The sequence below is a fragment of the Natrinema sp. 1APR25-10V2 genome (assembly GCF_031626495.1).
GTDB lineage: Archaea > Halobacteriota > Halobacteria > Halobacteriales > Natrialbaceae > Natrinema.
Genome location: NZ_JAMQOJ010000006.1, coordinates 1 through 57,671 on the forward strand (window position 1 = coordinate 1; position 57,671 = coordinate 57,671).

Sequence of the window (57,671 nt, forward strand, 5' to 3'; positions counted from 1 at the left end):
ATCACCTCGAGGCGGCAGTCGAGTCGGTCGACTCGAGTGCGGCCGCTGTCTCGGGCGCGGACGTCGTAATCACGGCGACGACGGCCGCCGATCCGGTGTTCGATGGCGACGACCTCCAGCCCGGGACCCATGTGACGGCGATGGGCCAGCACACGCCCGATCGGCGTGAACTGGACACGACCACTATCGAGCGATCGACGTACGTCCCCGACCTCCGTACCCGTGCAGCGCAGGACGCGGGGTCGTACCTCGCAGCGCTCGAGGCGGGCGTCGTCGACGAGGATCACGTCCACGCCGAACTCGGCGAGGTGGTCGCGGGGGTCACCCCCAGACGGACGAGCGATGACGAGATCACGGTCTTCGACAGCGGCGGAACAGGGATCGAAACGGTCGCAGCCGCCCACATGCTCTACGAACAGGCCCAGGCGGAGGGACTCGGAACCAAGATTCAGATCGCCCCAGCCAGCGAGGCCCTTACCGGCCGCCTCCCCTGATTCGACCGCGACTCGCGATTCCGTCGAGCGGATGTCAGCCAGTACTCGTACGGAGACGATGACGAGAAATCGAGCACAATCTCATCGTAAAGTAGTAGTTTCCTAGCGAGAGCTCTCGAGTCGTACGTGTTCAGACATCCCTCCATCGATGTGTACCGTGAGAGGACTGGGCTCGTCCAGATACGTAGACCGACGGGTGAATTAGTGATCGACGGAATCCGTCCGAGCGAGACGGGTAGTTACGTTCATCGGCACTGATAGCGAGTGAAGGCTCGTGCAGGATGTTCTTAAATCGGAAAGCCACTCGACATGCGCTCATCACTTCCATTCTCGTACCTAATGTCGGGGTTGCGCCGTAACACTCAGCCCTGTCGAGCGGTTCCCCAAGGGTTAGACTTTTCGCCCGGTCCGTTGATGCCAAATTATGAGACTTTCAGAGACGATCATCGAACAGGAGCCAGCGGTCGGTAGTTGGATTACCCTCCGCGACCCCTCTGTTGCGGAGCTCACCGCCGAAATCGGGTTCGATTTCGTCGTCCTCGATATCGAACACACGCCGAACACGATGGAAACGGTGATCGAACTGGTCCGGGCCGTCGACGCCGCCGACAGCCACACGGAAGCGATCGTCCGCCTCCCCTGGAACGATCCCGTCGTCGTCAAACGCGTGCTCGATACCGGTGCGAGCGGGGTCATGGCCCCGATGATCGAGAGTGAAGCGGAGGCGGAGACGCTCGTCGAGGCGACGCGCTATCCGCCCGAGGGCGTCCGCGGCGTCGCCGGCAGTCGCGCCTCTCGGTACGGACTCGAGATGGAAGAATACTACTGGACCGCGTCCGACGACATCGTCACCATCGCGCAGATCGAGACGGATCGGGGGCTCGAGAACGTCGCGGAGATCGCCGCGGTCGACGGGCTCGACGCGTTGTTCGTCGGCCCCGCGGATCTGTCCGCGAACCTCGGCTGTTACGGCGAGTGGGACAGCGAAGAGTTCCTCGCTGCCGTCGACGAGATCGTCGAAACGGCACACGACGCCGAGACGGCCGTCTCGACGCTCGCGGTTCAGAACGCAGACATCAAGCGCTGGGTGCACCGTGGGTTCGATTTCGTCATGGCCGGGATCGATACGACTCACGTTCTGGCCGGCAGCCAGCGGGCGAAATCGACGTTCGAGGAGGCGATCGAAGAGCGAGAGTCGTAATCGATTACCAGAGCTGGCGACTGGCGCCCGCGGTCTTCACTCGAGGAGTCCGTAGCGAAAGCGACCGAGGTGAGCAGTTGGCCCGCGGTGAACCGCCTCGGGGTCAAGTGGTTCGAGACACGAAGCGTCTCGTCATCGAGCGAATCCGAAGGTTTCGCGGACATCGCGAAGCTCCGCTCAGTCACGGAAATCTCTAGTTTCCGAACGACCCCGAGTCACTCGGGCTGCCCCGCCCGTAGATTTCGGCTAAAAACAGGCGTAGCGGTGCTGTTACGGGGTGCGCTACACGAAGCTTTATTAGTTCGAGCATCAATGCGTTATGCGTATGCATGCCAAGAAGAGTGAGTAATCACCTCTATTGGGTACAGGAAATCGGACGGGATCGTAGCGACATGATTGAAGCAGGCGCGAACGATCAGGACTGGTATTCCGAAACCGACTCCGTGCACATTCCACAGAACGTCTTCATTTTCGACGATGAGGAGACCCTGGTTCTCGATACGTTTTCGCCTGCATCGACAGAGAAAGTCCTCCGGGATATCGAAACCGTGCTCGACGGGAGGTCGCTCGATTACCTGGTGGTTTCCCATCCGGACGTCCCGCACGCCGGAAATACGATGGCGATACTCGAAAAGTATCCCGAGGCCGAACTCGTCGCTCCCGCGTACGGGAAAGGCCACGAACTCTACCATCTTGAGGACGCGCGACGCGTCGCAGAAGGGGATACGATCGATCTCGGTGAGCATACCGTCGAGTTTCACGAAGCGACGTTCCTCGATGCGGCAGTCTCCTTGTGGATGTCCGACCAGTTGACGGACACGCTGTTTCCCATCGACTGGCTCGGATTCCCTCATCTCGGAAGTGAGGAGTTGGCCTTCGTCGACGAGTTGGAGACCGAAATCACACCCGACCGCCTCGAAGAGTTTCATGGCCGCGTGTTCTTCTGGTTCCAGTACGTCGATGTCGAGAAGATCAACCGCGAGATCGAGCATCTAATTCAGAAGTTCCAACCGGAAATACTCGCCCCGGCACACGGACTGGTGATACGGGAGGAACCCGAACGGTATATGAAAATGGTTCAGCCAGTTATCGAGTCGATAAACGCCGACGGACGAGTGGGGACCCTCGGGTAACTATGTCACGCGAACTCACCTCCGATATTACGTGGATCCACGAATGTTACGATCACGGTGACGCTCACGAGCACGTATCGGTGTATCTCATCGAAGAATCCGAGGGGTACATCATCGTCGACACCGGCTCGTTCTATCACCGCGAACGTATAACACGGGAAATCAAGTCCGAAATAGGCGACAAAGAGCTTCGGGCGATAATTCTCTCGCACTCGGACTACCCTCACTCGGCCAACGTCGGTGCATTTCGTGACGAGTGGGACGACATAGAGGTGTTTGCTTCGTGTGGATCGCCCGCTGCACAGGGACTGGGAACGGCCACGAAATGTAATATCGGGAGCAGCATGGATATCATCGGCCGGTCGTTCAGTTTCATCGATCCACCGTTAGCCGATCGCTCTCACACGGCTTGGATCTTCGACCACGAGACGAACGCGCTCTTCGCTGCGGACGGATTCGGAACGGAACACCGAGAGGGACAGTGTTCGTTCACCTCGAGGGAGTTCGAGGAGGGTATTCCGGAGGAGCAGATTTATCGATTCCATCGCGACACCCTCGTCTGGCTCCGGTACGTAGATCCGATCCAGTTGCGGTCAGCGCTCGAATCGATTCTCGACGAATTCGGTGTCGAGATGATTTGTCCGGTGCACGGGAATCCGATCATCGGTACGGACATCGATAGGTATCTCGATCGGCTGACGAGTGCTGCCGATCGTATCAGCGACGAATACGACGTCGAACGACCGAAAACGGCCGACGACTAATTCACATTTTCCTCCCTCACGACGGTGTTCTAGGCCGTAGCTGTCACACCCCCTTCGTGAGGAAAAATAAGAAGAGTGGTCACGTCCGTTCTGAGTAACCGGACATATCCTCGTGCATTTACAAGTGGTCTTCTATGGGAGGCGGTATGAAGTTTCAGGGCTCCCTCAGACGATATCCACTGACAGTAAATAATATGAGCTACGCTATCACACATTGTCATATGGGTACGACGAACACGGATGGCCTGGTCAACTCGGACAGACGGCTATTGGAGATCATCGCCGCGCTTCAGGAACTCGACGGCGCGGGTGTAACAGAGATCTCGGAATACACCGGTATGAACACCAGCACCGTCCACAAACATCTGAAGACGCTCCACCACGAGCAGTTCGTCCAGAAGCACGAAACCGAGTACCACCTCGGGCTCAAATTCCTGGACCTCGGAAGATACCTGCAGGACAAAACCGAACTCATAGCCGTCGCCGAAGATCACCTCCGCGACCTAGCGGACAGAGTCGACGAACTAGTCTCGCTCTCCGTGAAGGAGTACGACTACGGAGTTTATCTCCGCTCGTGTAACGATAAATACGACATACAAGCCGCGACGGATCGAAAAATCGGCCAGTCACGGTTCGATCTCCACACCAGCTCTGCCGGCAAAAGCATCCTCGCGGAACTCGATGACGAACAGGTCGAATCGATAGTCGCAGAACACGGACTCGAAGCCCAAACGGAGACGACGATTACCGATCCCGAGACGTTGTTCGCTGAACTCGAAACGATCCGAAACAAGGGGTTCGCACTGAACCGAGGGGAGCGTATCGAGGGTGTTTGGGCTATCGGCTCCGGGTTCTACTCACCTCTCGGTGACCGTTACGCAGCGATCAGTATCACCTGCCCCAAACACCGTCTGACTACCGATGAAATTCGGGAGGAATACGCCGAGGAACTCCTCAGTACGATAAACGAGATCGAGCTCAAACTGCAGTTCCACGATCGAAACTAGGGTGGTCTTCGCCGACTCTCACGATACGTTTCTACTCACAGTGAAATGGTACTCGTGAGAGAAGCACCTTTTTCTCCGCTAGACTGTTCACGAGCGTCGGTAGCATCGGAGATGATCACTACACGGCGAGGCACCACAATCGTTTACAGACATATGGTTGTAAATCTCCTGATTACGGTATCCGCTCCATAATGAACGGTTGAGAGTACTTTCCACTGTCAGTGGATACGGGACTCTCCTCTCTCGGGGGCAAGTATCCGCTTTCATCTCTCACAGCGATAGGTGTACGGAGTACCGAGAAAGGCGCCGGATCCTCCGAATGGTGTGGCGTAACGCGCTGACGGCTATTCGGCGAAAAGTGCTACCGGAAACGGAGCGTGTCGCTGGTTCGGACCGCTACGAAGGAACGTGGACTAGTTGACGTTCAGCCTACGAAACGAGCGGAGCGTGAGTGCGTTCCCCGGCGACAGCGAAGCATGACGAAACGGTGAACGTGACCAATGGAGGCCGCTGTAAGGCGCCGCCACGGCAGTCGTTGGAAACGGAGCCGAAAACGGTTAGATGGAAAGGAAGTTTTCGACGAAGATGGAGAACTGCTGGAACGGACCAGTTCCCCTCGGGAGCGCGATGTTGAGGTTGGTGAACACCGCGAAAAACACAACCGTCGTCAGGATGCCGAACGCCACGATCCTGACGGGCCGTCCGCGGTACCCAAGCATCCACGCGACGACGACGAGGAAGAACGGCGTGGAGACCAGGAACCCCAGCGGTTCGATTATCCACAGATAGGTTCCGAAGGTGATGATCGTCGCGACGAACCGCTTGTCGCCTTCCTTCACGTCGACCTCGCCGCTGAAGGAGGGTACTGCAATCAGTTCCGAAATCTGGCCCTCAACTTTGGCCTCCTTGTAGATTTTCCAGAGGTTGACGACGCTCGCGAGGATGACGACCGAGAGAGCGGCACGCGGCCAGAAGGCGGCACCGGGATCGTACTCCGAAATTCTGATGCCAGCGAAATCTCGGGAGAGTACGATGAAGACCAGCGAGAACAGGATCGTAAAGACGGTAATTAACGCATCGTACCCGATATCCGGGACGGTATTGTCGGTCGGGTCCGTCGGGAGATCTCTCGTCTCGCTTTCGGTTTGACCCGGTCCCTCGCTCATGGTTCCACCTCCGTTTCGGCCAGTCCGAGCGCCGCGCGGACGCGATAGCCGACGGCCGTCTCCTCGAGCAACGGCAGCAGGAATACGAGCACCGAGGCGACGATGAGAACCAGCGAAACCGGCCGTTCGAGGAACACGGTGTACTCTCCTTGTGCCTTGATGATCGAGCGCCGGAACGACGGTTCGGCGATGGGACCGAGGACGAGACCGATCGCGAACGCCGCCAGTGAGTAGTTGTACATGGTCATGTAGTAGCCGACGATTCCGGCAGCGAACATTATCCAGAGATCGAACGTGATGTTCCGGGCCGCGAACGCCCCCATGACTATGAACATCAAGATCAGGGAGAGCAAGAGTTCGCGCGGAATCCGCCTGACCTGCGTGAAGACCTTGACGATGGGCCGATTAGCCAGCAAGACGCCGACGTTGACGAGCAGTAACCCGGCAAACATGGTATAGACGATGTTCCCCTGCGCCTGAAGCATCGAGGGGCCCGGCTGGATGCCGTGCAGGATGAACGCAGCGAGGAGGACTGCCGTGGTCCCGCTGCCCGGAATACCGAGCGTCAACAGCGGGATGAACGCACCGCTACAAGCGGCGTTGTTCGCGACCTCGGGCGATGCGATTCCTTCCGGAATACCCGTTCCGAACTTCTCGCGGATGTGTTTGGGAGAAACCCGTTTCCCGAACGTGTAGCCGAACAGCGCACCAGCGGTCGCACCCGCCCCCGGGAGGATGCCGATGAGCGTCCCGATGATCGAATTGACGGCGTAAATCCGCTTGAATCGCTTGAAGTAGCTCAACGGAGGGACGATCCCGCTCAGCAACGAGCCGCCACTGTCGGGACCAGTGTCTTGCTCGCTGCTGACCATTTCGCCGCCGGTTCTGACCTGTTTCAACACCTCGGCAACGGCGAATACGCCGAGGAGAACTGGGATGAAATTAATCCCGCTCAGTAACATTCGGTTTCCGAACGTGAACCGGGGCTCTGAGGCGAGCGGATCGAACCCGATGACACCGAGGAAGATACCGACACCGAGGGCCATCACCGCCTTGGAAACGTCACCGCGACCGACGGTGGAAACGAGCGCCAGTCCGAAGAAGATGACGGCGAAGAACTCGGGAGAGGAAAGACCCAGAGCCCACGACGCCAGTACTGGTGAGAAGAAGATCAGGATGAGCGCTCCGACGATGCCACCGAACGCCGAAGAGAACACTGCAGTACTGATAGCTTGGTTCAGTTTCCCTTGCTGGTTCATCGGATAGCCGTCGAGCAGCGTCATGACCGCTGGCGAGGCACCGGGAACCCTGAACAGGATGGCGCTAATCGAGCCTCCGTACACGGATGCCGCGTAGATGACCGACAGCATCATGAACGCGATGGTCTTCTCCATGACGAACGTCACCGGGATGAGTATCACGACCGTCATGAGCCCGCTCATCCCGGGGATAGCACCGGCGAGCATCCCGAGCAGGAGTGCGAAGACGAACACACCCATCGCCCAAGGCGTGAAGATGTTTCCGAACCCGGTCAGCAGTTGTTCGAGAGTCATGGCTCGAATTCACGCTCAATCGATGGTTCGCCCACAGTGTCACTGAATACGCCCGCTCTCGGAAGGTTTGTGGGTGCCCCGATCGCGTCGTTCCCGTTATCTGAGTACTGTCTGTGTGGATTCTGAGTACTTGGATTCATGGTATAAGTTGAATGTCGGTCAAGCGGCTACGCCGCTTGGCCCTCCGTACGTCTATGCACTCGTTTGCGTGACCTCCTCATAGAGATCCTTCGCCTCTCTCAGATCCTCGATACTCTGTTGCAGGAAGTCCATGTACTCCTGCTGCGGCATGAAGCCGTCACGCAGATATAACAGCGAATCCTCTTCGTAGCTCTGGTAGGAGTCGGTCTGCATGGCGTTCTTGATGAGTTTGGTCCAGAAGTCGAGCGACTCCTGCGGCGTCCCGTCGTACGCAACGAAGCCCCGTGTGACGGCATAGAGGGCCTCCCACCCTTTCTCACCGGAAGCGGTCACTTCGGAGAACTCGTCGACGGGCTCTTCGGTGCCGACGAAAAGGAGTTCGAGTTCCCCTTCCTCGACCTGTGGTCGAATCTCCTGGATTTCGCCCTGTGCGGCGTCGATTTCGCCGGAAATGACGTCACTTTGCATCCGTCCGGCGTCGCTGTACGTGACGATCTGGATGTTATCTAGAATACCCGCTCCTTCGGCGAACTGAAGGAGGAACACTGCACTGAGTGCGCCTCCGACGAGGCCGAACTGAACGCCCTCGTTATTCGCTTTCTCGACTAGCGAATCGATGCTGTCGTGACCGACTCCGTCCCTACCGCTGGAGTACAGCCAACTCGTGTCGTACTGCGTGCGGGCAATCCCGGCCCAGTCGTCGAGCGAGATGTTGCCCTGGTCCTGAACGATGTTCCGTTCAAGGACGACCGTATTCGCAAAGAGGGTGTGACCGTCTGCAGGCTGCGATTGGACGTACGATGTGGCGTTTAACCCGTTGGCACCCGTGATGTTCTGCACGTTAATGCTTACGCCGATGTCGTTCTGTCGGAGGATGTCTTCTGCGGGGTTCATCACGGACCGAACCATCGTGTCGGTACCACCACCGGCACCCCACGGAACGACGACGCTGACGTTCCGGCGAGGCGTCCAGCCGAAGTCGAGGTCGAATTCCTGTGTCAGTTCCGTCTCGTTACCGCCGTTTCCACCACCGGCGCAACCGGCGAGCCCAAGCGCAGTCGCAGATCCGACTGCCTGGAGCACCTTTCGACGATCGCTATCGATTGGCATGGTATGACCCACCAAAACCAGATCACAGTCTGATATAAAGACTTTTCCCTCATATAGGGGATTATACCGTCATTTAGGGGTTATATCGTAAAGATGTACTCGAGGTGTTATAGAATTGAATAGGCTCCGCTCCCAATATGATCGGTTGTCAACCGCCTCGGGGTCAAGCCCCGTCGCGTCCGCCTCGTACCGCCTGTGAAACTCGATCGTCCCGGGAAACGCGTCGAGTCGGCTAGAACCCCCTACTCGGCCACGACGGTATTCATCAACGTACCGACTCCTTCTACCTCGATCTCGACGGTATCCCCCTCGGAGAGTGGACCGACACCCGCTGGCGTTCCCGTGGCGATAACGTCGCCGGGCTCGAGCGTCAGATACGTCGTGATCTCCTCGATGAGCTCTGGAACCGAGAAAATGAGATCGTCACGCGTTCCCTCTTGGCGGAGTTCGCCGTTGACTCGCGCCCGGACGGAGGCGTCTGCTGGTACTTCTTCTGGTCCCGCAACTACCGGACCTATCGGTGCTGCACCGTCGAACGCTTTGCCACGGATCCAGTTTCGTTCGTCGAACTGATCGTCTCGGTTCGAGACGTCGTTGACGCAGGTGAACCCCTCGACCACGTCCATCGCTCGTTCGCGGCTGACGTTGCGGCACTGTTCGCCGATGACGACGCCGAGTTCGGCCTCGTAGTCGATGCGGTCCTTGCCGGCCAAGAGCGGGATCGTATCGCCGTGACCGGCTACCGCGTTCGGCCCTTTGAGAAACAGGGGCGGACGATCCGGTATCTCCTCTCCGGACTCTTCGGCATGAGCCGTGTAATTGAGGCCGATACACACGATTTTGGTCGGTGCTGACGGTGGCAAAATATCGACCTCGTCGAGGGCGTACGATCTCCTCCCGAAGTGGACGCTCTCGTCGTTCCATTTGCCAATTCGAACGGCTCCTGCCGGGTCTCGAAATCGAACGCGATGCATGATCCTCATTACGACAAATAGTTATAAATACATTCTGTCACACGTGTCACGTATAATCGGCCCCGTCGCATGGAGAGCACTTCGCCTTGGACGAGATGCCTTAGAAGTTCGCCGTTCGCCTTCGGGATCGGACCACGGACGGCAGCGCGTTACAAGCGAGTATCCGTCTGACCGAAGTCGATCTACGGTTGCAAGACGAGGTTTTGCAAGTCCGAATCCGAGTCGAGCCGATCGGCGTTGTGGGCGACGATGTCGGCGAGACGTGACCAGTGCTTGGGCGTGTATCCCCCAATATGGGGAGTTATGAGGCAGTTCTCGAGGGACCAGAGTGGATGATCCTGCGGAAGCGGTTCTGGATCCGTGACATCGAGGGCTGCGCCACGTATGGAACCGTTACGGAGGGCCGCCGTGAGGTCCTCAGTATCGACGATCTCACCTCTGGCCACGTTCACGAGGACGACGTGGGGCGGCAACGTCGCGAATGCTTCCGCGTCGATGAGTCCGCTCGTTGTCTCCGTCAACGGACACGAAACGACGAGGTAGTCCGTCCGGGCGAGTGCGTCGTGAAACTCCCTCTCGTCAAACCCGATAACTTCGTCAGTCGGCCCGCCCTTTGCTGGTGTATATCGGACGCCGATCGTCTCGACTTCCATTCCATCCAGCCGCTGGACGAAGGCTTTCCCGATGGAGCCCAGTCCGATGATCGTGACCGTCGAATCGGTCAGTTCGTGGCCCTGAAAGTGACGCCACTCGCGGTTCTGTTTCCGGCGCCATCCCTCGTGAAGGCGCCGCGTGAACACGAGGATATTGCCGAGGATTTGTTCGGCGATCCCGGGTGCGTGGACACCGCTGGCATTCGTGACCCTCACTCCCCGTTCTGCGAGTCGATCCATCGGTAGGTGATCCGTCCCCGCATAGACGGTGGCGAACAACTCGAGGTTCGTTGCGCGGTCGAGGAGAGCCTCGTCGATACCGATACCTGTAGCGATCTGCGCGTCCGTAACCAGTCGACGTTCCTCGCTCGGTGTCCGAGCGTAGCGGACCTCCCACTCTGAAAGACGGGTGCGAAGCTCTGCCGCATAGGACTCCATCGAAAGTCCTTCCGTTATTTCACGGAAGACGACTAGCGTGTCTTTTCTGCTCACACGCCATCCGCTATCGTCGATTTCCCACTTATATTTTTGCGTACAGGATGAATGGTAGGCATTAACAAGCATTTCTTCGATCAGGGTGATTCGAGAAGTATGGTCGACCGTAACGGTTCCCGTCCCGACGAAACGTCGGAAGAGTTGGCCGAACTCTCGTATGCGGGCATTCAGACATTCCTGAAATCAGAAACGTGCGCGGTAGATGAGTTACACGACGGCATCGACATCGCCGTCCTCGGCGTTCCGTTCGATGGTGCGGTAACGAGACGGCCTGGCGCTCGGTTCGGCCCAGCCGCAGTACGTGCCGCGAGCGGGTGGTACGCCTACCTCGGAAACTACAAAGGCGGAGTACTCAACGTCGAAACCGATCGCGTAGTCTCCTACGACGGCCTAACCGTTCGTGACTGTGGCGACGTGGATACCGTTCCGACGAGTATCGGGCGGACTCGTCCCAGAATCGAAGCGGCAGTAGAGGTCGCGGCTTCGAGCTCGTTTCCCGTCCTTTTGGGCGGAGACCACTACGTCACGTACCCGTCCTATCTCGGCTTTGCCAGAGCCATGGCCGAACCTGTGGGCGTCATTCAGATTGACGCCCATACTGATACCGTCGATTCGAGTCCGCTCCACGGCGAGCACTTCCATGGATCTCCGATGGCACGAATCGACGAGTCTGAATACGGCAGCTACGAGAATCATGCAATGATCGGGATTCGCGCGTACGAAGGACCGGAATTCGCTACGATCGAAGAGGAACGCGATCTCCACGTCAGTTACGCATCAGACGTGGACGAACGCGGTATTGAATCCTGCGTTCGAGATGCTATCGATCACGTGACGGACGGCGTTGACCACGTGTACCTCACTGTCGACATTGACGGCGTTGATCCCTCGTTCGCACCCGGGACTGGTACTCCGGAACCGGGTGGGCTGACGAGCGGGGACTTACTACAGGCGATGGATCTGCTCGGGCAGTGCGACGAGATAGGGATGGTGGATATGATGGAAGTTGCGCCGAAGTTAGATCCGACTGAATCCACCCAGCGACTGGCAGCGAACGCTCTCGTTCGTTTCATAGAGTCGAAGTTCCTCAAAGATATGGCGTGAGCACATCGGCGGATACAAACACTGAAATCTCGGTAAATCCTTAAATACTTCTCATTTGAGTAACCTTACGAAGTATATGATCGACGGAGATATCTCAGCGAAGACGGACGTGGTAGTAATCGGCGGGGGTCCGGGCGGGTACGCCGCGGCGATCCGCGCATCCCAACTCGGCCTGGACACGACGCTCGTCGAGAAAGACGCATACGGGGGCACCTGCCTCAATCGCGGGTGTATTCCGTCGAAGGCTCTCATCACCGCGACGGACGTCGCCTGCGAAGCCGGACAGGCTGAAGAGATGGGCGTCTACGCCGACCCTAGCATCGATATGACGGAAATGCAGTCGTGGAAGGACGACGTCGTTTATCAACTCACTAGCGGTGTCGAGAAGCTTTGCAAGGGCAACGATGTCACACTTGTCGAGGGTCGTGCGGAGTTCACCAGTTCAGACGAAGTTCGGGTCGTCAGCAGCGACGAAGGCCAGGGTTCGAGGTCTATCGGGTTCGAACATGCTATCATCGCCACTGGGTCACGACCGATACAGATCCCCCGCTTCGAGTTCGACGGTGAGAATATTATCTCTTCGAGGCACGCGCTCGAACTTCGATCGCTCCCCGATGAGCTCGTCGTCGTCGGTGCCGGCTACATCGGAATGGAGCTGTCGACCGTGTTCGCCAAGCTCGGCACGGACGTGACCGTCGTCGAGATGCTCGAGCATGCTCTCCCGGCCTACGAAGAAGACATCGCTCGCGTCGTTCGCAGCCGTGCCGAAGACTTGGGCGTCGAATTCCGCTTCGGCGAGAGTGCCAGCCATTGGGACGAGGTGTCAGGGAGAGTCCGCGTCACCACCGAGACCGATGCTGGCGCAACGGCCGAGTACGAGGCCGACAAGGTACTGGTCGCCGTCGGTCGTCGCCCCGTCACGAGCACGCTCAATCTGGAGGCGATCGACTTGGAACCCGATGAGAACGGCTACCTTCCGACGGACGACCAGACACGCACCGGAATCGAGAACGTGTTCGCCGTCGGTGATGTGGCCGGGAACCCGATGCTTGCACACGAGGGAATGTACGAGGGCAAGGTTGCCGCGGAGGTGATAGCCGGCGAGCCCAGTGCGCTCGACTATCAGGCGGTCCCCACCGTCGTCTTCACCGATCCCGAGATAGCCACGGTCGGGCTGACCGAGACCGGGGCCAAGGAGGCGGGCTTCGAGCCGCTTGTCGGCCAGATGCCGATGCACGCATCCGGCCGCGCACTGACCATGGACGAGCGCGCGGGTTTCGTCCGCGTCGTTGCTGACGAGGAGACAGGCTTCGTCCTTGGCGCACAGATCGTTGCGCCCGAGGCCTCCGAGATGATCGCAGAACTCGGACTCGCCATCGAGATGGGCGCGAATCTAGCGGACATCGCCAGCACCGTCCACACGCATCCGACGCTCACTGAGGCGACGATGGAAGCGGCCGAGAACGCCATGGATAACGCGATCCATACACGGTAGTTCTCCAGCCCGCACGTCTCGTCGTCTTCGATACGAATTGCCGAGCGGAACCGGGACAGAATCTCGCGAGTACTATCGTCGATCCTCGCCCCTTCGGTGGGGAGATGCTCACGTCGCCTTCCGTTCCGTCCCCGACCGCACCCTCGAGCCGTATCTCTAACCTCGGGAACTCGAGATACGGCCACTGGTGAGTGAACGAGTCATCGACATCATCCCCCTACCGAGAGTACGCCCTCCCACGGTGAGCCAGTTGCCGACGACTTCAGCCGCGGACCTCAGACTGTCCCGTTCGACGCGTTCCCAGAGAAGAGATCCTTTCCACTCCCAAAAGATGGGTGTCGGGCGACTGTGGCGTTCTCCGGTTTCCGACGGTTCCTCAGAGGCGCGAGAGCAGCATGTCCGGGTCCTCGATCCCTTCGATAAGCCGCTCCATGAACTGCCCAGCAGTGACGCCGTCTATAAGCCGGTGGTCGTAGGAAAAGGAGAAGCCGATCCGTTCTTTCACCTCGACTTCTCCGTCAACGGCGACCGGCTTCTCCTCGATAGCGCCGACGCCCAGGATACCCGATTCGGGATGACGGATGATTGGTGTCCCGAACGTACCGTGGCCCCCATGGCTTCCTGTATTCGTGATAGTGAACGTTCCCCCGCGAAGTTCATCCGGCGCTATATCGCGGTTACGAGCCCTCTCAATCTTCTCCTGCAGGTCCTCTGCCACCTCGACGAGTGATTTCTGGTCGACGTTCTCCACGACTGGCACGACGAGACCGTCTTCGGTATGCGTCGCGACACCGATGTTGTAGTACTGGTACTTGGTGATCTCCTCCGCATTCATATCCACGGAGGCGTTCACTAGCGGGTATTCCTTCAGCGCGGGCACGACAGCCTTCACGAGAAGAGCCGTGTACGTGATTCGGACGCTCTCGTGTTTCTCGTCGAGTCGCTCTTTGAGGTTCACCAGTTCGGTCGCATCGGCCTCGAAGCCGGAGGTTACGTGCGGAATTTCCCGCTTCGACTGCTGCATGTTCTCCGCGATGGTGCGACGGAGTCCCCGCAGGGGTTCGACCACTTCGTGATCATCTGCACGTTCGGTCTCGCCGGCGGCGTCCGTTTCCTGCGCTGTCGGGGACGGTGGCGCGTCGGCGTCATCACTGACGGTCGTTCCATCCTCGAGGTACCGGTCGACGTCCTCGCGTAGGACACGACCGCCGGGACCGGTCCCGGTGATCGTCTGAATGTCGACTTCGTTCTCGCGTGCATACCGTCTGGTCGACGGGGCGGCGAAAACACGCTCTTCGTTGCTGGTAGCGCTCGCTGTCTCAGTCGAGTCGACGGATCCCTCTGCCGCTTGTTCGCTTTCAGTCTGACTCTCGACGGTCGTTTCTTCTGCCGCTTCCGCCTCATCGGAGACCTGCTGACGCGGTGGATTCTCGGTACGGAACACCGCGATGACCTCTCCTACCTGTACGACCTCTCCCGCCGAGGGGACTATCTCCTCGACGATTCCCGTACATGGGGCGGGAATTTCGACAACAGCTTTGTCGGTTTCCACGTCGACGAGCGGATCGTCTTCTTGGACCTCTTCGCCCTCGTCGACGTACCATTCCGTAATCTCTGCCTCCGTTATCCCCTCGCCCGGGTCGGGAAAGTGGAATTTGAACTGCTGTTTCGATTCAGAACTCATAACTCATCACTGCCTCGATAGCTTTTTCGGCTCGGTCGGCATCTGGTAGGTACGCTTCTTCCGTTTGGTGGCCCGGGAAGTGAACGTCGAACCCGGTCGCACGCTTGATAGGCGCGTGGAGGTGATCCAGCGCGTACTCGTTGATAAGTGCGGAGATCTCTGCACCGAGTCCGAGCGTCCGTCGAGCCTCGTGAAGGATAACCGCTCGTCCGGTCTTCTTCACCGATTCCAGGATAGTTTCGACATCCAGCGGCGATAGTGTCCGCAGATCCACGATTTCGACGTCTGCATCGACGTTGTCGGCGGCGCTCTTTGCGTGCCGGGTCATCGACCCCCACGTGTATACCGTGATATCCTCGCCGCGACGGACGTATCTCGCCTCGTCCAAGGGGAGTGTGTACTCCGCTTCAGGGACGGGTTCTTTGCCCATTCGGTAGATTTTCTTCGGCTCCAGAAAGACGACCGGATCATCGTTCCGGATCGAAGCGGCGAGGAGGCCCTTTGTCTCGTACGGTGTACTGGGGACGACGACGCGGACGCCTGGGGTATGGACGAGGAACGTTTCCGTCGACTCGGAGTGGTACTCGCTGGACTTGATCCCCCCCGAATACGGCATTCTGACGGTGAGCGGGACATCGAGCTGGCCGCCCGAGCGCTCGTGCATCTTCACGAGCGTATACATGAACTGCCCAAACGCCGGGTAGAAGAAGCCCATGAACTGGATCTCTGGAACGACTCTGTCCCCGCGCATCGCCATCCCGACCGCGGAACCGATAATACCGTTCTCCGAGAGTGGTGTATCGATGACGCGCTCCTCGCCAAACTCCTCGAGTAGTCCCTCGGTGGCGCGGTACACACCGCCGATAGGGCCGATGTCGTACCCGAGCAGTCGGACCGTTTCGTCACGGTTCATCTCTTGGCGGAGTGTGGTGTTGATTGCCGTGACGAGATTCATCTCTCGTCCCTCTTCCTCCGCCCGGGATTCCGTCGTGAGGCTCATTCGAGACCCTCTCCGGTGAAGTCGGTAAACGGATTCCGCCCATCGAGTTCGGCGCGGAGTTCCGCACGCTGATGCTCTCGTTTCCACGTGTCGTCCTTGAGGTGGTTATCAAACATTGTTTCTGGTTCGGAAACTGGCACCTCTCGGGCACGGTTGACCGCTTCTTGAATGTCCTCTCGCACAGTCTCTCGAATATCCTCGGGGTCGCGCTCGTCGAGGAGACCCTCTCGGAGCAGATATGTTTCGAAGCGATCGATAGGGTCTTTATCCTCCCAGTACACCCTCTCGTCCTCGTCCCGATACACCGACTCTTCGTCGGCAGTATTGTGTTCAACCATTCGGTAGGTGACTGCTTCGATGAAAGTCGGACCGTCGCCTTGGCGAGCCCGTCGAACCGCTTCGCGGGATTTCTCAAACACTGCGAGAATGTCGTTTCCGTCTACCCGTTCGTGGGGAATCCCGTGCGCGACCGCTTTTTGCGCGAACGTCTCCGCTGCCGTCTGCCGGTGAGCCGGGACAGATATCGCCCATTGGTTGTTCTGACACACTGTCACAGACGGGGCATCGAACACTCCCGCGAAGTTGAGCGCTTCGTGGAAATCACCCTGGCTAGTTGACCCATCACCGATGTACGACATCGTGACGTTATTATCCCCACGGAAGCGATCGGTCATCGCGGAACCGACCGCGTTGGTAACGTTTACTGCCAGCGGGACGTAGATCGGTGTGAACGTCACTGGCGGTTCTTCATCAACGGGAAGGTGCTCGTCGATGGTCTCCGGTTCAGCGCCCATCAAGGCAGCTACTGCTCGATCCATCCGGACGCCCCAGTAGAGGCCAGCCGGAGTCTGCCGGTAGGACGGGAAACACCAGTCTCCTTCCTTCAATGCGGCGGCCGACCCACAAGAGACAGCCTCCTCGCCGGTCGCTCGTGCGATTATCGAAACTTCGCCCCGTCGCTGCATATGTAGCGTTTTCTCGTCGAATTCCCTGGACAGGACCATCGTACGATACATTCCCAACAGCGTATCGTCGGATATCTCTGGGGGGTCCTTAACGACTTCACCGTCTGGGTCAAGGATTCTGAAGAAATCCTCGTCCGGTCGCTCCTCTTGCCACTGTGGCATGAGAATGCAAAACATGCTAAGAGAAGTAATAAGTTAGGGTAGGGACAGAACATTGTCTATATCAGCTAGTCTCGGCAGTATACAGGACTTTCCGACCATGTTTCGGCAGTTGCGGGATTAGCGTTTTTAGCCTTCAGCAGCCGCTCTGGTCACGCCGTCAGATGAACCGTTGACGCCTGTGCCGTTAGTCACTCTCTGCTTTCCTGAAACCGATAGGCGGGGTTAGACTGACACGGATGCAGGCATCAGGGCTGGTTGGTAATCTTCCCCGCCAGGAAGCGGTATGTCATTCCATATCATAAAGATTCTGCTGTCGATCACTCCCGTTTCTGTTTGGACTCCGTGCTCAGAAGAGTGGCCGCCCTCGGAGAGTAACGCCCGGTGGATCGAATAGTCGTCCCAGTCGCCGGGTCGCGTCGCATTGGGCCGATCGGGACTCAAAACATCCTGAATCGCCATACACAGCTTATGTAAGTAATTTTACTTGGTAGTGTAGGTTCACGTTGAATATCCCGCTTGTCATCAACGTGGATTGTGTAGTCGAGTGACGCGATTCACACCTAACCTTCAACCTCGAGATGCCGGTTTCAGGACGGGATTCTCTCGCTGAGCAGATTGCTTTGCGTTCTGAGGACGACATAGTCGTCTCGAGCCACTACCAATAAAATTCTGACAAGATAAATGGCAGTTGGTCTTGAATATAGAGTACAAGATAACTTGACTCGAAGCCGGCTCTTCGGGTCTTGATCCTTGGCCGACGAAGCACCGAATAAACCGCCATATTCGCGCAGCTATTGGCCGAGAAGCACAGTTTCGAAAGCACTGGTTTCTCGTCGATGGTCGTCTATCTAATCACTCTCCTATTATTATATCTAAGCGACTATCTCGACTATATTGGTGGAAGATTAAGGAAAAGCACTTTTTACTATGATGAGTGAATTTAATAAACTCCAAACACTAGATCAGCAGTCGCTAGAGCGTAAGGGTCAAAATTGGGAAAACCCACACTATTATATCACGAATCGGCTGAAAAAGTAACTGAACATACAGAAGATAGCGGAGGTGCTACTAAAATAATAATGAGGAGACAGGAGCGTTCTCTTGAATTACCGAAGCGTCAATCCGACTGGGGCGCTCAGATACGACTCTTAATTCGTCCATGTGGCAAGCGTACCGTCTCCGTTTCTATAGATCGAGTTCCGTTACGTCGCTGACCTCGAACTGAAGGATTTCCGGATCTCCGGCGAGCAAATCCGGCCGTGCTTCCAAGAACTCCTGGGCGTGATCCGATTCCGAATGCGCCGTCATCGCCGCTTGGTCTTCGTACGAACATCTTCTGCTCATTGTTGCAAACGGTTAGCAGCGTGCCCGGAGACAAGTCTGAGAAACATTCATTGTGAAAATAGGCGGATTGACTACGTCTGATCTAAACGTATCGATTGATTTCGAATCTCTACCGTGACATTTTGTCACACAATCGAAACCCTCCTTAATAACACCCTAAGTGTGTTACTGTATCGCTGCTCGAAGAGAGGACTGACGCTCTATCGGCATCGCGAACATTTCTAACACAATCTCAGTTGAAATGCCGTCAATACGTTTCGAAAAGAGTCTACTCAAATTCCTGTATACGTTAACTCCTCTTTCGGTGTCTTCTCTAATGATAGGCCGCTACATTGGGAGAGACGGTCAAACCATTCTGGGATAACAGTTAGAGCACCAATATATTTGGTCGTGCAAGTAGACGAGTACACTATGAATCTCTGTGAATACCTCATAAACCAGATCAAACGTCGACCAGATGCTGAGGCGATCCTTCGGATCCAGAACGGTGACGCCACAATCACCTATAGCGACCTCGAGAAACGGATCAAACGCGTGGCTGCGTGGCTCGATGAACGCGGGATCGGGGAGGACGATCGTGTGGCCATCTACATGCCGAACTGTCCTGCCTACGTGCCACTAGTTTTCGGTATCTGGCACGTCGGCGCAGTCGTGTCGCCGTTGAATACACGCTTTGGTGTCGATGACCTTGCGTTCGTCCTCGAGGATATCCGACCGACTGTACTGTTCACGTCCGAGACCTTGGCCGATGAAACGGACGACCTAGAGCCCCGGATCGAGAGTCTAGAATACACAACCGAAATCGAGCATACCGGAGAGTTTGCCGAGTTCCCGGCTGCGGCCGAAGCCCCTCCGCGTACCAAGCGCTTGGACGGGGACACCGCGATCATTATGCACACTTCAGGGACGACAGGAGATCCAAAAGGTGTCGTCCAAACTCACCGCAACATCGGTGCGCAGGTCGACTCAGGAATCTCCGTCTTCGGACTGCGTCCGGACGACACGGCATTGGTGGCGATGCCGCTGTTTCATGTCGGTGGTCTCCATGGTCCTGTGTTGATGTCTCTGTTCTCCGGCGGTTCAGTCGCGGTCATGCCCGGGTGGGATGCCGAGGAGTGGCTCCACGCTATCGAGAATACCGGTGCGACCTACACCGGGTTAGTGCCAACGATGATGGTGGATGCGCTTGACACGATCGTACCGGAGAAGCACGATACCTCGTCGCTAAGATTCTGTTTCTTCGGGGGTGCACCCGCACCGGAACCGCTCTTAGAGGAGTTCGAAGACACGTTCGAGGTCGATCTGAGCAACTACTACGGACAAACCGAAAACGCAGGCGTCAGCATCACGCTCGACCCCGGTGAAAAACTCCCTATCGGATCACTGGGAAGGCTCACACCTGCTGTCCGCGGAAAAGTCATTGATATCGACACCGGGGAAGAAGTCCCGTCCGGCGATCGTGGCGAACTCCTCCTGCGTGGAGACATCATCACGCCCGGCTACTGGGAACGTCCTGAACGGAACGAGGCGTTGTTCACCGACGGGTGGCTGCACACGGAAGATATCGTTCGCCAAGACAAGGACGGATATCTTTACTACGTCGACCGGAAAGATGATATTATTCACTCGGGCGGTGAGAAGGTTCCGCCGAGCCGGGTTGAGAACGTCCTTCAGGATATGACGGGCGTCGAGTCAGTGGCGGTCTTCGGGACCGATCACAAGCGATGGGGGGAGGCCGTCACCGCGACTGTCATCGGCGACGATCTGACCGAGGAAGCGGTGAAGACGTTCTGCGAGTCTCGAGACGATCTGCCAGAATACATGAAACCCCGGCGAGTCGTATTCGTCGAGGAGTTCCCGCGGACGGGATCCCAGAAGATCGACAAGGTGGCGCTCGCAAAACAAGTCGATTTCTGAAGAGCGCATGTCGTAACCGTTTGGACGATAGCAACACGATTCGATCGGCCGGCGGGTAGGCGGTATTCCTCAGGTGGGTGATCGAAAGGTTCCGTATTGGTACTCGCAGATAGACGGTTACAAATCTGTTTACTCAAAGTCCTCGGATACGGCTGGTGCTCCCTCGACTACGATCGTTTCGCCGGTAAGATAGCTTGATGCTCGCGTCGCGAGAAACACCACTGCATCGGCAATCTCGTCGGCACCGCCGACTACGCGATCAACCGTCGAACGATCGTGTGCGGTTTCCGAACCGACACCCATGACACCAGCCGATCCGGGAGTGAGAACGAGACCGGGCGCGATGCAGTTTACTCGAACGCCTCGTCCCGCCCATTCGTTCGCCAGTGATCGCGTTAGATTTTCCACACCTGCCTTGGCTGCCCCGTAGTGGCTCATCGTATTCGAACCGTACTGCCCGGCGATCGACGAGAAGTTCACGATACGACCACCGTCTTCGAGATACGGCAATGCCGCTGTCGAACAGAGATGTGTCCCTTTCAGGTTGATCTCGACGACGGTATCCCAGCCGTTCGGAGAAATATCTTCGGTGTCACTGACAAACGAAGCACCAGCGTTATTCACGAGGATATCGAGATCGCCGAGCTCACTTATCGTCGTCTCGATCATCCGTTCCACGGCGTCGGGATCGGCGATATCGGTCTCGATCGGGACTGCTCGCGCATCGAAAGTCTCTTCGAGTTCATCCGCGACTGCTTCGAGATCCTCCAATGATCTACTTGCAATCGCTACATCGGCCCCGACCGCGGCGAGTTGAAACGCGGTAACCCGACCAATACCACGACTCGCACCAGTTACAAGCGCTACATCGCCGTCCGCGCGGAACCGTTCAGTCACGTTCGCAACATCGTCTGCCGAAAGCCATTCATATGCGTTATCTGCTGCCATACCGGGAAGTGTAGAGCCAAGAGAATATAAGTGTCGGAGGGATTAACCACAATCCAATCAGCTGTGGACGACCACTTCGAGAGTAGAAACGAAACTGGAAGAGTTCAGCTTCAGGCCCGACGCCTAATACGAGCGGGGGAGACCGAGCACACGCTCAGCGACGTAGTTTCGCATCATCTCGCTGGATCCAGGTGCAATGCGGGATAGTCGAGCTTGCTTCCAGAGGTCAACAACAAAGTAGTCTTCACTGAGACCGTTTCCGCCGTGTACTTGGACTGCGAAGTCACACGCGTCGTAGCCAGCTATGGACGCGCGCAGTTTTGCCATGTTGGCCGCGGAACCGGCGTCTCTGCCGTCAGAATCGACCTGCCAGGCAGCCTTCTTCTGGAGGAGTTCAGCAGCCTCCAATCGCGACCACTTATCGGCGAGCGGGTGCTGAATCGCCTGGTGCGTGCCGATCGGCGCATTGAACACTTCTCGCTCCGTCGCGTAGTCTACTGCCCGCCTCAGCGCACACTTCCCAGCGCCGATCACACCGGCGGCACCGACCAGCCGCTCTGGGTTAACCGTATCGAACAATTGATAGAGTCCGTTCCCCTGATCCCCGATGATCGCGTCGGCGCTGATCCGGTAGTCGTCAAAGTTGATCTCGTACTGTTTCTCCGGTGACGGAATTCCAGTGTTTAGCTCACGGTACTCGATCCCGGGCGCGTCCGGGTCCGCTAAGAACAGCGTGATGCCCTCGGTCCGGTTTTCGACTTGATCTTTCGGCGTCGTGCGTGCGACCAAGAGCATCTTATCGGCACGGCCAACACCGCTGATCCACTGTTTCGCTCCGTTGATTACGAACTCATCGCCGTCCTGCTCTGCAGTCGTATCGAGTTCGGGGGTGTTGTGACCTGCATTCGGCTCCGTTAATGCCATACAGAACTTCATATCCCCATTCGCGAGCTTCGGGAGGAACTCTTCTTTCTGACTCTCAGTGCCATTCTTCGAGAGTGTAATCGCACCGAACACCGGCGTTACGACGAACAGCATCCCGACACCCATACAGCCGTGTTCTTCGAGCGTACGGACGATCGTCGTTAGTTCTTGAACGCCCATCCCCTCTCCGCCGTATTCTTCGGGGATTGTCGCGCCGAGAAACCCGGCATCGGCACAGTCCTGCCAGAACTCCACCGGGTCTTTCTGTTCGTGATTGACGGTATGCCAGTAGTCGTCGTCGTAATCAGAAGCTATCTTTACGGCGATCTCTTCAATTAGTTCCAACTCATCACCTTCGCCAAAGGCTGCGCTATCCTGGGCCATATGCTACCAACTGTCTCCATCTTACTAATTGTTATTCATTCTGGGTTACAGGAACTCCCTGACTTGATTACGGTGGAATTCTCGAAACGTACAATATGGAAGTCAAAGAGTTGGAAAGCAGAGCAGTAGTACCGCTGTCGGAAGATTGGCTATCACCGCGTCGGTCATCACTTCATAGTTCTCGCTTCGGTGTTTAGCTCAGTCATGATCCGACCGCTCTCGTAGCTCCGACCGACGAATCTTTCCGGTGACCGTCTTCGGGAGGGTGTCGGTAAACTCCACGTCACGCGGGTACTCATGTGCGGCGAGTCGATCGCGGACGAATTGTTTGATTTCGGCACGAGTTTTGTCGGTAGCGTCTACATCCGTAGCAGGGACGACGAACGCCTTCACACGCTCCCCCCGCTGTTCGTCTGGGACTCCGATTACGGCCGCCTCGGTAACAGCGTCGTGTTCAACCAGTTGCGATTCGATTTCGAAGGGACCGATTCGGTAACCCGACGAAAGAATGACGTCGTCGGCCCGGCCTTCGAACCAGTAGTACCCACCGTCGTCCTCTCTGGCCAAGTCGTCTGTCAAGACCCACTCGCCGATCCGAGCGTCGGCCGTCTTCTCGGGGCGGTTCCAGTACTCGAGGAATGTGCTCGGGAATTCCTTGATCGCGATCTCACCGGTTTTGCCTTGATCCACTTCCTCGAGGGTTCCGGGTTCGACGATCTTCGTATCGATTCCCGGGTACGGCTTTCCCATACTTCCCGGCTTAACCTCCCAAGAGTCAAACGGATAGTTTGCCACCACAGTACCGTACATTTCAGAACATCCGTACGTGTCAAGGATCGGTACCCCGAACTGTTCTTTCGCCCACTCGACGACTGGCGCGTTGAGCGGTTCGCCGACTGAGAGAAGTGTCCGCAATTCCAAGTCTCGGTCGGAGAGGAGTTCCTCTTGTTTCCAGAGCATCCGGTAGGCAGTCGGAACGCTGAACAGGACGGTGATCGGATGCTCATCAAGGATGGTCACCCACGCTTCCGGGTCAAATTCGCCTTCGTAGACGATGATGGGAACTTTCCAAAACAGCGCACCGAAAGGATTGAGCCCGGTCAACCAGCCGAGATCTGCTGTACACCAGTAGAGGTCACCGTCTTGCAAGCCTGCCGGGAGCTTCGCGAAGCTCGCGTTTCCGATCGTGAAGTCGTGACCGTGAACGACGCCCTTCGCTGGTCCAGTCGTCCCGGACGTGTAGTAGAGAAATGCAGGTGTTTCGGGGCCTGTTCGAACGGTCTTGAACTCAGGGGAAGCGTCTTCGATTCGGTCGTAGTAGTCGATATCACCGTCGACAGTGGTGCCATCGTCTCGGTCGAGGACAATAACATTCTCGACGGAATCGATCCCTTCGATAGCGGCAGCGATCGTCTCGCGATTTGCTGCGGTCGTCACAATGGTCTCGGCCTCGCTGTCCGCGAGACGGTGGGCGATACCGTCTGGGCCGTACCGCTCGTTAATCGCCCCGAATACGGCACCGGTTTTCACGGTCCCCAGAACTGTGATATAGTGCTCAGGAATCCGTGGTAAATACGTGATGACGCGATCCCCCGCCTCGATGCCGAGGTCAGTCAGTAGGTTCGCTACCTTATTCGACCGTCGTGTGAGATCCCGGAACGTGTACCGCTTCTCCTCCCCGCCCTCCCCGAGCCATAGAATCGCCAGCGTATCACCGTCGGTTGCATGCCTATCGACCGACTCGTGTGCGAAGTTGAGCGCCTCTTGTCCTCCCCAGTCGCATTCGTCACGTATCTCTTCCCAGGAAAACGACTCGACAGCCGATTCGTAGTCGGTAACTTGGTTCAGGAACATCGACTGTCCTGTTGAACGTAAAATAAGTTATATCTACTGCCGGTGCCTTCGCGTATCATCCAAAGTCAGAGCAGGCGTAGCTGGCTAAGTAGACGAAAGAATATATGCGAGGATGTACAATCAGATGAAATATGAGTGATGTAAACGACCATCTCGATAGTTTGGTCGATACGGACGCGCTCTCGGAGTATCTAGCGACCGAACTAGGTGACACTGAGAGCTTCGACGTTTCCTACCATGATGAGGGCCACTCTAACGAGATTATCTTCTTCAACTGGGGAGATGGCGAGTACGCTCTGCGTCGCCCGCCGTCTGGGAAAACACCGGAGTCAGCACACGATGTCCTTCGAGAATACGAGGTTCTGTCTGCGCTCTCGGAGACGGCAGTCCCAGTTCCAGAGACGGTATTCGCATGTAACGACCATTCCGTGATTGGCAGCGACTTCTTCGTGATGCAGCGACTCGACGGCACTGTTATTCATAACGATACGGGCGAGCCAAGCCGATTTGCGGAACCAGAGTATCGCGAACAGATTAGCTCGGAATTAGTCGAAACGCTAGCGAAGATCCATGACGTCGACTACGAGCGTATCGGGCTGGGCAACTTCGGAAGCCCCGAGAAGTACCTCTCGAAGCAGATAGCCCTATGGACGAATCAGATGGAGCAGTGTTTCAAGCGGTCCGGTCGAGAGATCGACGCGCTTCGCGATACCGCCGAGTGGCTCGCCGATTCGATCCCCGAACCGATAGAGCCAACGCTCGTTCACGGCGACTATAAACTTGACAACGTCATCTTCTCTTCGGGGACACCTCCCGAGATCATCGGCGTGTTTGACTGGGAGATGAGCACGCTCGGTGATCCCCTTGCTGATGTCGGTTACATGCTGTTCAACTGGGAGCACGGGACCGACAACCCTGCTGTCCCGGAGTTATTCCCGCAATTCACGGAGTATGAGGGATACCCCTCTCAGCGCGAACTCGTGGAGATGTACGAAGACGCAAGCGGTCGTACGTACCGACACGATCGGTTCTATCGAGCGCTAGCTGGGTTCAAGCTCGGGACGGCACTAGAGGCGTTCTACGCACGATACCTCGAAGGAACGACAACCGATTCGATGTATCCGTCCCTGGAAGCCGGGATCCCCGAACTCGCCAACCGTATCCAGCGAATTATCGACGGAAAGGAACCGCTCAGCTGACCAATCGGGTCTCCAAAGCTACCAAGCTATTATTATGTAGTGGGATGACATCCCAATATGGAGATCTACAGTGTCGATCGAGTAATTATCGCAACTCCGAATATCGATGATACGATGGATCAGTTCACGGAATTGCTGGGTCTCTCGTTCGGGGATCTCATGGAACCGACAACCCAAACGGCCACCGGCGAGCAACCTGTTGCAAACCGGCTCAGTCCGAGCGGTATCGAGCTAGTGACTCCGAAATCGGACGACGGTCAGGTCGCACAGTTCATCGAACGGAACGGGGCGGGTCTGTATGCCGTGTCACTTCGCGTTGCAGACTTAGACGCGGCAGTGAAAGAACTCGAGCAGAAAGACGTCGAACCCGTTGGTCGGTACGAGTCGGCCGACTTCGACGAGGTGTTCTATCATCCGAAGCACTTCGGCGGTGCGTTCGTCATTCTCGCGGAGTACGACGCGCCCCATCCCGCGGAGACGGCCGCGGAGTAGTCGTCACTCGATCCGCTGGTCGATATTCTCCCCGACGGTATCGGCGAACCGCTCACTGATCTCCTCTGGCGACCATTCGTTGTCGGCGACCACCGTGTACTCGTACTTCGGTGCCGGAGTCACCAGGTCGATCCGATCGCCGCCGATTCGGATCGTCTGACCAGTCACCTCACAGTCGGGGCTCGCTAGAAAGACAACCATCGAGGCGCTGGCCTCCGGTCCGGGGAGGTTTTCCGGCCATTCTTCAGTGAGTCGTGTATCCGCGACCGGCCAGATCGCGTTGACACGCACGCCGTACTGTGCCAGTTCCTCGGCAGCGGTCCTGGTGAGCCCCAGTATCCCAGCCTTGGCCGCGGCATAGTTACCGAGTCCGAAACCTCCTGTCGCGATATCTGAGGAAGCATTCACAACAGTCCGTTCACGATCGATTCCGTCTTTCGACTGCTCACGCCAGTACGCGGCTGCGTGATGCAGGACCGAGAACGTTCCCTTCAAATGGACCCGAATTACCTCGTCGAATTCTGTCTCCGTCATGTTCACTAGGGAGTTCTCCCGAAGAATTCCGGCATTGTTATAGATAACATCGAGATCACCGAACGCGTCGAGTGCCGTCTCAACAGCCTGCTGTGCGCCGTTCCACGTACCGACGTCGCTGTAGTCGGCAACGGCAGTTCCGCCCGCAGATTCGATCATCTCAACTACCGTGTCTGCGGGCCGCTGATCGTGGCCTTCCCCTGACGGATCACCACCGACATCGTTCACCACCACGTTCGCACCCCTCTCTGCGAATTGGAGACAGGCTTCGCGTCCGATGCCACGGCCGCCGCCTGTGATCAAGACAGTCCGATTGTCGAGCGAGATCATCGCTATTTCCCCATGTAGGCCTTCATAATCTCGTCGCTGTTCAGGATCGTGTCAGCGTCTCCCTCGCTGGTTATTCGACCGTTCTCGATAATATACGCCCGATCTGCGATCTCAAGAGCCTTGTTGACGTTCTGTTCAACCAGCATGATCGTCGTTCCCTGATCGTTGATCGACTCGATCTCTTCGAGGAGTTCTGTCGCCAACATCGGAGCTAGTCCGATCGAAGGCTCATCGATGAGGAGGAGGTCAGGGTCCTGCATCAGAGCAATGGAAATGTTGAGCATCTGCCGCTCGCCCCCGCTCAGAGTGCTCGCATATTGGCCCTGTCGTTCCTCTAACCGTGGGAACAGGTCGAATACCCGGCTGAGACGGTCCTCTTTCGTATCCTTGCTAGCACCGTAGGCGCCCAGCTTGAGGTTGTCAATGACCGACATATCGGGGAAGACGCCTTCGTCCTCAGGCGCAATTTTCAGTCCTAACTCTGCACGCTTGTCGACCGGCGTGCCAATTATCGACCGGCCCTTGAACTGAATGTCGCCTTCTGTCGGCGTCAGCCAGCCCATGATGTTCCGCAACGTCGTCGTCTTGCCCGCTCCATTATTCCCGATGAGTGTTACTAGTTCTCCCTCCTCAACGTCCAGCGAAACGTCCCAGAGCACCTGTACGTCATCGTAACTCGACGAAATTAAGTCAACCTTGAGCATGTTCTACGAACTCCTCTCCGAGATATGCTTTAATGACATTGTCATTCGAGGATACTTCCTCGGGTGTTCCTTCGGCGATCCGCTGTCCGTTCTGAAGTACGATAATCCGATCCGATATGTCCATTATTGCATCCATTATGTGCTCTATTACGAATACACTTCTTTCCTTGTTGATCTCTCGTATCAGAGCAAGGAAGTCATCCATTTCCGAGGGGTTCAGTCCCGCCATGATCTCATCGAGCAGGAGCAGTTCCGGATCGGTCGCTAGTGCACGTGCAAGATCGAGTCGCTTTTGCTGGACTACGGTCAGCTCACCTGCACTCAGTTCGGCCTTGTCGCCCAATCCAACGAAATCGAGCACCTCAAGCGCTTTCGCTCGGTCGTAGGTACCGCTTCCGGCCTGTTGCGCGAATGTGACGTTCTCGAGGACTGTTTGGCTCGTAAAGGGCCGGGGTGTCTGGAACGTACGTGCGATCCCTAGTTGGCAGACGTCGTGTTGGGACTTGCTCGTAATATCTCGGCCGTTGAACGCGATCGTCCCCGCGGTCGGCTGTAACAGGCCGGCGATCATGTTGAATGTTGTCGTCTTTCCGGCCCCGTTCGGACCAATGAGGCTGTATATCAGCCCCGATTCGAGCGAGATGTCGACATCGTCAACCGCCGTTAGTCCGCCGAATTCCTTCGTCAGCCCTTCACACTGTAACAACGGCGTATCAGTCATCGGTTTCCTCCATATTAGCTAGTTCAGTTTGATTGAATCGCCGAGTGATCCGCTTGAGTCGCTTCGACCGCTGGACCAGCGATACGAGACCGTTCGGGAACGTGAGCACGAGAACCATAAAGAAGAGCCCGAATACAATGCCGTGGAAGAAGGGGTATGCGGCTTGGGTTTCAGCGCGGATCGGCGTCAACAGCAGGGCACCAAGAATGGGGCCGATCACGGTCCCCATGCCACCGATAACGCTCATGATCATCATATCGCCCGAGGTGGTGACTGCGAACATGGTCGACGGGTTGATGTACAGCCAGTAGAGCGCGGCGATCCCACCGGCGATGGCTGGGAAAAACGCGCTCAGCGCGAACGCTCCGACTTTGTATCGGGTGGTATCGAGACCTAACGAGCTAGCTGCTCCCTCGTCATCGTGGATGGCCGTGAGGGTAAGGCCGAAGTACGACCGCACGACGAGGTAGCTGGTCAGGATAGTCACAACGGTCACGGCAAGCATGAGCTCGTACGTGACTAGGGTGTAGTCTCCGACCGGGAGGACCTTTCCCTTCGTTCCGCCGGTTATACCCAGATTCACTGCGATCTCGAGCATCAACTCGGCGAATGCGAGCATGACGATTGAGAAATAGACGTCGCTCAATCTAATCGTCGCGACAGCCACCGGAAGGGAGATGAGCATAGTAAACACGCCGCCAGCGAGTATTGCGAGGTAAATGCTGATGCCGAAGTCAGTAAAGAGGATGGCACACGTGTAGCCGCCGATACCGAAGAACGCGACATGACCGAACGAGATGTACCCCGTATACCCGCTGAGGAGGTTCCAGCTACTGGCCAACGTTACGAACATGAGTGTCGTAAACGCGATCCCGATAAGATACGAGTTGTCGGTGAGGAAGGGCATCGCAGCTAATGCGATCACGAGGACTGCGCCAATCACGAACCCATATCGGTCCCACCTGTGGGGACGTAACGACGAGAGGATGTTCATACTCGAGCACCTCCGAACAGTCCAGTTGGCTTGACGAACAAGGTGATGACGAGGATCGAGAGGAGTACCAGGTTCCGGACGCCAGGGTCAAACAGGTAGCCGCTGATTGACCCGACCATACCGAGGATGAGTGCGCCGGCCAGTGCTCCAGTAAAGCTCCCCATTCCACCGAAGACGATGACGAGGAAACCAAAGATGAGGTAACTGAAACCTGTATCCACCGAGACGGTATACACCATTCCGATCATCGCACCAGCGATGGACGCTAGTATTGCCGAGAGACCGAATGCAGCATAGTAGACGCGATCTCTGTTGATCCCGGCAGCCTGTGCCAGTCGTGGGTTTTGGACGGTGCCCCTCATCGCGCGCCCGAACTCGGTTCGAGTCATCAGATAGTAGAGACTAATCATCGCTACGGTGGCGACCATGAGCGCGTAGATCCTCGCAAAGGTGATGTTGACGCCAAGGATCGTTACGGTCTGGTCGAGCGGGGCCGCTTGAAGGCTTCGCGGATCGACACCGAACACGGCCCGAGCGACATTATTGAGGAAAAGAAATAACCCGAAAGTAGCCAACAGTGAGATGAGTTCCGGGTTATCTGACTCCAGAATCCGGTTGATCACTAGATACTGGATCAACACGCCGGCCAAGAAGAAAACTGGAAGCAAGAGGAAGATCCCGATCGCCGGATGAATCCCCAGTGCCTCATTGAGGTACAACGTCCCAAAGGCGCCGAACACGATGAACTCCCCGTGGGCTAGGTTGATCACTTTCATTACTCCGAAGATGAGGTTCAGGCCTAGTGCAACTAGTGCCCAGAGTGCACCGATGACGAGGCCTCCGGTGAGGACCTGCACTATGCTACTGACGTCAAGCGCTAACAACGTTGGCGGTAGTGTCGCTGGACCCATTTTCTCTTTATTCCGGTGAACTGTCACGGTTGCCCCAGTTGGGCGTCGGAAGCCACACATCGCCCGTCGCGAATTTTTCGGGGTAGAGCAACGTCATCTCTTGGTTCTGCCATTGACGAACTGCCTCGTTCTTGTACTGATGACGATTCCAGCCTGTTTCGTGGAACTGGGTACGGCCTAGAGGTGTTTCGATATCCAGACTTTTCAGCGCTTGATTAACATCGTCTGCGTTCGTGGAACTGGCCTCCTCGATCGCTTTCTCGAACACCATCCCCGCCGCTGTCGCGTACGAGAGAGGCATCTCTGCAACCGAGTCCTTTCGTTGATTCCACATCTCGACGTAGGTATCGACGCGGTTGTAGTCGTATCGTCGATCCCACCACGCCCCGTTCATCATGTAATTGACCTGGTCGCCAAGGGTGTCGACAATGACGGTCTGAGAACTGTAGTTCTGATAGTGGATGTCGACGTTTAGGCCCGCCTGCTGAGCCTGCTCGGCAAACCGCGCCTCGTCGGCCGGGAACCCGCACACACAGAGAACGTCTGGGTCGGCATTACTGAGTTCACTGAGGATGCTCGAGAAGTCATTCTGGTCCGTGGGGTACTCCTGTTCGTAAGCTACCTCGAACCCTTGGTCCTCTAGGTTTTGTGTCAACGCCTTCCCGAGGGTGCTCGTGTACGCGGCGTCGGCTCTAAGCGTAGCCGCGGTCGACGGTTCGTCCATGTCGAACGATCCCCAGTCAAGCGACGCAAGGAACTCTGGGAACGACTTTCCGTATTTAGTCGTCTTGCTAAGCGTCGAGTAGTAATACTCCAGCCCCCGACTGAAGATCTCGGGGTCCGACGACGCTCCCGAGACCATGGGGATCTGATTTTGCTGAGAGACGAGCGACGCCGAATAGTTGTTTGGGCTCCCGTATGGGCCGAATAGAAAGTCGACGTTATCCTGCGAAGCAAGACGGTTCGCCAACTCTCGTGCTCTCTCGGGATTGCTCTCGTCATCGTAGTGGACTAGTTCAACCTCTTTGTTGAGAATACCACCGTTTTCGTTGACGTGGTCACGCCAAATTTGGAAGCCCGTGTGATATTGCTTTCCCAGCACAGCAGTCGGTCCCGAGAGCGAGGACGTATATCCAAACTTGAGTGTGTCGCCACCACCACCGCTACCACCAAGGCAGCCGGCGGCCGATGCAAGCGCTACTGCGCTAAGTGAGCTTTTTAAGTACGTTCGGCGATTCGTGCGACTATGCTTGTCAGGCTCTACCATATCACTACTTTCAAGACATAGTCACTTATAGCCTTTGGGATATATTAGAAAATCCACATTATTTGCCGTAATTAGGTGTCGGGGTAATTTCACTTTTGCCCCAGATGGAGATAGAAGGAACTGGCCGAGTTACTGATAATAATCGTCCCAATCCGCCGCCAACTCGAACTTTCTGATTTTCCCTGTCGTGGTTTTCGGAAGCTCATCAACAATCTCGATCGACTTGGGGGTTTCAAACCCAGCCAAGTGTTCGCGACTGTACTCGAGAAGACTCTCTTCGTTCACTTCAGAATCCGCGGTCGGCACAACGACCGCCGTCACGGCTTCACCCCAGCGATCGTGGGGAAGTCCAACGACTGCTACTTCGGCGATATGGGGGTTATCTAGGAGTATGGATTCGATTTTCTGGGTCGAGACGTTCTCCCCGCCGGTTTTGATCATATCTTTCTTCCGGTCTACGAACTTCAGCAGATGATCCTCGTCGAAAAACCCCATATCGCCAGAGTGGAACCATCCATGTTCGAACGCTTGTTTGGTCTCCTCTGGGTTCTTGAGGTAGCCTTCCATCACGTTCGGGCCGCGATAGACGATCTCGCCCACCTCGCCTTGCGGAAGGAGTTCCCCCTCGTCGTTCATAATAGCGACATCCGTGTTAGCATTCCCAGTCCCCCAGTAGTTGCCTTCCTTCTCGAGTTGCCATTCGGGCTGGTAGATTACCGTCGGCGGATACGCCTCCGTCTGCCCGCTTCCGAGTGCAAAGTCGGCGTCGAACGTCTCGATACACTGTTTCAGAACTTCATTACCCATGGGCGTCATCGCGTAAAGACAGAATCTGAGCGAAGAGAGATCACGCTCGTCGATGTCGTCGCGGTTGAGTAGTCCCTCGTACATGACGGGGAGTAGGAATGACCATGAGAGATCACGCTCTTCGACGTCAGCCAGGAATGCCTCCTGTCCGAAGTCACGTCGAATGACCGTCGTCGCGGAGACATGCATTGCTCCTTTGATCATCGTGAGTTGTGCGCAATGGAATAGGGGCATGACACTCCCCATCACGTCATGTCGCGTAAGGTCGCCGTTTGTTGCGACGTTAAGTGAACCGGTGTAAATCGTCTTATGACTGTGCAGGACGCCTTTCGGCTTCGAGGTCGTTCCACTCGTGTACATGATCTGGGCCAGATCTGTATCATGAATTTCGACATCAGACTCTGATTCGTCGCAGCCTGCGGTGAACGCCCGAAACGACTCTTCCGGAACGTCAGTCTCGCCCCACTCAAACGTAGCAACCGTGTCCATGTCGCGGTCCTCGAGCAGCGGTGCAGTCTTCTCGTAGAGGACGTCGTCGACGAAGAGCGCGTCGGCATCGGAATGGTCGAACTCGTACGCGATATCCTCGGGCGTGATCTCGGGGTTGATGAACACTGGAACAACACCGGCCTTGAGCGCCCCGAAGTACGCCTCAAGGAACTGGAGAGAGTTCCCGGCGACGAACGCAATCCGCGATCCCTTTTCGTACCCGGCGTCTAGCAGGGCGTTGCTAGCGCGATTCGCCCGCTGGTCAAATTCTGAGAACGTGACTTGCTCGTCCTTCTCCGGAACGATGAACGCCGTCTTTTCCGGCATCCGGTTCCCTGCACGCCGAGCAATATCTCCGGCTGCGATACGACCAATCTTGTTCGTACGCTTGACGTCAACAGTTTCCTTACTGGTATCAGTTGCCATGTCATTCTGTACCTAATCTTGACTATTAAGTGTATTCCCAGTGGCACTGTTCCTCCTCGCTAGTTTTGATCTCGCCACTCGGCGAAGATTCGCTCCTCGTCGTGTCGGCGGACGACTTGTTACATTCGGGCAAGGTTTTTACAGCGCATGCTCGACGGTAACGGACACAGGAGCAGAACTAATGATCGAATTCGAGCTCAGTCCAGAACAACGTGCGGTCCGACAAACCGCCCGCGAGTTCGCGGAGAGCGAAGTTGAACCGGTCGCCCGGAAAGCCGAGGAAACGGAAACATGGCCCCGCGATGTCTGGGAGGCCGCCGTAGAAGCAGACTTGGTCGGCGTTGAAGTCCCCGAAGAATACGGTGGGCCCGGAATGGGAACGCTCGAGAGCGCGCTCGTAAGTGAGGAGTTAGCCAGAGTTGATGCGGGAATGTGTGCCGCACTGGGTACCTCGTTTGGGTCCCGTATGATCGAAGAGTACGGGACGGAGTCCCAGAAGGAGCACATCCTCCGCGGTATCTGCTCGGGGGAATTAATCGGAGCTCTCGCCAACACAGAACCGAAACACGGCAGCGACGCCGCACACATCGAGACGACTGCGGAGAAGGACGGCGACGAGTACGTCATCAACGGGGTGAAGACCTTCATCACTCATGGGACTATCGCGGACTACGCGGTAACGACGGCGCGGACTGGCGGCGAGGGTCATAGCGGAATCTCGGCGTTCATCGTCGAGACAGATCGCGACGGCTTCACGGTTGAGTCCGAGATTCACAAAATGGGGTGGAACGCCTCCGAAACCGCACAATTACGGTATGATGATGTCCGCGTTCCAGCGGAGAATCTCATCGGCGAGAGAGACCACGGTTTCTACCAGCTCATGGACTTCTTCGAACAGGAGCGCGTCGGCATCGCCGCGCAGTCGCTCGGAATTGCACAGGGATGTCTCGAACAGTCGCTCGACTACGTGCGTGAGCGCGAACAGTTCGGTCAGAAGATTGGTGAGTTTCAGTCGATCCGGCACAAACTCGCGGACATGGCCGTAAAAGTCGAAGCGGCGAGGCGACTTACGTACGATGCCGCTGCTCGGATTGATGCTGGCGGAGAGCCGACGAAACTGGCTAGTATGGCCAAACTGTATGCTAGCGAGATCGCTGAGGAAGTGGCCAGCGAAGCCGTTCAGATACACGGCGGAAACGGATATACTCGTGACTATCCCGTCGAGCGGCAGTTTCGCCACACCAAGATCTACCAAGTCGGGGAGGGAACGAGCGAGATCCAGCGCAACATCATTGCCGACGAACTCCTAGACGGACAGGGCTAGGGATACGGGCGTCCGAGTACCCGTTGAAGTGTCAGTGATACCGCTGCTCGCCGAGTAGATAGTTGCAGTTACTCTAGGGTGACGAGGGTATCACCCATATCGACGCTCTGGCCACCTGAAACAGCAACATGCGTGACGGTTCCGTCGGTCGGGGCAACGATGTTATTCTCCATCTTCATCGCCTCCAACACGCAGACCACATCACCAGAAGCTACTTTGTCGCCTTCTTCGACATCGACTTCCAGAATCGTCCCTTGCATCTCCGCGGTAATCTGATCGCCATTCAGCGAAGCTGTCTGGTCGCCGTTGGAGCCGCTAGTGGCCGCTCCGCCTGTCGAACTGCTTCCACCAGACGATGGTTGTTGCGTTCCGTCGACGATGATTCCCGGATCTTCGAGGGTGACCTGGAACCGCTGCCCATCGACTTCAACAGTCAGTTCCTGTTCAGTAACATCCTCACTGCCCCCGTTCGCGTGCGCCGCGGATCCCCACTTCTCCTGGGCTTCCGAGATTCGTTCGGTGGCGATATCATTATCGAGGTAGTTCGTATCGTGTTTCCCGGTCAGAAACGCGTCATCTGCCAGCATCAGGCGATGGAACGGAATGATCGTCGAGATTCCCTCGATGTCGTATTCGCGGAGTGCGCGCTTCGAGCGGTTGATGCACTCCTCGCGGTCGCTCCCACGAACGATCAGCTTCGCAATCATCGAGTCGTAGTCGGTGACGAGTTCGTCGCCCTGTTTGACCGCGTCGTCGATTCGGACGCCGAGTCCACCTGGTGGATCGTAGGTCTCCAGTTTTCCGCCGGTCGCGGGTGTGAAATCCTCGGCGGCGTTTTCAGCATTAATTCGGAACTCCATCGCGTGACCGTCGATGTCGACATCCTCCTGAGCGAAGGTGAGTTCCTCTCCGGCCGCGACCCGCAGTTGCCACTTCACGATATCGATGTCGGTGATTTCTTCGGTAACGGTGTGTTCGACCTGAACTCTAGTGTTTACTTCGAGGAAGTAGAAGTCCGCGTCGGGACCCAGCTTTTCGCCAGGATCGCGGTCGGGGATTTCCCCGACCAGGAACTCGACGGTCCCGGCATTGTAGTAGTTCGCTGCGTCGACGCCGCGGCGGGCGGCTTCGCCGATCTGCTCGCGGAGCTCGTCGCTCAATGCAGGACTCGGTCCCTCCTCGATGACCTTCTGATGGCGACGCTGGAGCGAGCAATCACGCTCCCCCAAGTGACGGACGTTGCCGTGCTTGTCGGCGATAATTTGGACCTCGACGTGGCGTGGGTTCTCCAGATAGCGTTCGAGATAGACCGAATCGTTGTCGAAGTATGCGTCACCTTCGCGCTTGGCACTCTCGAGTTGGTCCTCGATCTCGTCTTCCGCGTGAACGATCTTCATGCCACGGCCCCCGCCGCCGCCCTCGGCCTTGATGGCGATTGGATAGCCGTGTTCGTCGGCGAACTCGTACACTTCTTCTGGATCCGTGACAGGATCGGTCGTTCCGGGGACGATAGGCACGTCGGCCTCGCTCATCACCGTCCGTGCCTTCGTTTTCTCTCCTAACTGCTCCATCGCGTCGCCAGTGGGGCCGACCCAGGTGATCCCCTCTGTGTTCTCGACTCTCCGGGCAAACTCAGCGTTCTCTGCGAGAAAGCCGTAGCCAGGGTGTATCGCGTCAGCATTTGCTTTCTCTGCTGCCTCGAGAACGGCCTCATGGTCGAGATAGGAATCAGCTGCACGAGCTGGACCGATGTTGTACGCGTCGTCGGCGTATCGGACGTGGCCAGCGTGCTTGTCCGCCTCGCTGTAGATGGCGACCGTTTCTATCTGGAGATCGGCACAGGCCTGCATCACCCGCACTGCGATCTCGCCACGGTTTGCTACAAGAACCTTATCGAACATTCACTTGTACTACGATATCATCTCCCAAATAAATTACTCCGGAATGGATTTCGAGTTACACCCCGACTTGATCGGATCCTCACAGAAATCCAGTACGTACGTCGCGTACGGGCCGGGAGACAACCGTCGATCAACGTCCCGTCGCTACTCTGGCTCTCCCAGACCCAGCGTTGATGAGGCGAACGTTGATAGCGTCGTCCGTTTCGGCGACATCGTTCAGTAGGGTCCTACATCGTCGAGGATCCGCTTACAGTATCAGGTGCTCGGCAATCCAGCTAGCAGAACGTATCTCCGTGACCGCTGTTTGCTTCCCGTCAGCGTTGACACCCGCGACAACCCTTGATCCACCATCCGCAGAGCGCTTCGCCGTCGCCGAATCGATGCTGGATGCGCCATTGTCAGAACCCTCGCCGAATCCCCATAGTCGGTAGTATCGCTCTCAGAGATAGCTACTTCCGACCTTATTTCGGCTGTACAAGACCGGGGGAAAGTATAACACGAGTGCTCGAAATTGTGTTCTCATGACTGGTAGTGACGCAAATGGAACTGAGCGACTGGACGCATACCATTTCTACGAGCAGGAGTGGGATAGCTACGAAGCCCTGTACGAGGCCTTCGAATGGGAAGTCCCGGAGCAGTTCAATATTGCGGCGTACGTCTGTGACCGCTGGGCCGACGACCCAGAACGAACGGCTATCTACGCCGAGGACGAGGCCGGTGGGACACGGAAGTACAGTTTCCACGAGCTACACGAAGAGGCCAACCAGCTGGCGAATTACCTACAGTCGAGAGGTGTTCAACGAGGCGACCGGGTTGGTGTGAACCTCCCGCAGAAGCCTGAGACCGCCGTCGCCCACCTCGCCTGTTGGAAGCTCGGTGCGATTTCCGTCCCGTTGAGCGTGAAGTTCGGTCCCAATGCGCTGGGCTATCGGCTTGACGACGCTGGTGCAGTGGCCTGCATTATCGACCGCGAGAACGTCGACAGTTTCCGAGAAGTGCGCCCAGGATTATCGTCGTTGGATACGGTCTTGACCGTCGACGCTGACCCGACGGAAGGCGAACGTGATATAGCGAACGCCGTCGAAGGCCGGTCCACGGCGTTCGAGACAGCCGACACGGCGGCGGAAGATCCGGCGATTATCATCTACACCTCGGGCACGACCGGCGATCCGAAAGGGGTACTGCACGCCCACCGGTTCTTCCTGGGCCACCTTCCGCTGTTCGTCACGGACTTCTGTAACATGAGGCTCCGTGACGACGTGTTCTGGCTGCCCTCGGAATGGTCGTGGATCGCAGCGTTTGACATCGTATTCCCGGCCTGGTTCTACGGCAAACCGGTGTTGGCCTACGAGTCCGACGGATTTGATCCGGCGACCGCGTTCGACCTGATCGACCGCTACGACGTGACGGTGACGTTCATCCCGCCGACCGCTCTCCGAATGATGAAGGACGTCGACGATGTCGCCAAATATGACCTTTCCTCATTGCGGACTATCGCCGCCGGGGGTGAGGCGCTGGACCGCGACACGTTCGAGTGGGCCTTCGAGACATTCGGTAACGACATCGCGGTCCACGAAGGTTACGGACAGACGGAGGCAAACATGCTCATCGCCAACTGTACCGCCCTCGCGGACTACAAGGTCGGGAAACTCGGACTCCCGGGTCCGGGCCACGAGATCGAGATCCTCGATTCCGACACTGGCGAACCGACGGTCCCGACCGGCGAGGTCGGCGAGATTGCTGTCAAATACGAGGACGATCCCGTCTGTTTCCTGGAGTACTGGAACAAACCGGAGAAGACCGCTGAGACGATCCAGAATGGCTGGCTGCTCACCGACGACCTCGGATGGGTCGACGAAGACGGCTATTACGCGTTCGAGAGTCGGAAAGACGATGTTATTATCTCGGCAGGCTATCGCATTAGCCCAGAGGAGATCGAGGAGACGCTGGCTAGCCACCCGGCCGTCGCCCAAGTCGGCGTCGTTGGCGTTCCCGACGATGAGCGCGGCGAGGTTCCGAAAGCATTCATCGAGATCGCCTCTGATTACGAGGAGACTGAGTCGTTACGAACGGGGCTGCAGGAGCACGTTAAATCGCAGCTCGCTCGCTACGAGTACCCCCGTGAAGTCGTCGTCAAGGACGAACTACCGAAGACAACGACCGGCAAAGTGAAACGGAGTTCGCTGGTAGATAGCGGATGACAGAGTAAGAAGTTCGGATCGTCTTCGTCACGGAAATCGCACGGGTGGACGAAATTGATGTGGTGAATCCTGTAGGGTACGCAGTGGACGATAGCCGAGCAGTTGTCTGAAAACGTCTGTGAGAAACTGTACATAATGGGGGTTCGCAATTCCTCCATCGAGCGTCTCTTTCGATGGAGGCGCTTGTGGCCGTCCGCTGGTCTACAGTCGAGGATCGACGGTAATTCGTTCGAAACGGAAGTAGTCAGTGAAACCGGAGGGGGGTTAGCTACATCTCATCCAGGAATTCGAGGAATCGGTCGGTGAATTCATCAGTCTCCAGCATCGGGTAATGGCCGATATCTGAGAGACGGACGAACTCGGGGTCGAGCGCGTTCCGTGTTTCCTCGACGAACTCCTCCGGGAGGAAGTAGTCGTCCTCTCCGTACACGTACAGGACCGGGCATGTAATGTCCTCTGCCTGGTCGCGAATGTCGTGGTTATTCCAAGCTGTTAGGTCGGCATGCGTCACAGCCGGAATCGCCCGCTGGTGAAGCCAGGCGTGTTCCTCCACACGGCCTGGGTCGGCTGCTTCCCCATGACAGTGCCGGGAAGCGTTGTAGAAAAACCGACCCCAACCCGGGAGGCCGCTCTCATGTTCCATCATCGCGAGAAAGCCCTCGGGATAGGTTGGAGTTCGCAACGCCCCCTCACAGGCAGCGATGGCCCCAATCTCCTTCGCGTGGTTCGCCGCAAGATCGAGGACGATATCACCGCCGATAGAACAGCCAGCCACGACGGGATTCTCAACGCCGCGAGCGTCGACGAACTCCCAGACGAACTCCGCGAGCCCGTGCATCGAGTCGATATGTCCGTCCGGATGCGGGAGCGACTTCCCGTGACCAGGCAAATCGAGCGTCTGTGCGTGGTAGCCAGCCTCGCCGAGTGTGGGGAGAACGTGGCGCCACTCCATCGCATCGTGACCCGCTGTGTGGACGAGCACCACATCCTGACCGTCCTGTGGTCCTGCTTCCTCGTAAAATGCCCGAACGCCGTCAACCTGCTCGTAGCCTGCGCGGATACCGTTGCTCATTGTGCTGCCTCCCCAAGATCGACCGTGTCTGGCGTCTCAGCGCGTAGGTGCTCAACGAGAAGGTTTAGCCCGTCGGTCACCCGCGTCGCTTCTAGCACATCGCCTCGAAACTCGATCTTCCCGAGCGTCTGCTGCTCGCCGAAGGGATTACGATCCTCGGTGAGTAGCCGCATCCACTGGTCCGTTGACCCCGCGACGGTGAACGTTGAACCGAACTCCGCCTCCTGACCGAGGATTTCGATCACTTCCCCGCGGTAGAGTTTCATCCAGACTACCTCATCGCCGACCTCGAGTTTTATCGAACCGTCGAACCGAGACATTGCCCTCCTGAACTCCTCGTCTGCCTCGAGCGTCTCGGCGAACGAGCGGAACCACTCCGCTGATGGAAATGATGTCATTGTTATATGATGCCAATCCACTCTTATATATTCCAATATATAAATCCTGACTACGGTTCCCTGGCTTTACGCTTGAAATGGGTTATCACCACCGCAGTCCGTATCGGTCACCGTTGATCCTCACGAACTCCGTTGAAGTCGATTGTCACGAGCCTAGTTGAGCCGATGTTATTTATCATGGGAAATCTTAACATTGAACCGTCAATGAGCTTAGTCGACTATCCGGAGTCGGACCGTGCTCGCGAACTGGCTAAGAGAACTCGTGATCTAATGGACGAGGTAGTCTTGCCCCTCGAGCGCGATCTCGATCCCGGCGAGGCCGTGTCCGAGTCTGGGCTGAGGACGCTGCGCGAAGCGGCACGCGACTACGGCGTGTACTGTCCCCAGATGCCCGACGAGTACGGAGGCATGGGTGAGTCATTCCGCGATTCGTTAGCCGTCTTTGAGGAGGCCGGTCGGTCGTTGTTGGGCCCCCCAGCACTTCGCGTCGACGCCCCTGACGAAGGAAACATGCATACGATTGAGATTGCAGGAACGGAAGAACAGAAACAGCGGTGGTTGCCGCCGCTTATCGAGGGCGAGGCTCGGTCGGCGTTCTCGATGACAGAACCGGCTCCAGGCGGAGGATCCGACCCGAAGATGATCAAGACTACTGCCGAGAAGGACGGAGACGAGTGGGTCATCAACGGCCACAAGTGGTGGACATCGAACGGGCACGAGGCGGACGTATTTCTCGTGATGGCCCGAACGGATCTGGACGCCCACCCTTACGAGGGCTGTTCTATCTTCCTCGTGCCCGCTGAAACGGATGGGCTCGAACTTGTCCGCGATGTCCCCGCCATGGAGAGTTCGATCCTCGATCTGAGCCACGCAGAAGTGCGGTACGACAATGTTCGCGTCCCGGAGGAGAACCTATTAGGTGCCGAAAACGAGGGATTCACCATTGCCCAGCAACGCCTCGGTCCAGCACGGCTAACCCACTGCATGCGTTTCTGCGGTATGAGTGACCGGGCGCTGGCGATCGCACGAGCGTACATGCAGAACCGAGAAGCGTTTGGCTCGGCCCTCGCAGACAAGCAAGCGCTTCGACACAAAATCGCCGAGCAAGAACTCGCGCTTCACGGGACACGGACGATGACTCGAGATGCGGCACGGCGTGTGAGCAACGGCCATGAAGCCAGAATTCCAGTCGCAATGTGTAAGATTCGTGCTGCTCGCATGGTCCAAGAGACCGTTGATATTGCGATTCAGTGCTGTGGCGGTGCGGGGCTATCGCGCGATCTCCCGCTTGTGGACTTTTACGAAGGACTCCGCTTTTTCCGGATCGGTGACGGTGCCGACGAAGTCCACCTCCGGTCCATCGCTCGCGAGGCCTTCAGCGACGAACATGTTGCTGAGGAAGATTTGAAGAATCTACCTGAATTTTAGGGTTAAGAATATTGTTCCACAGGTGTGCCCGGATTCGAACGTGATATCGTCGGGCGGATGCTCGCTTATATAGTTGTGGCGGCCATCCGCTCTTAGAGTTGGCGTGTGAATACGGGTATCGCCGCTTGAGGGGCCGTTTTCAGAACTCGTACGGGAGCGGAGCAGTAAGTTGGCCACCGTCGACCGTGAAGTAGCCGCCTGTCACGTAGGCGGCTGCGGGGCTGGCGAGGAACAGCACGGTCGGGACGCAGTCGCCGGGCGTCCCAAAGCGGTCAGACGGGATATCGTCGAGAAGCGCATCAGGGAGCGATCCTCGGGATGCCTCGATGACGCCTTCCGTCTCGATTATCCCCGGGGCAACGGTGTTAGCTCGGATCCCGTCTTCCGCCCACTCGGCTGCGACCGTCTGCATAAGATTGTGTATGCCGGCCTTCCCAGCGCCGGAGTGAGCGTGGAACGGTGCGCCTCGTTCTGAGTTCGTTGCCCCCATCGCTAGGATCACGCCGCCGCCGTTCTCGCGCATGTGTTCACCGGCAGCGAAGGTACAATAGGCGGTCCCGTCGAGGATCGTTCCGACGACCGCACGCCAACCGTTTGGCGAGAGATTTTCGGTCGGGGTGACGAAGTTCGCTCCCGCATTGTTGACCAGAATGTCGATTTCGCCCAACTCGTCTACGACCGTATCGACCATCTGCTCGACAGACTCGTATTCGCGGACGTCAACAGTCGTCGCACATGCTTGTACGCCGCGGTCCTTGATCTCCTCCACGACGGGCTCGAGATGGTCCATGTCGCGACTGGCGATAGCGACATCCGCCCCGTGGTCCGCAAACGCTACCGCGATCTCCTTTCCAATTCCGGTGCCTCCACCGGTGACGAGGGCTACCTCGCCGTCGAAGAGATCGTCAGTGAAGATATCGGTACTCGCCGGAGTTTCGCCAAGGCCCGCCATTATTCCATCCCCAGAATTTTGCGAGCTTCGTCTGGCGTTGCCGGTTCGCGGCCGACGTTTCTGGTCAACTCAGCGGCCTTCTCGACGAGTTCGGGATTGGTCGCCATCTCGCCGTTCGGCAAATAGAAGTTATCTTCCAGTCCAACGCGAACGTTGCCGCCCATCGAGAGGGCAGCCGCTGCCAGCGGCCACTGGTCTTCGCTGATCCCGATGACCTGCCAGTTGGCGTCCGAGGGTAGCTGCCGGACCTGGTTCGTGAGATTCTCAACTGTCGCCGGAATGCCACCGAGCACGCCCATGATAAGGCTAAACTGCAACGGGTGCTCGAGTTCTCCAGTTTTCAGGAGTGGGCGTATGTTCCCGATGTGGCCCGTATCGAAACACTCTAGTTCTGGTTTGACACCGGACTCGTTCATCGTCCGGACGAACTTCCTGATATCGTCGAACGAGTTCTCGAAGACCATGTTGAATACGAAGTCATCGCGGGACTCTGAGTATTTCGCGTAGTTCATAGACCCCATGTTCAAAGCAGCAATGTCGGGTTGTACCTCTCGCAAGTAATCCATCCGCTCTTCAGGGGGGACGTCCATTGCGCCGGTCGAGAAGTTGATCAAAATATCGGTTCTATCGCGGATTTCGTCGTAGATCTCTTGGTAAATTTCTGTATCGAACGTTTGCTCTCCGTTGTCGGTCCGTGCATGGATGTGAGCGATCGACGCGCCAGCTTCCCGCGCGGCGGCAGCATCTTCGGCGATCTCCTCCGGCGTATATGGGATCGCTTCACATTGGTCTCGCGTCGTCAGCGCGCCCGTGAGCGCGGCTGAAATGATCGCTTTCTCCGAGTCGTTTCCTTTGATGGATTCTTGGTTATCAAGAGTCATGATGAGTTTCGTATTCTGATCTTCTGGGTTTTCACTATTGCATTCATATGTAGTAATCAACCGATGCGGTCAGAGGAAGGCCCTGGTATATGGTTTCACACATCATGTCTCAATTCCTGCCTGTATACTTATATTCTTCGTCGAAACGATATCGCCAGCGGGAATGTGGTTGAATGACGTCCCCTCCATCCACGAATGCTGTTACAGATCTGCCCTGAACAGGCCAGATTACTTCCACGACCAGTACAATTATTGTTGTCGAGAGAATTGAATCGCTCAACCGATTCGCCGTTTCGCAACCGGCGAAGCAGCCAATGGACTGTTCAAAACAATGAAAATTAATATCGACGGCCAATACGACGAAAAAACCGCTCGAGCAATAGTCACAGCAATTTCGCAACACTTCGGAGAGCCAGTCGAGCTCAATGGAGACGAAACATCGTCCAGTGAGTCATATGATGAGGCAATCATTACGGAACGGGAAGAAACGATCCGAGAAGAGATTGAGGAAATCATGTCCGGCGGTCCGGAGCGAGGACATGAGAAGATCGAAGAGCTGGGGAAGCTCTTCGTTCGTGAACGGATGGATCTCGTGTTCGACGAGGTTCGCTTCGAGGATGGCACGTTCGCGGGTCTTGATAACGACGACTGGACGCCGGCTGACGGCCTACTGACAGGTGTCGCTGAGATCGATGGACGAGAAGTCTACTTCTCGGCAAACGATTACACGGTAAAAGCAGGCTCAATCGGAAACCAGGGTATCGAGAAACAAGTTCGGCTGAGCGAGCGGGCGGTAAATGCGCGCTCGCCGATAATCAGGCTCATCGACTCCACCGGAGCCCGGCTGACGCCGGGGGAGCGAGACGAGACCCAATCACACGCAGACCGGTATACCGGCGGAAAGTCGTTTTTCAACCAATGCATTCACTCTGGACAGGTTCCACAGATAGGCGTCCTATACGGTCCGAATATCGCCGGGTCGGCCTACACTCCCGTGTTCTGTGACTTCCTTATCATGGTCGAAGGAACATCCGGAATGGCGATCGCGTCGCCGCGGATCGTTGAGGAGATGACCGGCGAGGAGATTGACATGCAGGATCTTGGAGGCCCAGAGGTCCATGCGAAGCACTCCGGCAGCGCAGACCTCGTCGTGCCGGATGAAGAGACTGCCGCTGAGAAAACCCGCCAGTTACTGAGCTACCTGCCCCAGAATCATGATGCCGAATTACCTTCTGAACCGTCAAAATCGCCCGATCTTAACCCTAAAAGCCTGGACAACGTCATTCCGGAGAAGCCGAACAAGTCGTATGACGTCACCCAGGTCATCAGGCGAGTCGTCGACGGGGACTCGTGGTTCGAACTAAAACCGGACTTCGCACCTGAGATCGTTACCGGCTTCGGGCGCATCGACGGAAAACCAGTCGGAATCGTCGCCAACCAGCCCGAGCATGTCTCTGGCGCGATCTTCCCAGATTCTGCCGAGAAGGCGGCCGGCTTCATCTGGAAGTGCGACGCATTTGGAATTCCGCTTGTGTATCTCTGTGATACACCTGGATTCATGATCGGCTCTCAAGTCGAGAAAGAGGGAGTCCTACAGAAAGGACGGAAGTTCATCTACGCAACGTCCAACGCACAAGTTCCGAAAGTCTGTGTCATCACGCGCAAAGCATACGGGGCTGGGATTTATGCTATGTGCGGACCGGCATTCGAGCCGGACGCGACCCTCGCACTCCCCTCGGCCGAACTAGCCGTCATGGGCCCTGACGCTGCTGTCCGAGCAGTATTCGCCAGACAGATTGAGGAGATCGACGATCCTGCCGAACGGGAGGCCTTCATTGAAGAGAAAAAACAGGAATACCGGAAAGATATCCGCAAACAGGCGTCGAATATGCAAGTCGATGAGCTCATCCCCGCAGGCGACCTACGCGAACAACTCGTCCACAGACTGGATTCCCTGCGGAGCAAACAGCGGACGGAGTACGACCGAAAACACGGGACAGTTCTCTTCTGATCATCTCTAGGGAGAGCCATTTTCGAGTTTTGTATTTCTCTGGCTCATTCCTCGGTGTGTAGCCCGGATAAGGAGCCAGACGCTATATTCGCAAGAAAGCAACTCAGACGCATCTCAACAAGAGCGAGTCAGAGATTCACTGCCAGAAGGAAAAGGGAGTGAATTGGCGGTCAGACACCGAGATTGCAACGTCAACATACTCGTCGTGCTCAGAGAGGCGAGCCATATTCGAAGTAGCATCCTTTTCAGAAGACGTTTGTGAGACATCGAAAAATTCTATCTCGCCATCTTCCCAAACGAACCGCAATGAGGTCTTCTTTATCCACGAGCTGCGCGTTAGTTCGACTCTTCGGAGCGCATGAACTGGGACAGTGAAATTTCGATCATCGAAAGCGGTGATCTCGGAGAGAGAGTAATCTGACAATCGATCCCGGTGTGCTGCACCCATATCAGCCTTCAAGAGAAGCGAGCTATACGATTCCCCGATAAAACAGAAGATGAGCCGTTGGTCAGTGACGAACACTTCCCAGTATTCGAGCGAGTATCCAGTCTTCTTGCACCAGCCGCTGAATCGACACAACTGTCGCTCGGCAGCATCCGTTGGTGGCGTGTCAGCATCCGTTCTTTCGTCCATAGGCTCTCTTGAACACGAACTAAAAAGAAGATGGGGTATCTACTGCTCGAGGAGCGGGCGAATGTCGGCCGGGACACTATAGTCGCTCTGCGTGGCGAGCGAAACGACGATGAACACGATCGTCGATAGCAACATCGCTGCCGCCCCGACGACGACCGTCTGAGGGAACGGGTACGTCGCTGAAACCGATTCGGCGACTGAACTCATCCCGATCGTGCTAAACGCTGTCGGCAATACCTCGTAGATGATATTGAGGGAAAGACCGACGACACTGGCTGCGATGGCGCCAGGAGCTGTCGCGCCTTTCCAGTTGAGCCCGAGAGCGACAACCGGGAAGAGAGACGCGGCGAACAGCCCCCAGCCGATCACACCGAGAATGCCTACGAGTGCCTCCGAAAAATAGACGACGCCGGTAGCGGCGAGGGTGATTCCGACGAGGGTCGCCTGTGTAATCCGGAGTTCGAGTTGGCTGTCTTCGATCGGTCGACCGAGTGAACGTGGGATGTCCCGTGTGACGGCTGCAGCAGCGATGTTCAGGAACGAATCACTGGTACTCATGATAGCAGCGAGCAGCCCTGAAAGGACGAGTCCAGCGACGATGCTCGGCGTGTGATCCAACACGAAGATCGGCATCGTTTGCGAGGCGCTCTCGAGCGCATTGATGTTGCCCGATTCGACCATCGCCCGCATACTCAACCCCGTAGTGAACGCTAAGAGGCTCGAAATTCCATAGGATATCGCAGCAATTGGTGCCCCCCACCGAAGGAGCTTGATGTCTTTTATCATGTAGAACTTCGTGATCGTGTGCGCTTGTCCCAGGCCACCGATAGAGAACAGTATCCACCAACTCAGCGCCATGACTCCGCCCAAAGCACCGAACGGACTAACCAGGGCTGGGTCAGCGGCGGCGAGATTCTCTGAGATGTTCTGTGGGCCGCCACCGAAGGAAAGCGCATAGACGAACACGAGGACCGCACCGCCAACCATCGTGATACCTTGAACGAAGTCCGTCCAGACGCCTGCGATCATACCGCCGATTGCGCTATACAATAACAGGATAAATGAACCGATGACGAGTCCCCAGAGAACTGGAATGCCGAAGATTGCTTGCATCACGTACTGGAGTGCCGCGAGATTCGTCGCGAGATACCCCGTCACCGCGACGATGATCGTGACAGCGGTCAGTCCACGGACCCAATTACTTTCGTACCTCGCATACATCCCGTCTGGAAGCGTCATAACGTCTCGGATGTCCGCCAGTAACCGCATTCGTTTTCCTAACAGCATCCACGTGACTAGGAACCCGAACGACGCGGTTCCGAAAATCCAGAAGGGCGTCAGTCCGAACGTATATATCAGTTCAGGTCCACCAACGAATCCGAATCCCGACTGAGTGACTGAGAAGATAGTTATTGCGAGTACCCACGTCCCGATACTCTTCCCCGTTATCAGGAAGTCGCTTAGCGTGTCCGTCCTCAGGTATCCCCAGACGCCGATTGCCAGGATCAAGAGAATATACAGTGAGCCGATAACCAGCACGACCGGATCATCAGCGACCGGAATTTCGGACGCCTGAAGCGGATAAGATGGTGCAATCATCAATCATCACCTGCCGGTTGTTCTGCAGCTGCCATCGGAAACTCGGAGGTAGTCTGTGCCTCCTGAGCGTCATCGAGAATCGAATCGATGATATCGTCGTTTACTGTCTCATTGAACGGTGAAAGCGCGTAATAGATCGTGACGAAGAACGGGAGGAACCAGATGAAAAAGAGGTATATTGCGGTCGGCGTCGGCAACCCGATAATATAGGTGTATTCTGCGGCGCTCACTCCGGGGTCCCACGTGAGCCAGATTCCCGTCATTCCGAGTAGTAGTATAATACCGAGGCTGACGATTACACCTCCGTATGGACTGATATCGAACTCACGGTCGTTACTCTCGATCCCAGCAACACTGAGCACGGAGAGGATGAACAAAACTGCGATATATGAGAGTGCAACGGTCGACTGGAATACGCTCGCAACCAGGAATGCGGTGGCGAGGAGTGCGACTACAACCATTATTTTATTGTTCTCTGTCTGCGACATGCACTCCCACGGTATTTGGACGGACAACTTAAAAGTTAGGCTAGCACGACCGTTCATCGACACGAACGAAATAAATCAATGATTTGTTCTCGAGTTCGAACAAACGGCAGGCCGAGAGCTTCGTCGATTCACAGTCGTAGTAGTATGGCGAGGTACATTTTAACGAGATGAAGTCGCGACGATTCGCGAACTCGACGCCGAACATTTATTCAATATGCGACAAAACAGCCTACCGATGATATCAACCACAGAGAAGTTACGATACGAAATCAGTGACGGAACTGCCTATCTGACGTTCGACCGGCCTGAGAAACATAACTCGCTTACACCGGAGATGATGCGGGACGGGGCGCGAGTAATCCACGACGCCGACGCAAACGATGATGTCCGGGCGATTATCGTGACCGGAACCGGAGATGAAGCGTTCTGCACGGGTGCCGATCTCGAGGAGACGATCCAGGAAGTCGTCGAGGGGGACGCGGACCCCGGTCCGGACGAGGATGATTTGTTTTTACGACACGAACTGGTTCGGACACCGATCATCGCCGCCGTCAATGGTCTCTGCGTCGCCGGCGGGATGGAGTTCCTTCAGGCAACAGATATCCGAATCGCGGCGGAGAGCGCACGGTTCGGCCTTCAGGAACCGCGATGGGGAATCGCTCCCGTGGCCGGTTCTCACGTGCGGTTGCCGCGCCAACTCCCGTATTGTCGTGCGATGGAGTACCTGCTAACCGGCGACCTGTTCTCGGCAACGCACGCACTCGAGACGGGACTAGTGAACGCTGTCGTCCCTGACGGCGAGACGATGGCTCGTGCAGACGAGATAGCGGACAGTATCGCAGAGAACAGTCCGACTGCAGTCCGCAAGATCAAGGAGACGGTCCACCGGTGTGCCGGGTTGCGACCCAGTGATGCGTTCCGTCTCGAGACACAGATCGGCGAGGAAATTTTCGCAACCGAGGACGCAAGAGAAGGACCACAGGCGTTCTTGGAGGACCGTAATCCGTCGTTCCGCAGGTGAATCTTCCACTCCAAGCCTATACTAATAAGTGCCTGCGTGGAGGACAGTCAGGAAGCAGTTTGTTAGCATCCAACCATGACTATAGACATCGACTGGCAAACTGAACCGGTGCCCGACCTCAGTAGGTATGAGACATATGACAGAGCGTGGAACGATTGCGAATGGGACATTCCCGATACCTATAATATCGGAACAGATGTGATTACCAAGCATGCAGACGACCGCGGCCGTGTCGCGCTATTCACTGAATCTGCAGACGGGAGCAGTGACCAGTACACTTTCTGGCAGCTCGAAAGACGCTCGAACGAGTTGGCAACGGCGCTCCGAAACCGGGGGATCGAGCGTGGTGATCGAATCGCAGTCGTCGCACCACAACGGGTCGAGACGGCCCTCATTCATGTGGCAGCATACAAGCTGGGTGCAGTAGCAGTACCGTTGTCCGTGCTCTACGGACCGGACGCCCTCTCGTTCCGTCTCGATGACAGCGGAACCGACATCGTCTTTGCGGCTCCGGACGTCTTCGACACGGTCTGTGAGGCAGTCGCGGAGGTCGATTCCGTCGAGTACTTGATCGGGATGGATGCGGAACCCGAGACGCCAACGGGGGTCGTCGGCGAGCAGTTCATCGACCTACGTGGATCTCATCGATTCGATCCGATCAGAACTGAACCTGAGGATCCGGCGGTCCTCATCTATACGAGCGGGACGACTGGCCGACCGAAGGGTGTTCTCCAAACGCACCAGTATCTCCTCGGTCACCTACCGTGCGTCCAGATGGCACTCGAGTTCCCGTGGCACGATGTCGACCCAGTCCTCTACACACCTGCTGACTGGGCATGGGTCGGTGGTCTCTATGACGTCTTGCTGTCCGCTTGGCACTATGGGCTGCCAGTCGTCGGTTACCAGTCCGATGGGTTCGATCCCGAAACGACCTTCGAACTGATCGACCGCTACGGTGTCACCTATCCACTGTTGACACCGACGATGTTGAAGATGATGAGTCAGGTGGAGTCTCCTGCAAACAGCGTAGAGCACGTCGTTGCTATCGGAACTGGGGGAGAACCAGTCCCGTCTGAACTCCACAACTGGGTGGCCAAAACGTTCGATGCGCCGCTGAACGAACTCTACGGACAGACGGAGGCTAACTTGGTCGTCTCGAACTGTTCTCAGTGGTTCGAACCAGAGCCGGGAAGTATGGGGAAGCCGGTCCCTGGTCATACGGTCGACATCGTCGGTGACGACGGTAAACCGCTACCCACAGGCGAGGTCGGTGCTATCGCAGTAAAGCGCCCGGACCCGGTTGTGTTCGAGGAATACTGGAACGCACCTGAATTAACGGATAGCACGTTTTTCGGCGAAAACGACGAGTGGCTAGACACCGATGACATCGGTTACAGAGACGAAAACGGCCGGCTCTGGTTCAAAGCCCGCGACGACGACGTCATAATCACGAGTGGGTACCGCGTCGGCCCAGCCGAGGTCGAGGATGCGCTACTCGAGCACGATGCCGTTGCAAACGCGGCGGTCATTGGCGTCGACGACGAGACACGCGGACGGATCGTGAAAGCGTTCGTCGTCACCGCTCCTAGGGACGACCCAAGCGACGACCTCGCGACGGCGATCAAACGGTACGTTCGCGAGAACCTCGCCAAGTACCAGTATCCGCGGGAAATCGAGTTCATCGACGAACTTCCGAAGACGACTACTGGGAAAATACAGAGGCATAAGTTGCGGAAGAATGATGAAGATAACTGAGGAGGAAATTAACTGACGCCAGATAGTATAGAGGAAAAGGTTTACTGAACAGCCGAAAGAGCAGTTAGACGGGGAATGGACTTCACTACTCCAACACCCCAACTGTTAACCAACCATGTCATTTGATCCCACATCACTCTCGAACGAAGATCTGACCGTTACAGTAAGTGACGATGAAGTGGTCGTGCGGGCGACTATCGATCGCCCGGACAAGCATAATGCGCTCAATGATCAGGTGTTAGATGGATTGATCAACGTGATGGACGCCGCTGACGAAAGTCCAGCCCGGGTCATCGTGATTCGCGGTGCCGAGGGGACGTTCTGTTCCGGCGGTGACCTAGAGGGCATGGACAAAGCGGAGGAGCCATCGATGCAGGATCGCCGACGGAGTTCATCGAAACTCAGTGAGTTATTCGATCACATGGTCGCGACCTCTGCCCTGACGGTCGCGGCAGTTGAGGGATACTGTCTCGCTGGTGGTTGCGGACTCGCGGCGGCGTGCGAGTTCGTGGTCGCTGCCGATAATGCCGAGTTTGGGACGCCCGAAGTCAACGTCGGGATGTTCCCAATGCAGGCAATGGCTTCGATCATGCCCGCCGTCCTCGAAAAACAAGGGCTGAAAATGCTGTTTACAGGAGAACACGTCTCGGCTGAAGAAGGCGTGGAGATCGGCCTTGTCACAGAGGTATTCGATTCTAAAGCGTTCGACGATAGGCTTGACGAATTCGTTGACACACTGGCTGCAAACAGCCCAGTGATGATCTCGATGGGCAAAGAAGCCTACTACAACCAGCGAGACATGGCCTTCGATGAGGCGTACAATTACCTGAAAGAGATGCTCGTCCTGTTGATGGAGAGTGAGGACCACAAAGAGGGCGTCGCTGCGTTCGTCGAAGACCGTGAACCAGACTGGAAATCGCGCTAGCTATAGCCAAAGACTCAGATCCTCTCTGGAATATTCTCTGCTTTAACCCTGTAGCTGAATCGGCGCCTGGCAATGCCACGGGATGCTATATCATCACAACCTATTTTTCTCCGTATAATGAGGGAGTCACATGGAGTTCGAGTTCGACGACTCGGAAACGGCGACGGACTGGTCGAGCGAACGAAAGCGTTTATGGACGAGGTTGTCATCCCGCTTGAGCGTGAAGACTTCCTCGGGAGCGGTGAGATCACCGACGATTTGATCGACGAACTACGTGCAGAGGCGAAGAGTCGCGATCTCTACGCACCTCAGGTTTCCAAGGAGTACGGTGGGTTAGGGTTGGACTTCCGCGACGTCCTTCCGATGTTCGAACAGGCCGGTCGGTCGCTGCTGGGACCGCCGGCGCTCCGCGTTGACGCGCCGGACGAGGGAAACATCCATACGATCGAGATGGTTGGTACGGAGTCTCAGAAAGACGAGTGGCTTGTTCCGCTCGTCGAAGGTGAATATACATCTGCATTCTCGATGACCGAGCCGATGCAGGGCGGCGGATCTGATCCGAAGATGATCCAGACCACCGCCGAGAAAGACGGCGATGAGTGGGTCATCAATGGGCACAAGTGGTGGACAAGTCAGGGCGACGAGGCGGATGTCCTTCTTGTCATGGCTCGCACGAACCCGGATGCCCACCCCTACGAAGGCTGTTCGTTCTTCCTCGTACCACCCGACACCGACGGTGTGGAGTTCCGTCGTAACGTCCCCTATCTGGGGGAATCCTGGGGAATCAACCACCCCGAGGTCGTCTACGATAACGTCCGCATCCCCGAGGAATCTACTCGGACCGAAAGACGAGGGATTCCAGATCGCCCAGCGACGGCTTGGTCCAGCACGGCTTACACACTGTATGCGGTTTTCCGGGATGGCGAAGCGTGCGATTGAGGTTGCCAAAGCCTATGTGAGCGAACGGGAGGGATTCGGAGACCGGCTCTCAGATAAGCAGTCTCTGCGGTTCAAGATCGCCCGTGCAGAGACGCGCCTGTACGCAGTAAAGACGCAAGTCCGCCACGCAGCACGGCAGATAGCCCAGGGACGAGAGGCTCGCATTGAGGTGGCGATGTGTAAAGTGTTCGCCGCTAACGTCGTCAACGACATCATTGATGATATGCTCCAACTCTGTGGGGGCAACGGAATTGCTCGCGACCTCCCGATATCATACTTTTATGAGGAGGTCCGGGGCTTCCGGATCTTCGACGGTGCCGACGAGGTTCACCTTCGCTCTATCGCTCGCGCTGCCTTCGACAACGTCGACTCCGACGAACTCCAGACGGTCACCCGCTTCTGAGTTCCTTTGACTGTAGCTGATTGGTATCCAGTTACAGTGATTATAGATACAGGTACGAACAATAAGTCGGTGACCCGGAACCCCTCTCGGTCAGTCGAGTCGCTCACGTAGAGATACTTTATCGATCTTCCGGGTGGACGTCTTTGGAAGTTCTTCGACGAACCTGAACTCCCGTGGTACTTTATAGCCAGCGAGCCACTCGCGACAACCGGTGTCAAGCGCCTCTTCGGTGGTTTCTCCGACGACGAATGCGACGACCTGTTCCCCGAGACGATCATCAGAGGCACCGACGACGGCAGCCGCTTCGACACCATCCAGACCATATAACACGTCTTCGACTTCTCGCGGATAGACGTTCTCCCCACCCGTGATAATCATATCATCGATCCGGTCTTCAATGAACAACAGATCATTCTCATCCTTCCGACCGATATCCCCGGATCGGAACCAAGTCCTGCCGTTACGCTCAACGAATGTTTCTTCGTTCTTTTCAGGAAGGTTGTAGTATCCGTCCATCACCGTATCGCCGCTCCAGAGAAGTTCGCCCTTTTCGTTGACCCCGACCTCTTCGTTAGTCTCCGGGTGTTCGATACGGACGTCCATAACTTCCTCACAGACTGTCCCGATGCTTCCTGCCTTCCTGATTTCAGCACCCAATTGGTTGATCGCCGCCAGTGGTGTCGTCTCCGTCATACCGTATCCCTCCAGCAACGTACAGTCGAAGGTCTGCTCGACGGCTTCGATCCGCTCTTTAGGCATTGGTGCCCCGCCGACTCCAATCACGTCCAGTGCCGACAGATCGTACTCCTCAATGCCATCGTAATTCAGGAGGTCGATGACCATCGTTGGAATGAGGAACGTGTACGTCACCTCGCGCTCTGCCATCGTTTCGAGGGCAGTTTCTGGATCCCAGGCCGGAAGGAAGTGGTTTGTCGCTCCGGCAAAGACGTAGGGTGTTGTCGTAATGTTCAGCCCTGAAACGTGGAAACACGGGCAGACAGTAAGGGCAGTCTCGGATTGACCCCAGTTCATGTAGCGAAGGAATCCCCGAGCGTTTGTGGAGAGGTTACCGTGAGTATGCTTAACTCCCTTTGGACGGCCTGTTGTCCCCGATGTGTACATGAGTTCCGCCACTTCGTCTTCTTTTCGCGGATAAATTGAGTAGTCGTCTCCCGCGTCCTGAACGAGTTTCTTGTATGCCAGTCCGTGCTCGCCGTTCGCCACAATGCTATGTTCGAGCGAGTCTACGTCGAGATCGATCATCGTATCCTCGAACTCGCCGCTGGTAACGACTACCGCCGCTCCGGCGTCTTCGAGGACGTATTGGATTTCGTTTCCTTCGAATCGCATATTGATCGGAAACGGAATCGCACCGTATTTCATCGCGCCGAAGTAGGCGACGACGAACGTCACGCTGTTGGGAAGGTATAGTGCGACCCGCTCGTTCGGTTCCACGCCGAGCTCTTCGAGGGCCTTCGCGAACGCGTTCGTTTCAGCAGCGAGTTCGCCGAAGGTCAATTCTCTGTTAGGGTCCACGATCGCAGTGCGTTCTGGATCGTCGCGGGCGGCTCTATCCACGCAGTTTGCAAAATTCATGGTACGACGAGACGGAGATTATGTAACCTTATAAAATTTTTGTCCAGTGTCATCATATCGCACTCCCTCGGTTCACGTCCGGAGAGAACTGAGAACAGAATAACGCTGATTCTGTAAATAGATGGATTTAAACATCGAATTCGCTAGCAGTCCCCGACCTTATCCTTTAATAAAAGGCTTAGGGGTGTTATTATCGAGATCTCAAACCGAATTTTAAAATCTATTGATAGGCATTTACAGACAAAGATCGAATTCCCTCTCAGACGATCGGCCTCAGGACGGGTGTCAATAAGCCTATTAGTCGACATCCGTCAGTGACGGCCAACGCGATCGCAACTATCAATCAACTTTCTGATGATAGAGCGGCGTTGGGAATCGGTGCCGGTGATAGCGCTGTCTACTCAATCGGCAAAGAACCACATTGGTCCGACTGAACTCGCTACCGACAGTGCTATACTCCGACCGACGCCGGCGCTGTTTCCGCGCGTGGACGACCGACTGGTCACCAGTCACCGGACGCCTTCAAACCGGCACGGGGTCGGTTCGACATGACCGAAGACGTTCGGTACGAGACCGACGGCGGTATCCGCTCACAGCGGCAGCGTCTTTCGACTCATGCTTACTCCGACAGTCATCAGCGAGTACGACAGGCAGGCGCCGAAGGACACAGCAACGGCGACGTTCGGCCTCGGCTGTTTCTGGGGTCCCGATGCAATGTTCGGCGCACTGGACGGCGTCGTACGAACGCGAGTCGGCTATGCTGGTGGAACGAAACCCGGCCCGTCGTACGAGGTCCTCGGCGATCACACTGAAGTCATCCAATTCGAGTACGACCCCGCTCAACTCTCGTTCGGTGAGTTGCTTGAGCGGGCGTTCGACGAACACGACCCGTATCACCAATCCTGTCTCTGTATCTACAGGCGGGACAGGCCGAGTGCCTCGGGGCTTGACCCCGAGGCGGTTCACATCTCGAGTTCCGTCACGTCACTGACTTCGAACTGGAGAACTTCGGGTTCTCCGGCGAGTAATTCGGGCAGTGCATCCAAGAATTCTTGAGCGTGATCGGATTCCGCATGCGCCGTCATCGCAGCGTGGTCCTCGTACTGTTCGAAGACTCGAATGACGGTATCATCCTGAACGTCGATGGTTGCGTAGTAGTTTTGCAGTCCATTCTCCCGTCGAGACGGCTCGACGAGGTCCGCTACTAACTCTCGCGCTTCGTCGTACCGATCCGGCTATATCGGAAAGCTTGCATATACCACTAGCATAACGCAGCAATATGTTATCGTCTACTATATAACCGGTGGGACGTCTCGAGATTAGTCTGGATCCTCTTACGGCAACACGCAAGGGCGTCACGTGACTGCCCCTGTTTGTTTCTGCGTCGCATTCGATACTACCAACGAAAATAACGCACTTAGGGTGTTATGTTCAGTATAGTAAAGTAGCATGACAAAACCAACTGGTAGTGATATACACAAGAGTTTATATTGGGAACGAATTATATCCCCATCTATCGTGCCTATTTGTACCAGAGAGAGGACGTACCTGCTAAAACGAGACGATGTACGGTCGTAACCGATCACCAAGCACTATATGCGAGCCAGACAACGATTTTCGCATGGCAGCAGTAGACGTTCTCGTGATAGGCGGTGGACCGGGCGGATACACTGCTGCGATCCGCGCAGCGCAGCGTGGCTGTGACGTCACCCTCGTCGAGCGGGAGGGCGTCGGCGGGACGTGTCTCAACCATGGGTGTATTCCGTCGAAAGCGTTATTGAACGCGTCGAACCTCGTTACCGACCTCGAGTCGGCCTCGGAGATGGGTATCTACGCGGAGCCGTTCGTCGACGTCGGCGAGATGGTCGAGTGGAAGGACGACGTCGTCGACCAGCTCACGGGTGGCGTCGAAAAGCTCTGTAGGGCAAACGGCGTCTCCGTGAGAGACGGTACGGCGCGGTTTACGAGCGACCACACCGTTGATATCACGGCGAACGACGGGACCGTCGAGGAACTCGAGTTCGAGCACGCGATCGTCGCGACCGGGAGCCGTCCGATGAGCGTTCCAGGGTTTTCCTTCGAGGACGAGTCGATCCTGAATTCGCGGCAGGCCCTCGCGCTTGAGGCCGCACCGCGTTCGTTGGCGGTCGTCGGGGCGGGATACATCGGCATGGAACTCTCGACCGTGTTCGCGAAACTCGGGACGGACGTGACCGTGATCGAGATGGAAGACGACGTCTTGCCGGGATACGAGTCGGACCTCTCCCGGCCGGTGAAGCGGCGGGCCGAGTCGCTAGGCGTCGATCTCCAGTTCGGGCAGGTCGCAGTCGAGTGGTCCCGTTCGAACGACGGTACCGTCGACCTCCACACGGAGGACGCGGACGGGAACGAGTACGAGACGGCCGCAGAGCGGATTCTCGTCGCAATCGGTCGTGAGCCGGTCTCCGATACGCTAGATATCGAGGCCGCCGGCGTGGAACCAACTGACCGCGGTTTCCTCGATACAGACGACCGAATGCGGACCGATCGTGACCACGTGTTGGCGGTCGGTGACGTCGCTGGCGAACCGATGCTCGCACACAAAGCGGTAGCGGAGGGTCTCGTCGCCGCGGAGGTCGCATCGGGCGGTGACGCCGCACTGAACAGCGCGGCCATCCCGACCGCAGTGTTCGTCGATCCGGAGATCGCCACCGTCGGACTGACGGAAGCCCAAGCGAGGGACGCCGATTACTCGCCGGTCGTCGGCGAGTTCCCGTTCAATGCGAGCGGTCGGGCGCTCACGCTGGCGGAAACGGAC

Annotated in this window: 45 protein-coding genes and 4 pseudogenes (1 of these 49 running past the window's edge); 20 read left to right on the forward strand and 29 right to left on the reverse strand. The window is 56.7% G+C overall.

Features of this window, described 5'->3' with window-relative positions; translation table 11 throughout:
- The 5 genes and pseudogenes from NDO75_RS18420 to NDO75_RS18440 form a co-directional block, all read left to right on the forward strand.
- A pseudogene (locus NDO75_RS18420) lies at positions 1 to 494 on the forward strand (ornithine cyclodeaminase family protein); the annotation flags it as partial.
- Between the two features lie 424 nt (positions 495 to 918).
- Positions 919 to 1,695 (forward strand): aldolase/citrate lyase family protein, encoded by a 777-nt coding sequence (locus NDO75_RS18425; RefSeq protein ID WP_310908081.1) that lies wholly within the window; start codon positions 919 to 921, stop codon positions 1,693 to 1,695.
- A 392-nt stretch (positions 1,696 to 2,087) separates the two neighbouring features.
- Positions 2,088 to 2,828: an MBL fold metallo-hydrolase gene (locus NDO75_RS18430; RefSeq protein ID WP_310908082.1), complete on the forward strand. Its 741-nt coding sequence runs from the start codon at positions 2,088 to 2,090 to the stop codon at positions 2,826 to 2,828.
- Positions 2,829 to 2,830: 2 nt separating this feature from the next.
- Entirely contained in the window at positions 2,831 to 3,592 is a 762-nt protein-coding gene (locus NDO75_RS18435; protein ID WP_310908083.1) for an MBL fold metallo-hydrolase, read from the forward strand.
- Positions 3,593 to 3,813: 221 nt separating this feature from the next.
- Positions 3,814 to 4,599, forward strand: a complete 786-nt coding sequence (locus NDO75_RS18440) for an IclR family transcriptional regulator (RefSeq protein ID WP_310908084.1) — start codon at positions 3,814 to 3,816, stop codon at positions 4,597 to 4,599.
- Positions 4,600 to 5,156: 557 nt separating this feature from the next.
- On the opposite strand, the gene NDO75_RS18445 is transcribed toward NDO75_RS18440, so the two are convergent.
- The 5 genes from NDO75_RS18445 to NDO75_RS18465 all read right to left on the reverse strand — a co-directional run bounded on the left by NDO75_RS18445 (position 5,157) and on the right by NDO75_RS18465 (position 10,634).
- Positions 5,157 to 5,765, reverse strand: coding sequence for a tripartite tricarboxylate transporter TctB family protein (locus NDO75_RS18445; RefSeq protein ID WP_310908085.1), 609 nt, complete (start codon positions 5,763 to 5,765; stop codon positions 5,157 to 5,159).
- Positions 5,762 to 7,318: a tripartite tricarboxylate transporter permease gene (locus NDO75_RS18450; protein WP_310908086.1), complete on the reverse strand. Its 1,557-nt coding sequence runs from the start codon at positions 7,316 to 7,318 to the stop codon at positions 5,762 to 5,764. Before NDO75_RS18450 ends, NDO75_RS18445 begins: the two co-directional genes overlap by 4 nt.
- A gap of 192 nt (positions 7,319 to 7,510) precedes the next feature.
- Positions 7,511 to 8,569, reverse strand: coding sequence for a tripartite tricarboxylate transporter substrate-binding protein (locus NDO75_RS18455; RefSeq protein ID WP_310908087.1), 1,059 nt, complete (start codon positions 8,567 to 8,569; stop codon positions 7,511 to 7,513).
- Positions 8,570 to 8,811: 242 nt separating this feature from the next.
- The gene (locus tag NDO75_RS18460; protein ID WP_310908088.1) at positions 8,812 to 9,543 is read right to left on the reverse strand and encodes a fumarylacetoacetate hydrolase family protein; all 732 of its coding nucleotides are present in this window, start codon (positions 9,541 to 9,543) and stop codon (positions 8,812 to 8,814) included.
- A 182-nt stretch (positions 9,544 to 9,725) separates the two neighbouring features.
- Positions 9,726 to 10,634 carry a D-2-hydroxyacid dehydrogenase gene (locus NDO75_RS18465; RefSeq protein ID WP_310908479.1) on the reverse strand — a complete coding sequence of 303 codons (909 nt, stop codon included), beginning with the start codon at positions 10,632 to 10,634 and terminating at the stop codon, positions 9,726 to 9,728.
- A gap of 198 nt (positions 10,635 to 10,832) precedes the next feature.
- Between NDO75_RS18465 and NDO75_RS18470 the strand changes: the two genes are divergently transcribed.
- Both NDO75_RS18470 and lpdA (NDO75_RS18475) read left to right on the forward strand, forming a co-directional pair.
- Positions 10,833 to 11,795, forward strand: coding sequence for an agmatinase family protein (locus tag NDO75_RS18470; protein WP_310908089.1), 963 nt, complete (start codon positions 10,833 to 10,835; stop codon positions 11,793 to 11,795).
- A 76-nt stretch (positions 11,796 to 11,871) separates the two neighbouring features.
- Complete coding sequence (lpdA, locus tag NDO75_RS18475) at positions 11,872 to 13,290, forward strand: dihydrolipoyl dehydrogenase (RefSeq protein ID WP_310908090.1); 1,419 nt, start codon at positions 11,872 to 11,874, stop codon at positions 13,288 to 13,290.
- Positions 13,291 to 13,666: 376 nt separating this feature from the next.
- Here the strand turns inward: lpdA (NDO75_RS18475) and NDO75_RS18480 are convergent, their stop codons facing one another.
- The 4 genes from NDO75_RS18480 to NDO75_RS18495 all read right to left on the reverse strand — a co-directional run bounded on the left by NDO75_RS18480 (position 13,667) and on the right by NDO75_RS18495 (position 18,445).
- Positions 13,667 to 14,974, reverse strand: a complete 1,308-nt coding sequence (locus tag NDO75_RS18480) for a dihydrolipoamide acetyltransferase family protein (RefSeq protein WP_310908091.1) — start codon at positions 14,972 to 14,974, stop codon at positions 13,667 to 13,669.
- Positions 14,964 to 15,974, reverse strand: coding sequence for an alpha-ketoacid dehydrogenase subunit beta (locus NDO75_RS18485; RefSeq protein WP_310908092.1), 1,011 nt, complete (start codon positions 15,972 to 15,974; stop codon positions 14,964 to 14,966). Before NDO75_RS18485 ends, NDO75_RS18480 begins: the two co-directional genes overlap by 11 nt.
- A complete protein-coding gene (locus NDO75_RS18490) occupies positions 15,971 to 17,101 on the reverse strand; it encodes a thiamine pyrophosphate-dependent enzyme (protein WP_310908093.1) in 1,131 nt (376 codons plus the stop codon). Before NDO75_RS18490 ends, NDO75_RS18485 begins: the two co-directional genes overlap by 4 nt.
- A 1,185-nt stretch (positions 17,102 to 18,286) precedes the next feature.
- Positions 18,287 to 18,445 carry a hypothetical protein gene (locus NDO75_RS18495; RefSeq protein WP_310908094.1) on the reverse strand — a complete coding sequence of 53 codons (159 nt, stop codon included), beginning with the start codon at positions 18,443 to 18,445 and terminating at the stop codon, positions 18,287 to 18,289.
- Positions 18,446 to 18,856: 411 nt separating this feature from the next.
- Here NDO75_RS18495 and NDO75_RS18500 point away from each other — a divergent pair, with 411 nt between their 5' ends.
- Positions 18,857 to 20,362 (forward strand): AMP-binding protein, encoded by a 1,506-nt coding sequence (locus NDO75_RS18500; RefSeq protein ID WP_310908095.1) that lies wholly within the window; start codon positions 18,857 to 18,859, stop codon positions 20,360 to 20,362.
- Positions 20,363 to 20,491: 129 nt separating this feature from the next.
- Here NDO75_RS18500 and NDO75_RS18505 read toward each other — a convergent pair whose 3' ends face one another.
- The 3 genes from NDO75_RS18505 to NDO75_RS18515 all read right to left on the reverse strand — a co-directional run bounded on the left by NDO75_RS18505 (position 20,492) and on the right by NDO75_RS18515 (position 24,472).
- The gene (locus tag NDO75_RS18505; RefSeq protein ID WP_310908096.1) at positions 20,492 to 21,310 is read right to left on the reverse strand and encodes an SDR family oxidoreductase; all 819 of its coding nucleotides are present in this window, start codon (positions 21,308 to 21,310) and stop codon (positions 20,492 to 20,494) included.
- A 123-nt stretch (positions 21,311 to 21,433) separates the two neighbouring features.
- Positions 21,434 to 22,618, reverse strand: coding sequence for an acyl-CoA dehydrogenase family protein (locus NDO75_RS18510; protein ID WP_310908097.1), 1,185 nt, complete (start codon positions 22,616 to 22,618; stop codon positions 21,434 to 21,436).
- 198 nt (positions 22,619 to 22,816) lie between these two features.
- Complete coding sequence (locus tag NDO75_RS18515) at positions 22,817 to 24,472, reverse strand: AMP-binding protein (protein ID WP_310908098.1); 1,656 nt, start codon at positions 24,470 to 24,472, stop codon at positions 22,817 to 22,819.
- 131 nt (positions 24,473 to 24,603) lie between these two features.
- Here NDO75_RS18515 and NDO75_RS18520 point away from each other — a divergent pair, with 131 nt between their 5' ends.
- Positions 24,604 to 25,671 (forward strand): phosphotransferase family protein, encoded by a 1,068-nt coding sequence (locus tag NDO75_RS18520; RefSeq protein WP_310908099.1) that lies wholly within the window; start codon positions 24,604 to 24,606, stop codon positions 25,669 to 25,671.
- A 57-nt stretch (positions 25,672 to 25,728) separates the two neighbouring features.
- On the forward strand, positions 25,729 to 26,163 hold the full coding sequence (locus tag NDO75_RS18525) for a VOC family protein (RefSeq protein WP_310908100.1): 435 nt from the start codon (positions 25,729 to 25,731) through the stop codon (positions 26,161 to 26,163).
- A gap of 3 nt (positions 26,164 to 26,166) precedes the next feature.
- On the opposite strand, the gene NDO75_RS18530 is transcribed toward NDO75_RS18525, so the two are convergent.
- The 7 genes from NDO75_RS18530 to NDO75_RS18560 form a co-directional block, all read right to left on the reverse strand.
- On the reverse strand, positions 26,167 to 27,027 hold the full coding sequence (locus NDO75_RS18530) for an SDR family NAD(P)-dependent oxidoreductase (protein ID WP_310908101.1): 861 nt from the start codon (positions 27,025 to 27,027) through the stop codon (positions 26,167 to 26,169).
- Between the two features lie 2 nt (positions 27,028 to 27,029).
- Positions 27,030 to 27,731 (reverse strand): ABC transporter ATP-binding protein, encoded by a 702-nt coding sequence (locus NDO75_RS18535; RefSeq protein ID WP_310908102.1) that lies wholly within the window; start codon positions 27,729 to 27,731, stop codon positions 27,030 to 27,032.
- Positions 27,718 to 28,452: an ABC transporter ATP-binding protein gene (locus tag NDO75_RS18540; RefSeq protein WP_310908103.1), complete on the reverse strand. Its 735-nt coding sequence runs from the start codon at positions 28,450 to 28,452 to the stop codon at positions 27,718 to 27,720. The genes NDO75_RS18535 and NDO75_RS18540 overlap by 14 nt, the downstream gene beginning before the upstream one ends.
- Positions 28,445 to 29,446, reverse strand: a complete 1,002-nt coding sequence (locus NDO75_RS18545) for a branched-chain amino acid ABC transporter permease (RefSeq protein ID WP_310908104.1) — start codon at positions 29,444 to 29,446, stop codon at positions 28,445 to 28,447. Before NDO75_RS18545 ends, NDO75_RS18540 begins: the two co-directional genes overlap by 8 nt.
- Positions 29,443 to 30,303 (reverse strand): branched-chain amino acid ABC transporter permease, encoded by an 861-nt coding sequence (locus NDO75_RS18550; protein WP_310908105.1) that lies wholly within the window; start codon positions 30,301 to 30,303, stop codon positions 29,443 to 29,445. The genes NDO75_RS18545 and NDO75_RS18550 overlap by 4 nt, the downstream gene beginning before the upstream one ends.
- Positions 30,304 to 30,364: 61 nt before the next feature.
- Positions 30,365 to 31,624, reverse strand: coding sequence for an amino acid ABC transporter substrate-binding protein (locus NDO75_RS18555; RefSeq protein ID WP_310908106.1), 1,260 nt, complete (start codon positions 31,622 to 31,624; stop codon positions 30,365 to 30,367).
- Between the two features lie 129 nt (positions 31,625 to 31,753).
- The gene (locus tag NDO75_RS18560; protein ID WP_310908107.1) at positions 31,754 to 33,346 is read right to left on the reverse strand and encodes an AMP-binding protein; all 1,593 of its coding nucleotides are present in this window, start codon (positions 33,344 to 33,346) and stop codon (positions 31,754 to 31,756) included.
- A 184-nt stretch (positions 33,347 to 33,530) separates the two neighbouring features.
- Here NDO75_RS18560 and NDO75_RS18565 point away from each other — a divergent pair, with 184 nt between their 5' ends.
- Positions 33,531 to 34,670: an acyl-CoA dehydrogenase family protein gene (locus tag NDO75_RS18565; protein WP_310908480.1), complete on the forward strand. Its 1,140-nt coding sequence runs from the start codon at positions 33,531 to 33,533 to the stop codon at positions 34,668 to 34,670.
- A 68-nt stretch (positions 34,671 to 34,738) separates the two neighbouring features.
- On the opposite strand, the gene NDO75_RS18570 is transcribed toward NDO75_RS18565, so the two are convergent.
- Positions 34,739 to 36,571: an acetyl-CoA carboxylase biotin carboxylase subunit gene (locus NDO75_RS18570; RefSeq protein WP_310908108.1), complete on the reverse strand. Its 1,833-nt coding sequence runs from the start codon at positions 36,569 to 36,571 to the stop codon at positions 34,739 to 34,741.
- 521 nt (positions 36,572 to 37,092) lie between these two features.
- Between NDO75_RS18570 and NDO75_RS18575 the strand changes: the two genes are divergently transcribed.
- Complete coding sequence (locus tag NDO75_RS18575) at positions 37,093 to 38,772, forward strand: AMP-binding protein (RefSeq protein ID WP_310908109.1); 1,680 nt, start codon at positions 37,093 to 37,095, stop codon at positions 38,770 to 38,772.
- 268 nt (positions 38,773 to 39,040) lie between these two features.
- Here the strand turns inward: NDO75_RS18575 and NDO75_RS18580 are convergent, their stop codons facing one another.
- Positions 39,041 to 39,844: an alpha/beta hydrolase gene (locus NDO75_RS18580; RefSeq protein ID WP_310908110.1), complete on the reverse strand. Its 804-nt coding sequence runs from the start codon at positions 39,842 to 39,844 to the stop codon at positions 39,041 to 39,043.
- On the reverse strand, positions 39,841 to 40,263 hold the full coding sequence (locus NDO75_RS18585; RefSeq protein ID WP_310908111.1) for a hypothetical protein: 423 nt from the start codon (positions 40,261 to 40,263) through the stop codon (positions 39,841 to 39,843). The genes NDO75_RS18580 and NDO75_RS18585 overlap by 4 nt, the downstream gene beginning before the upstream one ends.
- Positions 40,264 to 40,446: 183 nt before the next feature.
- Between NDO75_RS18585 and NDO75_RS18590 the strand changes: the two genes are divergently transcribed.
- Positions 40,447 to 41,670 carry an acyl-CoA dehydrogenase family protein gene (locus NDO75_RS18590; RefSeq protein ID WP_310908112.1) on the forward strand — a complete coding sequence of 408 codons (1,224 nt, stop codon included), beginning with the start codon at positions 40,447 to 40,449 and terminating at the stop codon, positions 41,668 to 41,670.
- A gap of 139 nt (positions 41,671 to 41,809) precedes the next feature.
- Here NDO75_RS18590 and NDO75_RS18595 read toward each other — a convergent pair whose 3' ends face one another.
- Both NDO75_RS18595 and NDO75_RS18600 read right to left on the reverse strand, forming a co-directional pair.
- Positions 41,810 to 42,622: an SDR family oxidoreductase gene (locus NDO75_RS18595; protein ID WP_310908113.1), complete on the reverse strand. Its 813-nt coding sequence runs from the start codon at positions 42,620 to 42,622 to the stop codon at positions 41,810 to 41,812.
- Positions 42,622 to 43,503 carry a 3-keto-5-aminohexanoate cleavage protein gene (locus NDO75_RS18600; protein ID WP_310908114.1) on the reverse strand — a complete coding sequence of 294 codons (882 nt, stop codon included), beginning with the start codon at positions 43,501 to 43,503 and terminating at the stop codon, positions 42,622 to 42,624. Before NDO75_RS18600 ends, NDO75_RS18595 begins: the two co-directional genes overlap by 1 nt.
- A 331-nt stretch (positions 43,504 to 43,834) precedes the next feature.
- Here NDO75_RS18600 and NDO75_RS18605 point away from each other — a divergent pair, with 331 nt between their 5' ends.
- Positions 43,835 to 45,514: an acyl-CoA carboxylase subunit beta gene (locus tag NDO75_RS18605; protein ID WP_310908115.1), complete on the forward strand. Its 1,680-nt coding sequence runs from the start codon at positions 43,835 to 43,837 to the stop codon at positions 45,512 to 45,514.
- A 136-nt stretch (positions 45,515 to 45,650) separates the two neighbouring features.
- Here NDO75_RS18605 and NDO75_RS18610 read toward each other — a convergent pair whose 3' ends face one another.
- The 3 genes from NDO75_RS18610 to NDO75_RS18620 are packed head-to-tail and all read right to left on the reverse strand — an operon-like array spanning position 45,651 to position 48,235.
- Positions 45,651 to 46,148 carry a hypothetical protein gene (locus NDO75_RS18610; RefSeq protein WP_310908116.1) on the reverse strand — a complete coding sequence of 166 codons (498 nt, stop codon included), beginning with the start codon at positions 46,146 to 46,148 and terminating at the stop codon, positions 45,651 to 45,653.
- Positions 46,149 to 46,187: 39 nt separating this feature from the next.
- Positions 46,188 to 47,747, reverse strand: a complete 1,560-nt coding sequence (locus tag NDO75_RS18615; protein ID WP_310908117.1) for a sodium/proline symporter — start codon at positions 47,745 to 47,747, stop codon at positions 46,188 to 46,190.
- Positions 47,747 to 48,235 carry a hypothetical protein gene (locus NDO75_RS18620; RefSeq protein WP_310908118.1) on the reverse strand — a complete coding sequence of 163 codons (489 nt, stop codon included), beginning with the start codon at positions 48,233 to 48,235 and terminating at the stop codon, positions 47,747 to 47,749. Before NDO75_RS18620 ends, NDO75_RS18615 begins: the two co-directional genes overlap by 1 nt.
- A gap of 235 nt (positions 48,236 to 48,470) precedes the next feature.
- On the opposite strand from NDO75_RS18620, the gene NDO75_RS18625 reads away from it, so the two are divergent.
- The 4 genes and pseudogenes from NDO75_RS18625 to NDO75_RS18640 all read left to right on the forward strand — a co-directional run bounded on the left by NDO75_RS18625 (position 48,471) and on the right by NDO75_RS18640 (position 53,278).
- On the forward strand, positions 48,471 to 49,256 hold the full coding sequence (locus tag NDO75_RS18625) for an enoyl-CoA hydratase-related protein (RefSeq protein WP_310908119.1): 786 nt from the start codon (positions 48,471 to 48,473) through the stop codon (positions 49,254 to 49,256).
- A gap of 75 nt (positions 49,257 to 49,331) precedes the next feature.
- The gene (locus tag NDO75_RS18630) at positions 49,332 to 51,011 is read left to right on the forward strand and encodes an AMP-binding protein (RefSeq protein ID WP_310908120.1); all 1,680 of its coding nucleotides are present in this window, start codon (positions 49,332 to 49,334) and stop codon (positions 51,009 to 51,011) included.
- Positions 51,012 to 51,126: 115 nt separating this feature from the next.
- Entirely contained in the window at positions 51,127 to 51,936 is an 810-nt protein-coding gene (locus NDO75_RS18635; protein ID WP_310908121.1) for an enoyl-CoA hydratase/isomerase family protein, read from the forward strand.
- A 130-nt stretch (positions 51,937 to 52,066) separates the two neighbouring features.
- Positions 52,067 to 53,278, forward strand: a pseudogene (locus NDO75_RS18640) (acyl-CoA dehydrogenase family protein).
- A gap of 90 nt (positions 53,279 to 53,368) precedes the next feature.
- Here NDO75_RS18640 and NDO75_RS18645 read toward each other — a convergent pair.
- The gene (locus NDO75_RS18645; RefSeq protein WP_310908122.1) at positions 53,369 to 54,874 is read right to left on the reverse strand and encodes an AMP-binding protein; all 1,506 of its coding nucleotides are present in this window, start codon (positions 54,872 to 54,874) and stop codon (positions 53,369 to 53,371) included.
- 615 nt (positions 54,875 to 55,489) lie between these two features.
- On the opposite strand from NDO75_RS18645, the pseudogene NDO75_RS18650 reads away from it, so the two are divergent.
- Positions 55,490 to 55,777, forward strand: a pseudogene (locus tag NDO75_RS18650) (peptide-methionine (S)-S-oxide reductase); the annotation flags it as partial.
- A gap of 59 nt (positions 55,778 to 55,836) precedes the next feature.
- Here NDO75_RS18650 and NDO75_RS18655 read toward each other — a convergent pair.
- Positions 55,837 to 56,049 (reverse strand): annotated as a pseudogene (locus NDO75_RS18655) (antibiotic biosynthesis monooxygenase); the annotation flags it as partial.
- Positions 56,050 to 56,495: 446 nt separating this feature from the next.
- On the opposite strand from NDO75_RS18655, the gene lpdA (NDO75_RS18660) reads away from it, so the two are divergent.
- A protein-coding gene (gene lpdA / locus NDO75_RS18660; protein ID WP_310908123.1) for a dihydrolipoyl dehydrogenase crosses the window boundary here: on the forward strand, positions 56,496 to 57,671 show its 5' portion. The gene runs 228 nt beyond the window's last position; only the first 1,176 of its 1,404 coding nucleotides appear in the window; its start codon is at positions 56,496 to 56,498; the stop codon falls past the right edge of the window.

Coding starts and splice junctions, on each gene's coding strand:
- NDO75_RS18425 (WP_310908081.1), top strand. CDS start 919: ATGAGACTTTCAGAGACGATCATCGAACAGGAGCCAGCGGTCGGTAGT.
- NDO75_RS18430 (WP_310908082.1), top strand. CDS start 2,088: ATGATTGAAGCAGGCGCGAACGATCAGGACTGGTATTCCGAAACCGAC.
- NDO75_RS18435 (WP_310908083.1), top strand. CDS start 2,831: ATGTCACGCGAACTCACCTCCGATATTACGTGGATCCACGAATGTTAC.
- NDO75_RS18440 (WP_310908084.1), top strand. CDS start 3,814: ATGGGTACGACGAACACGGATGGCCTGGTCAACTCGGACAGACGGCTA.
- NDO75_RS18445 (WP_310908085.1), bottom strand. CDS start 5,765: ATGAGCGAGGGACCGGGTCAAACCGAAAGCGAGACGAGAGATCTCCCG.
- NDO75_RS18450 (WP_310908086.1), bottom strand. CDS start 7,318: ATGACTCTCGAACAACTGCTGACCGGGTTCGGAAACATCTTCACGCCT.
- NDO75_RS18455 (WP_310908087.1), bottom strand. CDS start 8,569: ATGCCAATCGATAGCGATCGTCGAAAGGTGCTCCAGGCAGTCGGATCT.
- NDO75_RS18460 (WP_310908088.1), bottom strand. CDS start 9,543: ATGCATCGCGTTCGATTTCGAGACCCGGCAGGAGCCGTTCGAATTGGC.
- NDO75_RS18465 (WP_310908479.1), bottom strand. CDS start 10,634: ATGGAGTCCTATGCGGCAGAGCTTCGCACCCGTCTTTCAGAGTGGGAG.
- lpdA (WP_310908090.1), top strand. CDS start 11,872: ATGATCGACGGAGATATCTCAGCGAAGACGGACGTGGTAGTAATCGGC.
- NDO75_RS18480 (WP_310908091.1), bottom strand. CDS start 14,974: ATGAGTTCTGAATCGAAACAGCAGTTCAAATTCCACTTTCCCGACCCG.
- NDO75_RS18485 (WP_310908092.1), bottom strand. CDS start 15,974: ATGAGCCTCACGACGGAATCCCGGGCGGAGGAAGAGGGACGAGAGATG.
- NDO75_RS18490 (WP_310908093.1), bottom strand. CDS start 17,101: ATGCCACAGTGGCAAGAGGAGCGACCGGACGAGGATTTCTTCAGAATC.
- NDO75_RS18495 (WP_310908094.1), bottom strand. CDS start 18,445: ATGAGCAGAAGATGTTCGTACGAAGACCAAGCGGCGATGACGGCGCAT.
- NDO75_RS18500 (WP_310908095.1), top strand. CDS start 18,857: ATGAATCTCTGTGAATACCTCATAAACCAGATCAAACGTCGACCAGAT.
- NDO75_RS18505 (WP_310908096.1), bottom strand. CDS start 21,310: ATGGCAGCAGATAACGCATATGAATGGCTTTCGGCAGACGATGTTGCG.
- NDO75_RS18510 (WP_310908097.1), bottom strand. CDS start 22,618: ATGGCCCAGGATAGCGCAGCCTTTGGCGAAGGTGATGAGTTGGAACTA.
- NDO75_RS18515 (WP_310908098.1), bottom strand. CDS start 24,472: ATGTTCCTGAACCAAGTTACCGACTACGAATCGGCTGTCGAGTCGTTT.
- NDO75_RS18520 (WP_310908099.1), top strand. CDS start 24,604: ATGAGTGATGTAAACGACCATCTCGATAGTTTGGTCGATACGGACGCG.
- NDO75_RS18525 (WP_310908100.1), top strand. CDS start 25,729: ATGGAGATCTACAGTGTCGATCGAGTAATTATCGCAACTCCGAATATC.
- NDO75_RS18530 (WP_310908101.1), bottom strand. CDS start 27,027: ATGATCTCGCTCGACAATCGGACTGTCTTGATCACAGGCGGCGGCCGT.
- NDO75_RS18535 (WP_310908102.1), bottom strand. CDS start 27,731: ATGCTCAAGGTTGACTTAATTTCGTCGAGTTACGATGACGTACAGGTG.
- NDO75_RS18540 (WP_310908103.1), bottom strand. CDS start 28,452: ATGACTGATACGCCGTTGTTACAGTGTGAAGGGCTGACGAAGGAATTC.
- NDO75_RS18545 (WP_310908104.1), bottom strand. CDS start 29,446: ATGAACATCCTCTCGTCGTTACGTCCCCACAGGTGGGACCGATATGGG.
- NDO75_RS18555 (WP_310908106.1), bottom strand. CDS start 31,624: ATGGTAGAGCCTGACAAGCATAGTCGCACGAATCGCCGAACGTACTTA.
- NDO75_RS18560 (WP_310908107.1), bottom strand. CDS start 33,346: ATGGCAACTGATACCAGTAAGGAAACTGTTGACGTCAAGCGTACGAAC.
- NDO75_RS18570 (WP_310908108.1), bottom strand. CDS start 36,571: ATGTTCGATAAGGTTCTTGTAGCAAACCGTGGCGAGATCGCAGTGCGG.
- NDO75_RS18575 (WP_310908109.1), top strand. CDS start 37,093: ATGACTGGTAGTGACGCAAATGGAACTGAGCGACTGGACGCATACCAT.
- NDO75_RS18580 (WP_310908110.1), bottom strand. CDS start 39,844: ATGAGCAACGGTATCCGCGCAGGCTACGAGCAGGTTGACGGCGTTCGG.
- NDO75_RS18590 (WP_310908112.1), top strand. CDS start 40,447: ATGAGCTTAGTCGACTATCCGGAGTCGGACCGTGCTCGCGAACTGGCT.
- NDO75_RS18595 (WP_310908113.1), bottom strand. CDS start 42,622: ATGGCGGGCCTTGGCGAAACTCCGGCGAGTACCGATATCTTCACTGAC.
- NDO75_RS18600 (WP_310908114.1), bottom strand. CDS start 43,503: ATGACTCTTGATAACCAAGAATCCATCAAAGGAAACGACTCGGAGAAA.
- NDO75_RS18605 (WP_310908115.1), top strand. CDS start 43,835: ATGAAAATTAATATCGACGGCCAATACGACGAAAAAACCGCTCGAGCA.
- NDO75_RS18610 (WP_310908116.1), bottom strand. CDS start 46,148: ATGGACGAAAGAACGGATGCTGACACGCCACCAACGGATGCTGCCGAG.
- NDO75_RS18615 (WP_310908117.1), bottom strand. CDS start 47,747: ATGATTGCACCATCTTATCCGCTTCAGGCGTCCGAAATTCCGGTCGCT.
- NDO75_RS18620 (WP_310908118.1), bottom strand. CDS start 48,235: ATGTCGCAGACAGAGAACAATAAAATAATGGTTGTAGTCGCACTCCTC.
- NDO75_RS18625 (WP_310908119.1), top strand. CDS start 48,471: ATGATATCAACCACAGAGAAGTTACGATACGAAATCAGTGACGGAACT.
- NDO75_RS18630 (WP_310908120.1), top strand. CDS start 49,332: ATGACTATAGACATCGACTGGCAAACTGAACCGGTGCCCGACCTCAGT.
- NDO75_RS18635 (WP_310908121.1), top strand. CDS start 51,127: ATGTCATTTGATCCCACATCACTCTCGAACGAAGATCTGACCGTTACA.
- NDO75_RS18645 (WP_310908122.1), bottom strand. CDS start 54,874: ATGAATTTTGCAAACTGCGTGGATAGAGCCGCCCGCGACGATCCAGAA.